The sequence below is a fragment of the Arthrobacter sp. TJ-263 genome (assembly GCF_058269155.1).
The window spans coordinates 1,754,896-1,811,209 of record NZ_JBZCNE010000001.1; the positions used below are offsets into that span (position 1 = coordinate 1,754,896).

The following is a 56,314-nucleotide window of genomic DNA, read 5'->3' on the forward strand; positions in this document are numbered from 1 at the left end:
CGGCACCGACGCGTCGGCCCCCTCGAACCCGAGGACGGTGTTGAACACCACCGCCGAGACGCCGAGCGCCGTGGCATAGGAGAGCGCAACGCTGGCCACGAGGAGTACCGGCGCGAGCACGGAACGGAGCAGGATGATCAGCACCACGAGGATGACCGCCAGGACGATCGGGATGATCTTGACGAGGTCGGCGAGCGCGGTGTCGTTCGTGTCGATCGCCACCGCCGTGACGCCGCCCACCAGCGCGTCTCCTCCGCCGACGTCGTCGAGCGCGGTCCGCAGCCCGCGGACGACGTCCTCCGCCTGTTCGGAGTCGGCCTGGTACTCGAGCGTGCCGCTGATGAGGACCTGCCCGTCCTCGACGACGGCGGCGCCGCTCGGGTCAGCGGTCACGGCGGCGTCGGAGATGCCCTCCTGCGCCGAGACGACGTCGAGCGCGGCCTCCTGGTCGGCCTCCGGGGCGACGACGTAGACGGGGCTCCCGGAGCCGGCGTCGAAGTGGCGGGCGAGGGCCTCCTGGCCGTCGACCGCGTTGGACGGCGTCAGGATCAGGGCGGACTGCGGGACGCCGTTGGCCTGCAGCTGGGTCAGCCCGAGGGCGCCCGCCACCAGGACGAGCAGCGACGCGATCCACAGCACGCGCGGGCGGCGGCCCACGAGCAGGGCCACGCGCCGCCAGAGTCCCTTCAGCCGTTCGAGCCCGGTCTCCGGCCCGGCGCCGGTCGCCGCGGCGTGCCTGCCGTGGTGCGGGGCGACGACGGCGGCCGACGCGGGGTTGTAGCGCGGGAGCAGGGGCCAGAAGGCCGCCCTGCCGAACAGGAGGAGGAACGCGGGGAGGAGCGTGAGCGCCGCGGCGAGCGAGAAGGCGATGCCGATGGCGGCGATCGGCCCGAGGCTCCGGTTCGAGTTGAGATCCGAGAAGAGCAGGCACAGCAGGCCGAGGATCACGGTGGCGCCCGAGGCGAGGATCGGCTCGATCGAACCGCGGTAGGCCACGCGCATGGCCTGCCACTTCGTCTCGTTCTCCGTGAGCGCCTCCCGGAACCGGGCGACGAGCAGCAGCGCGTAGTCCGTGGCGGCGCCGATCACGAGGATCGAGAGGATGCCCTGGCTCTGGCCGCTGAGCTGGATCACGTCGAGCGTCGCGAGCCAGAAGATCAGCAGGATCGACGTCGCCAGCGCGAACACCGAGGTCAGCAGGACGAGGAACGGCAGCACGATGGACCGGTAGACGACGAGGAGGATGAGGAACACCGCGCCGAGGGCGACGGCGAGCAGGATGCCGTCGATCCCGCCGAAGGCCTCGACGAGGTCGTTGGTGAACCCGGCCGGGCCGGTCACGTAGCCGGTGACGCCCTCGGGCAGGTCGTCGTCGAGGATGGTGCGCAGCTCGCCGACCACCTCCGCGAGTTCCGCGTCGGAGGAGACGAAGCCGATGTACTGGACGGCGAACCCGTCCTCCGACGGGATGGGACCGGCGACCGCCGGCGCCCCCTCGGCCGGGGGTTCGAGGCCCTCGACACCGCCGAGCGTCGCGCCGAGCTCCTCGTAGGAGCCGAGGTCCCGCGGATCGATCGCGGTGTCCGATTCCGCGACGATCACGGCGGGAACGGCGTCCGAGTCACTGAACCTCTGCTGCAGTTCCCCGGCTTCCGTCGACTCGGCGCCGGCGGGCAGGAAGGACGCCTGGTCGTTGCTCGAAACCTCCTCGAGCCGCCCGAAGGTCGGGCCGCCCACCGCCGCTCCGATCAGCCAGATCAGGACCACCACGACGGGCAGCAGCACCCTCAGCCATCTGTTCTTCATCGCACTCCACACCTCTCCAGGGGTATCTCTACAGCAAAGTATATCTATGATGGAGATAGTTGGGAACGGGCCTAAGCTGGGAGGGACAGGAGGCGAGGATCCATGGCCACGAGGGACGAGCTCATGGCACTCATGCGGCAGTTCACCATCGAGACCGAGCGCTACGTGGAGGCCGCCAGTGAGCGCGACAGCCTGTACCGCACCGATCTCCATGCCCTGAGCATCATGATGGGCGCTGCCCGGGCCGGCCTCACCGTCACCCCCGGCCTGCTGCGCGAGGAGCTGAATCTGAGCTCGCCGGCCACCACGGCCCTGGTCGACCGCCTCGATTCCGCCGGCCACGTCACACGGCGACGCAGTGAGGTCGACCGGCGGCAGGTCCACCTCCAGCTGACCGAGAAGGCCCTCAGCACCGGCGCGATGCTGTTCGCCCCGCTCGCCCGCCACATCAACGGCGTCTTCGACCAGTACACGGACGAGCAGCTGTCACTGCTGCGCGACATGATGCAGAAGATCACCGACGCCACGGTCGCCGCGAAGGACGACGCGCGGGACGGCGTCGGGCTGGCTGCGGACCGGTCCGCCGGTTAGCCTTCCAGGCATGAACAACGAGGTCTATTCCCACGGACACCACCCGAGCGTGACGGCTGCACATGCGATGCGCACGGTGACGTCGTCGGCCGCCTACCTCGAGCCCTTCCTCGAGGCCGGCATGGACCTGCTGGACATCGGGTGCGGACCGGGCAGCATCACCGCGGGGTTCGCGGATCTCGTGGCCCCCGGATGGGTGACCGGCATCGACCGGTCGGCCGACGTCGTCGCGCAGGCGTCCGCCACCCACGCGGACGTGGCCAACGTGGAGTTCCGCGAGGGCAACGTGTACGACCTCGACGTCCCCGACGAATCGTTCGACGTCGTGCACGCGCACCAGGTGCTGCAGCACCTCGCGGACCCGGTGGCTGCGCTCCGGGAGATGCGGCGCGTCGTGCGGCCGGGGGGCATCGTGGCCGCCCGCGAGGCGGACTTCGGCGCGATGACCTGGTACCCGGCGGTCGGCGAGCTCGACGAGTGGCGGGAGCTGTACGGGGAGCTGGCCCGCGGGAACGGCGGCGAGCCCGACGCCGGCCGGCGGTTGCCGGGGTGGGCGGCCGCGGCCGGCTTCGCGGACGTCGAGGTGTCGTCGTCGAACTGGGTGTACGCCACCGCCGCGGACAGGCGCGCGCATGCGGAGTCCTGGGCCGAGCGCGTGGAGCACTCCGCCTTCGCCGAGCAGACCATCGAGCGGGGACTCGCCGACCGGCAGACCCTGCAGCGCCTGGCCGAGGGCTGGCGCAGGTGGGGGCGTGCCGAGGACGCCGTGTTCCTCATGCCGAGCGTCGAGATTCTCGCCCGCGCCTGAGCCGGTGCGCCGATAGGCTGGCGGGATGTACCGCATCGTCACCGTCTGCACGGGCAACATCTGCCGCTCGCCCATGGCGGAGCTCATGCTCGCGCACGCCTTCAGGCAGGCGGGACTGCAGCAGTACGTCGCCGTCGATTCCGCGGGGACCACCGACTGGGAGGCCGGGAAGCCCATCGACGAGCGGGCGGCCGCGAAGCTGGCGGAACTCGGCATCGAGAGCCACCTGCACCGTGCCCGACGCTTCGAGGTCGTCTGGTACCGGGAGCGGGACCTCATCCTCGCCCTGGACCTCGACCACTACCGGGAGCTGCGCCGGGACGCCCCGGACGGTGACGCACGGGACAGGATCCACCTCCTGCGCGAGTTCGATCCGACGACGACGGACGCCGACCTCGAGGATCTCGGGATCTACGACCCCTGGTACGGCGACGCCAGCGACTTCGAAGCCACCTGGCGGATGGTCCACGGCGCGGTGGAGGGCGTCGTCCAGTTCGTGCGCCACGAACTCGACGCCTGACGTTCCCGCGCCCCGACCGGCAATGCTTACCATGAACGGGTGAACCCCTCCCTCTGGCTGGCGCTGCTCGGCGCCGGGACCCTGATCAGCTTCGTGCCCGGGGCGGGTGCCGTGAACACCATGAGCAACGCGCTGACCGTCGGTTTCCGCCGCTCCATCTGGGGGATCCTCGGCCAGCAGGCGGCCCTCCTGGTGCACATCGGTGTCGCGGCGGCGGGCGTGGGACTGCTCGTGACCAACTCGCCGCTGGCGTTCGACGTCATCCGGTACACCGGCGCCGCGTACCTCGTGTACCTGGGCGTGCGGAAGTTCCTGCAGAAGCCCGAGCATGACGAGGCCCGGGCCCGGCAGGGCACCGAGGGCGCGCTCTCGATGGTCCGCCGCGGCCTCTGGGTCAACCTGCTCAACCCGAAGGCCATCGTGTTCTTCCTCGCCCTGATCCCCCAGTTCATCCGCCCGGACCGCCCGCTGCTCGGCCAGTACGCCGTCCTGGCCGCGACCGTCGTCGTCATCGACGTGCTCGTCATGTGGTTCTTCTACGCCGGCGCCGCCCGCTCGTTCCGGCGCTTCACGCAGGACGACCGCGGGCAGGTGGTCCTCAACCGCACCTTCGGCTCGCTCTTCGTCGGCGTCGGCGCCCTGCTCGCCGTGGCCTGACCCGTGCCCTCCGACACGCCCCTGCTCATCGCCGTCGACGGGCGGTCCGGGGCGGGCAAGACCACCCTCGCCGTCGAGCTCGCCGCCCTCCTCCGGGAGCACCACAGCGTCAGCCTCTTCCACCTCGAGGACATCTACCCGGGCTGGGACGGGCTCGACGACGGCATCGGCGCCTACGTGGAGCGCGTCCTCCTCCCCCTGCGGGACGGGCGGCCCGCACACTGGAACGCCTGGGACTGGGACCGCGGGCAGGCCGGCGCCGCACGGACCACGGCGCCGGCCGAGATCGTGCTCCTGGAAGGGGTGGGCGCCGCGGCTGCTGCGGCGCGGCCCCACCTCGACGCGGTGATCTGGATCGAGGCGGACGCCGGGATCCGGCACCGGACCGCGATCGAACGCGACGGCGAGGCCTACGCGCCCTTCTGGCAGCGCTGGGCGGACCAGGAGGACGCCTGGTTGGCGGGCGACGATCCCGCCGCCGTCGCCGACGTCGTCGTGCAGGGCCACCGCGGGGTCCCGTCACCGCAGGCCGTCCGCCTCGCACTCACGGGACTGCCGGCGTGCGCGATCCTGCTCGCGCCGGAGCGCGCGGGCCGGCGCGGGCTCCGGCTGGACTGCGAGCGCATCGACGCGACGCCGGACACCGCGGCGCTGTTCTCCACCCTGCACGGCGCGTCCCCCGCCGCGGTCTGGCTGGACAGCTCCGACACCGGGACCACGACGGCCCGGCCGGAGGGGCGCAACCGCTTCAGCATCCTGGCGGACGCGTCCGGCGCCTTCGGGCAGCAGGCCCTGCACCGGGACGGCATCACGGAGATCACGGCGGGCCCGGTCACCACGCGCATCCGCGAACCCTTCTTCCGCTGGCTCGACGACGTCTGGGGACGCCGGGCGGTCCGCCCCCCGGAGGGCTTCGCCTGCGGGTTCGGCCTGGGGTGGCTGGGCTACCTCGGCTACGAGCTCAAGCGGGAGACGGGCGGCGCCTCCGTACCCACCCCGGCCGATGCCCTCCCGGACGCCGCCCTGATCTTCGCGGGCCGCGCCGTCGTCGTGGACCACGCCGAGGCGGCCGTGTTCCTGCTCACGCTCACGGACGGGCGGCGCGACCCGGACCGGGAGTCCTGGCTGACGGAGGCCCGCCACGCCGTCGCGGCGCCGTCCCCCGTCCCGCCGTCACCGCCGCCCCCGGCACCCCGGTTCGCTGCCCGGGACTCCCGCGAGGAGTACCTCGCGAAGACCCGGCGCGCGCAGGCCGAGATCGCCGACGGCAACACGTACGAGGTGTGCCTGACGACGTCGCTCTCAGCCCGCGTGGAACGCCTCGATCCGCTGGCGACGTATCTCCGCCTGCGGGCCGCGAGTCCGGCGCCCTTCGCGCACTACCTCCGCTTCCCGGGCTTCGCCGTCGCCAGCACCTCGCCCGAACGCTTCCTGAAGCTCACACAGGACGGCTTCATGCAGGCGGAACCCATCAAGGGCACGCGCGGTCGATCGGCGGATCCGACGGAGGACGCCGGCCTGCTCGAGGACCTCCGGACCTCGGAGAAGGACCGGGCGGAGAACATCATGATCGTGGACCTGCTCCGCAACGACCTCTCCCACCACGCGGTCCCGGGCTCGGTCACCGTCAGCCGGCTGTGCGACATCGAGTCCTATGCCACCGTGCACCAGATGGTGAGCAGCATCGACGCCCGGCTGCGGCCGGGTAGCGCACGCGCCGGGGTGATCGGGTCCGCCTTCCCTGCCGGCTCGATGACGGGCGCGCCGAAGATCAGCACCATGGCCATCCTCGACCGCCTGGAGCAGGGTCCGCGCGGCCCCTACTCGGGTGTCGCCGGGTACTTCAGCCTGACCGGCGCCACGGACCTCGCCGTCGTGATCCGCACCCTCGTGCTGGCGGAGGACGGCGACGCGACACGTCTCACGCTGGGCGTCGGCGGGGCGATCACGGCCGACTCGGACCCGGCCGAGGAGTGGGCCGAGGTGCGGACGAAGGCGCGCGGCGTGCTGTCTGCCCTGGGCTCCGGCTTCCCGGCCGACGACGGGCACCCTGCAGCCCTGCGCGGCGCCGGGGTCGGACCGTGACGGCCCTCCACCCCACGAGGAACAGGAGGTCGTGCACCACTGGCTTCCCTGACCGGCGCCATCTGCTCGAGATACGCTGCGCCGGCTGCTCCCTGGAGCGGAAGGGGAGGGGATAGAGTCGTGGCAGCCCCTGACGAAAGCAGACTCTGATCTTCCGCCGTACTGCACCCAGCATTGTCCCCCTGGCGATCGCGGTCCTCCTTGCGGCTGCCGGCTGCACCCCGGGAGGGCCTCCGGCGCCGACTGCTGCCGAGTCGGCGCCGGAGACCCTCCCCTCGGTGCTTCTTGCAGACCCTCAAGCCGGCGTGCGCCGTGTCCTGGCCGGCACTGAAGCGCAGTCGTCCGTCGCGATGAGCGGGATGCTGTTCGACACCAGCCCTGCAGCCGTGGTGTTCGCCCGTCAGTCGGAGACGGGACTCGATCTCACCGACGCCGACCTGACCGTGGCTTCGAGTGCTGCTGTAGGTCTGCAGGTCCCCCTGCTGGTCGTCGGGCCGGGCGGGTCCGACGGTGCGACGGTCGACGCCGAGCTCACCAGGCTCGGGGTCGAGACGGTCATCGGGTACGGTGACCCGGCAGCGGACTGGGCCGCCCTGATCGGACAGCGGGCCCTCGTCGTCGGCCCCACCGAGGCGGCCGCCTTCGATGGCGTCCTCGATGTATCGACCACACCCGAGGCCGTACCGGAAAGCGACGTCGCCGCCTCGATCGGGGGGCTGAGTGCGGACGACGCACGCCTGCTCACGCTGGAACCCGCCCCGGCAGCAACGCCGACCCCATCGGACCCCGGACCGGCGACACCCGGTCCCGCGTCCACGACCTCCACCGACTCGGTGCTGTCGGACACCGCCACTGCAGCGCGGGTCCCACCCTTCACGCCCGCCGGTGAGCCGATCGATGCGCTGGTCCTGGCGACCCCGTCCTCGGCGCCGGCGCCTCTTGCGACAGCCCGGGCTGCCGGAATCGACGTCGAACTGGTCGCGGACGCGGACCCACGGTCCACCAGCACGGCCGTGGACGCCGTGCGGTCCCGCGCCGACGGTGCAGTACTTGCGGTCGGCGCCGCTTTCGGCGCGCAGGAGGTCTTCGCGCAGCGGGTCCAGGTGGCGGCAACAGCCCCTCAGTTGCCGGGAGGTGGCCAGACCGTCTTCCCCGGCCGCCGTATGGTGGCCCTGTACGGGCACCCCAGCGGACCGTCCCTCGGGGCGCTGGGGGAACAGGGCATCGACGAGACGATCGCCCGGGTCAAGGGTCTTGCTGCCCGGTACCAGCCGTTCAGTGACGAGCCAGTCGTCCCCGCCCTCGACCTCATTGCCACGATCGCCAGCGCGGAACCCGGTACCGACGGCGACTACTCGAGCGAGACCCCGATCGACGTCCTTCGGCCCTGGGTCGATGCCGCCGAGGAACAGGGCGTGTACGTCGTCCTCGACCTGCAATCCGGACGATCCGACTTCCTGTCCCAGGCCAGGCTGTACGAGGAACTCCTCGCCCGCCCGACCGTCGGTCTCGCCCTGGACCCCGAATGGCGGCTCCTGCCCGGCGAGCGGCCACTCCAGCAGATCGGCAGCGTCAGCGCTGCCGAGATCAATGCCACCACTGCCTGGCTCGCGGACCTCACACGGGACCGGGCCCTGCCCCAGAAGCTCGTGATGGTCCACCAGTTCCGGATCGACATGATCAGCGATCGTGCGGATCTCGACGTCTCACGCAGCGAACTGGCGGTGACGCTGCACGCCGACGGCCACGGGACGCCCGGGCAGAAACTCGACACCTGGTCCGCGCTGCAGGGCGTCTCTCCCGCAGGGACGTGGCCGTCGTGGAAGAACTTCCACGACGAGGACCAGCCCATGCTGACGCCCGAGCAGACCTACTCGCTCGTCGACCCGAAGCCGTGGCTGGTGACCTACCAGTAAGCGGCCCTGGACCCGCGGTGCCGGAGAGTCGACCGCGGGTCCGGTGCTCAATCAGGGAGATACGGTTCGTACTGGTCGAGGGTGCCGTCGAGCACCGGCACGTCGAGTGTGACGGATTCCGACGGCGTCGTCAGGGTGATCTCCGTCAGCGCGCCGGGGGGCTCCTCGACGGTGCTGAGGATCTCTTCATTGGTGTCCAGCGGGTACTGACCGTTCGCCGGCACGGTTACCTCCACCTGATCGTCCGCGTCGCTGACCGTGACCTCGACGGCGGCGGAGGACTCGTTGTCGAGCGTCCCCAGGAGGCGGCCGGGCATCCCTTCTTCTGCAGAGACGACGAGCATGCTGCGCAGTTTCACGACCCCGACCTGCCCGTCCTCGCCGGTGGCGATCGCGTCCCTGGTTTCCTCGGGAGTGCTGCAGCCGGTCACCGCCAATACGGCGATCACTGTCAGGGCGGCTGAACCCCGGGCCAGGGACTGGCGACGACCGTGCTGGATGCGGTGCATGAGAGCTCCTTCGGATGTGGCCAGGCGTTCCTGGCATGCAGTGGATGACCCGCAGGAGAGTGGAGGAAGGATGCGTATCTCTTCCGATGAATCCGTCGTGGATGGGGATCGACGTCTCTTGCCCGGTCTCAGGAGCCGCGGGTGCGTGTTGCGCTCCGAGCAATCGTAAGCAGGCTGTCTTTACGTGATCAAGCAGCGGGGCTGTCGTCCGCCGAACCGTTGCGGAATCGCAACGACCCTGGATCCGGGTTCGCCCAGGGAGTAGCTGCCCGTGTCGGCAAGGATCAAGTGGGCAGCCGGCCACCGACGTGCCATCGGCTCAGGGTGCGGGTAGGCCAGAATGAGCGGCATGGATACGAGCAAAGAGTCCGTGCGTGAGTCCCTGCGTGTCCAGCTGTGGCCCGTTCCCCTGATCGCCGTCATCATCGCGCTCGTCCTGGGACAGGCTCTTCCGTACCTCGATCGGCAGTTAGACGACAGCATGCCGCCGGTGGTGTCCGGGATCCTGTTCGGCGGGGGGCCCGAAGCGGCGCGGTCACTGCTGGAGACGATCGCCAGTTCCACCATCACCGTCACGTCGCTGACCTTCTCACTGACGGTCGTCACGTTGCAGCTTGCGAGCAGCCAGTTCTCCCCGCGCCTCCTGCGCACCTTCACACGGGACCGTTTCGTCCACAACACACTCGCCCTGTTCCTTGCGACGTTCGTCTTCGCTCTCACGGTGCTGCGCAGTATCCGGGTGGAAACCAGTGCCGGGCCGGCGTTCGTCCCCGAGATCGCCGTGACCACGGCCTTCGCGCTGACCATCAGCAGCGTCGTCGGCCTCGTCCTCTTCCTGGCCTACCTGGCACGGCAGATCCGCGTCGAGACCATGTTGCGTGATGTGCATCGTGAGACCGACAAGACCCTCGAACGGGTTTTTCCGGAGCACGACTCACGAAGGCCGAGCGTCCGGACGCCGGAAGGCCGGCCGGATGCGGTCCGCGCGCCGTCCTCGGGTTTCCTCACCCGCATCGACACCGGAGCCCTGCTGTCGGCTGCAGCGCGACTCGACGCCTTCGTGTCCGTCGACGTGGCACCCGGAGCCTCCCTCGTCGCCGGAGTACCGGTCGCCCGGGTGTGGGATGCGCAGGCGGTTCCACTCGACGGCGACCGACTGGCGGAGCTGACCGAGGCGGTGTCCCGGTCGCTGAGAACCGACTTCGAGCGCACCTCCACGCAGGACCCGTCGTTCGGCCTGCAACAACTCCTCGATGTCACCGACAAGGCTCTCTCGCCCGGCGTCAACGACCCCACGACCGCCGTCCATGCACTCAGTCACATCTCCGCGATCCTGTGCTCCCTCACCGATCGGACCACCGGGCCCGTCACGCTCTACGACTCGAACGATCGGGCCCGACTGAACCTCACACTTCCTTCCTTCGCCCAGCTCCTCGATCTCGTCATGGACCAACTCATCACCTACGCCTTCACGGACCCTCGAACAGCGGGTCGGAGCATCGCCATGCTGTCCGAGATCACGATCAGCGCATCCCAGGCCGGAACGCTGCCGACACATACGTCGGCCCTGAGCGGACATCAGGCGCGCGTCCGGACGGCGGTCGAAGCGTCGACGCTCGATGCGGTGATTCGCGCCGATCTCGCCTCCCAGCTGAACGACGTCGAACGGCAGCATCGTCGGCCAGGCGCTTGATCGGCCGTGCTGCTGCGTACCCGTCGCGCGGGCCCGGGAATCCCGTGCACCCCCGTTCGGACGTGCCGAGTGCTACTGTCCATCGATGAGCACACCTCGAATCCACCTGGATCGACCCGCGCTCCTGGTGATCGACGTCCAGCAGGGCTTCGATGACTCCGCGTTCTGGGGCGAGAGGGACAACCCCGCGTGCGAGGACAACATCGCCGCGCTGGTCACGCACTGGCGCCGCCAGGACTGGCCCGTGGTCTTCGTCCAGCACGACTCCGACAACCCGGACTCGCCCCTGTCCCCCTCCCGGCCCGGTCACGCCTTCAAGGACATACTCACGGGGACCCCCGACCTCCTCGTCCACAAGAGTGTGAACTCGAGCTTCTACGGGACCCCGGATCTGCACGGGTGGCTGCAGGCCGAGGACATCGCGCAGGTCGTCATCTGCGGGATCACCACCAACCACTGCTGTGAGACCACGGCCCGCATGGCCGGCAACCTCGGTTACGACACCTACTTCGCCATCGACGCAACGCACACCTTCGATCGAAGGACACCGGACGGAGACCCTGTCCCTGCCGAGACACTCTCGATCGTGACGGCGACGAACCTCCACGACGAGTTCGCCACGGTACTGACCACGTCAGCACTCCTCGACCACTGAGACACCTCCTCGGACTCCCTCCCCTGACAGCGCTGCACCTGATCAGGCACACTCCACAGGCCACCGGCGCCCCCTTCTTCCGGGCGGATGTCAATCGGATCCTGCCGGTACCGCTGACCCGTCCGAGAGGCGGACGATGAACAGGTCAGACTGCGGCAGCCCACGGCGGGCCGCGGACCCGTTCGGCTGAAAGTGGACTCTATGGCGGACAGCGGTGGAATGGCCGACAAGGCCGAAGACTATGCACAGGACAATCCCGAGAAGGTGGACCAGGCCGAGGACAAGGCCAGGGAGACCCTCGACGGGAAGGACGGCGATCAAAAGTAACTGATCCCCTACCGAGGCCGGGCCGCGATCGAGCGGCCCGGCCTTCTTGCTGCCGGAGCGGCCCCGTCCGCGTCGAATCGCCGACGAATGGTGGTCCCGATCCCTTGACCCGCCTTTTGTTACCGTTCACAATTGCCGCAGGGCTCCCCGCCCATGCAGCAACGACGGTGCAGATACCCCTTGCTGTGGTTCCGATTCCAAGGAGGCAGCAGTGTTCAGGAAATCCTTCGTGGCGGTCATCGCCGCTACAACCCTCGCCCTCACCGCCTGCGGCGGTCAGTCCGAAGCCGGCGGAGAGGGCGGTTCCGATGACACCATCACCATGGGCTTCGCCCAGGTCGGCGCCGAGAGCGGCTGGCGTACCGCCAACACCAAGTCGGTCCAGGAAGCCGCGGAAGCGGCGGGCGTCGACCTCAAGTTCTCCGACGCGCAGCAGAAGCAGGAGAACCAGATCAAGGCGATCCGGTCCTACATCCAGCAGCAGGTGGACGTCATCGCCTTCTCCCCGGTGGTCGAATCGGGCTGGGACACCGTCCTGAAGGAAGCCAAGGACGCGGACATCCCCGTGATCCTCACCGACCGGGCGGTCGACTCCACCGACACCTCGCTGTACAGGACCTTCCTCGGCTCGGACTTCGTCGAGGAGGGCAAGAAGGCCGGGGAATGGCTCGTCGAGGACTCGGCCTCGACCGAGGGCCCGGTGAACATCGTGGAACTGCAGGGCACCACGGGGGCGGCTCCGGCCATCGACCGGAAGGAAGGATTCGAGGCGGCCATCGCGGCCGATCCCGACCTCGAGATCGTCCAGTCGCAGACCGGCGACTTCACCCGGAGCGGCGGCAAGCAGGTGATGGAGGCGTTCCTGAAGAACACCCCCGACATCGACGTGGTCTATGCCCACAACGACGACATGGGGCTGGGCGCCATCGAGGCCATCGAGGCCGCAGGGAAGGTGCCCGGCAAGGACATCAAGATCATCACCGTGGACGCCGTGAAGGACGGCATGACCGCTCTCGCGGAGGGGAAGATCAACTTCATCGTCGAGTGCAACCCGCTCCTCGGCGATCAGCTCATGGACCTGGCTGCCAAGGTGGTCGCGGGCGAGGAGGTCCCGGCCCGCGTGGTGACCGAGGAGACCACCTTCACGCCCGAGCAGGCCAAGGAAGCCCTCCCGAGCCGCGAGTACTAGGAACCGGACGCGGCCGCCCGCGAGGACGGCCGCGTCACCAGGAGAGAGGGATGCGGCGGGCCCGGCCCGCCGCATCCGGAGCACAGGAGGCAGGACATGGGCGGGACCGCTCCCGTGGTGGACATGCAGGGCATCTCCATCGCCTTCCCGGGCGTGAGAGCGCTCGACGGCGTCGACTTCCGGCTGTTCCCCGGGGAGGTCCACGCCCTCCTGGGCGAGAACGGCGCCGGGAAGTCCACCCTCATCAAGGCCCTGACGGGGGTCTACGCGATCGACGACGGCACCATCACCGTGCTGGGGGCCCGGACGAGCTTCGGCACGCCGGCCGAGGCGCAGGCGTCCGGGATCAGCACGGTCTACCAGGAGGTGAACCTCTGCCCCAACCTCTCCGTCGAGGAGAACATCCTGCTCGGCCGCGAACCGCGCAGGCGCGGCGCCATCCACTGGCGGGAGGTCCGCCGGAAGGCGGAGGAGGTCCTCGACCAGCTGCAGCTGGGGCACATCGACCCTCGCTCCGTCCTGTCCTCGCACTCCATCGCCATCCAGCAGCTCGTGGCCATCGCGCGTGCCATGCAGATCGAGGCAAGGGTGCTCATCCTCGACGAGCCCACCTCCAGCCTCGACGCCGACGAGGTGCAGCAGCTGTTCTCGGTCATCCGCACGCTGCGGGACCGGGGCGTCGCCATCCTCTTCGTCTCCCACTTCCTCGAGCAGGTGTACGAGGTCTCGGACCGCATGACGGTGCTCCGCAACGGCAGGCTGGTGGGCGAGTACCTGACGGCCGAACTGCCGCGCATGGGCCTGATCTCCAAGATGATCGGCAAGGAACTGGACGCCCTGGCCGAGCTCGAGGAGGCCGAGAGCCGACGGCAGCCGGACCGCACGGACCAGACGCTGTTCCTGCAGGCGGAGGGCCTGGGCAGGAAGGGCTCGGTCCAGGAGGTGACCTTCACCGTCCACGACGGCGAGATCCTCGGCCTCGCCGGCCTGCTCGGGTCCGGCCGCACCGAGACGGCGAGGCTGCTCTTCGGTGCCGACAGGGCCGATCAGGGACAGCTGACCATCCGCGGCACGAGCCGCGCCCTGCGCAGCCCCCGGTCCGCCATCGATCGGGGCATCGCGTTCTCCTCCGAGAACCGCAAGGAGGAGGGACTGATCGGCGATCTGTCCGTCCGCGACAACCTGATCCTGGCGCTGCAGGCAGGCAAGGGCTGGTGGCGGCGCGTCCCGCGTGCCACCCAGGACGAGCTGGCGGATCGGTACATCAAGGCCCTCGACATCCGCCCGTCCGGCAAGGACACGCTCATCCGGGATCTCAGCGGAGGCAACCAGCAGAAAGTGCTGCTGGCGCGCTGGCTCATCACCGATCCGCGCCTGCTCATCCTGGACGAACCGACCCGGGGCATCGACATCGGCGCCAAGACCCAGATCCAGAAACTCATCAGCAGCCTCGCAGCGGACGGCATGTCCGTCATCTTCATCTCGGCCGAGCTCGAGGAAGTGCTGCGGATCAGCGACCGGATCGCCGTCCTCAAGGACCGGCGGATGGTCGCGGACATACCCAACGACAACATCACCATGGAAGACGTCATGACGGTCATCGCGGGAACGAACGCATGAGTGCGCTGCTGAGGCACCGCCTCACCTGGCCCGTCCTCGCCCTCGTCCTCCTGCTCCTGCTGAATCAGCTCTTCCGTGCGGACTTCCTCTCGGTCCGGGTGCAGGACGGCCACCTCTACGGCAGCCTGATCGACATCCTCCGCAACGGAGCACCCACCATCCTGATCGCCCTCGGCATGACGCTCGTTATCGCCTCGCGGGGCATCGACCTGTCGGTGGGGGCGGTCGCGGCCATCGCCGGTGCCGTCTCCTGCATGTACATCTACAGCTCCCCCGAACCGGCCTCCCTGCAGACCGCCGCGACCGGGGTGGCGATCGCCGTCGTCGCGGGCCTCGCCCTCGGGGCGTGGAACGGTTTCCTGGTCTCGGTCATCGGGATCCAGCCGATCATCGCCACCCTCGTGCTCATGACCGCAGGCCGCGGACTGGCCCAGCTGGTCACCGACGGCCAGATCATCTCCGTGTCCAACGACTCCTACCAGGCGATCGGTGCCGGATACTTCCTGGGCCTGCCCATCTCGATCCTCATCGCGGCAGCCGCCTTCGGGATCACCGGCCTGCTGACGCGCCGGACGGCCCTCGGCACGCTCATCGAGTCGGTGGGCATCAATCCGGTGGCGAGCAGGCTTTCAGGGCTCGACGCGCGGACCATCACCTGGACCGTCTACGTCTTCAGCGGGCTGTGCGCGGCGGTCGCCGGCCTCATGATCAGCTCCAACGTCACGGCGGCGGACGCCAACAACGCCGGCCTGTACATCGAGATGGACGCCATCCTCGCCGTCGTCATCGGCGGCACCTCGCTGGCCGGGGGCCGGTACAGCCTGGTCGGCACCCTCGTCGGGGCGCTGATCATCCAGACCCTCACCACCACCGTCTACACGCTCGGCGTCCCGCCCGAAGCCACCCTGGTCTTCAAGGCGCTCGTCGTGATCATCGTGTGCCTCCTGCAGTCCAGCAGGGCGCGCACCCTCCTCAGCCGACGACGGCGGCCCGTGACCGAGCCGTCCCGACCGAAGGTGGCCGCCTGATGTCCGTGCTCACCCGCACCCCGGCACCGCTCGACCGCCCCCGCATGACCCGGCTGCGGGGCAAGGCGCGGTACGCCCCCACCCTCGCGACGATGGGCCTCTTCCTCGCCATGTTCGCCGCCGGCGCGGTCATGTACCCGGGGTTCCTGTCCGGGCAGGTCTTCCTCAACCTCCTGATCGACAACACGTTCCTGATCGTCCTCGCCGTCGGCATGACGTTCGTGATCCTCACCGGAGGCATCGACCTCTCCGTCGGGTCCGTCGTCGCGCTGTCCATGATGATCGCCGCCGCCCTCCTCCAGGCCGGCTGGAACCCCGCCGCGGTCATCGCCCTCGTCCTCCTGACCGGTGCCACCTTCGGCCTGCTCATGGGACTCGTGATCCAGGTCTTCGAGATCCAGCCCTTCATCGTCACCCTTGCGGGCCTGTTCCTGGCGCGGGGCCTCTGCTACGTCATCAGCGTCGATTCCATCACCGTGACCGACCCCTTCTTCACCTCCATGGCGCAGGCGAGGATCCCGCTGGTGGGGAGGCTGTTCGTCTCCCCCGGCGTCGTGATCGCCCTCGTCGTGGTCGCCGTCGCGTTCTACGTGCTGCATCAGACGCGGTTCGGGCGGACCGTGTACGCGATCGGTGGCGGAGAGTCCTCGGCGCTGCTCATGGGCCTCGCCGTCCCGCGCACCAAGGTCCTCGTGTACGGGATCAGCGGACTGTGCTCCTCGATCGCCGGGATCCTCTTCTCGTTCTACAGCCTCTCGGGCTACAGCCTGGCGGCCACCGGGCTGGAACTCGACGCCATCGCGGCGGTCGTGGTGGGCGGGACGCTGCTGACGGGAGGCTACGGGTACGTGCTCGGCTCCCTCACGGGGGTGCTCGTGCTCGGTATCGTCCAGACGTTCATCTCCTACGAGGGCACGCTGAGCTCCTGGTGGACGCGCATAGTGATCGGCGCCCTGCTCCTCGTCTTCATCCTGCTGCAGAAACTCTTCACCCGGAAGGTCAGACTCACCTGAGGCCGCGGGGTTCCGGCGGCTACGCTGTGGCCCATGACTGTTCTCGTGTTCCTGGACCCGGCCCATGACGACGGCAGGGTGGCCGACGCGTCCCAGCCGCAGCTGATGGCCACCGACCTCGGCGCCACCCGCGGGGACGGCCTCTTCGAATCCCTGCTCGCCGTCGACGGAGCCCCCCGCAAGGAGCAGGCGCACCTGGCGCGCCTCGCGGCGTCGGCCGACGCCCTGGATCTGACCGTGCCCGACGCCGAGGCGTGGAGCCGCGCGATCCGCACCGGCCTGCGCGAGTTCGCGGCAGCGGAACCGGACCAGGGACACGCCGTCGTGAAGCTGGTCGCCACGCGCGGCGTCGAGGGCGCCGGGCGGGCCACGGCCTGGGTGCAGGTTTCCCGCGTGCCCGAGGCCACCCTCCGGCAGCGCGAGACGGGCCTGAAGGTCCTCTTCCTCGAGCGCGGGTACGACAGCACCGTCGCCCAGCGCGCGCCCTGGCTGCTCCTGGGGGCGAAGACCCTCTCCTACGCCGTCAACATGGCCGCCGTCCGCTACGCGAAGGCGCACGGGGCGGACGACGTCATCTTCACCTCCTCCGACGGCAAGGTGCTGGAAGGCCCGACGTCGACCGTCCTCCTCGCCTACGACCGCGACGGCCGGAAGACCCTCCTCACGCCGCAGCTCGAGAGCGGGATCCTCGCTGGGACCTCACAGAGCGCGCTGTTCGCCGCGGCGAAGGACCAGGGGTGGGAGCTCGGCTACGGACCGCTGGAACCGCACCACCTGCTCGAGGCCGACGCCGTGTGGCTGATCTCGAGTATCCGGCTCCTCGCGCCGGTGCTCTCGCTGGACGGCCAGGACCTCCGCACCTCGAGCGCGCTGACCGCCGAACTCACCGACCTCGTGGACCGCTTCGTGTAATCTCCGCCACAAAACGGCCCCTGAAGGCCCTTCTGCTACGTCAAGCGTCGGTTTTCGGCCCTCTCGTTTTGACCCGGTGCTTCGTGCTGCCCTAGCGTTTTGCCTGCAATCAAGAGTTCCAGCCCTCGGCCCTGGCCGGCTGGACAGCAACCCTCTCCCGTAGTGGGGTGCTCCAGGTGAAGATTCGGCCGCCGGGACAAGTCCCCCGGTTGGCAAGTACGGCGTCGTGCGGCCTGTCCCGGACCATTCCTCCGTGACGGCACCCGCACCCGCGCACATCCCAGAACAGTGAGCGTGTCACCCAGCAGCCTGTCCCCTCCTCGCCGTGACCCGGCGTCCCCCGCACCATCCCCGTTCCCCGCGCCTCCATCCGGGCCGGCACCTCGAAGGACATCATGAACATCTCCCGCAAGGTCCTGGCGGCATTCGCCGTCCCCTTCCTCGCCTTGACCGTCTCCTGCGGCAGCGGCAGCAGCGAGCCCACCGAGACCACGGACGCCCTGGCCGGCAGCGACCAGCAGTCGCTCGACCAGTACACGACCGAGACCACGACGCCGATCGACGAGATCGACACGGCCGAGCTCGGCCTCGTCACCGACGGCACGCTGCGCGTCGGCACGCTCTCGGACGCCCCGCCGAACATCTTCCTCGAGGACGGCGTCTTCACCGGCTACGACAACGAGCTGCTGCGCGCCATCGGCGACAAGCTGGGCCTGGAGGTCGAGTTCGCGTCCACGGACTTCTCCGCGCTCCTCGCCCAGGTGCAGAACAAGCAGTTCGACGTCGGATCCTCCTCGATCTCCACCACCGCGGAGCGCCGCGAGAACGTGGGCTTCACCAACGGCTACGACTTCGGCTACATGGCCGTCGTCACGAAGAACGGCTCCTCGGTCACAGGCTTCGACTCGCTCTCGGAGAGCACCCGCATCGGCGTGGTCCAGGGCACCGTCCAGGACGACTACGTCTCCAACACCCTCGGTCTCGAGCCGGTGCGCTTCCCCGACTACAACACCGTCTACGCGAACGTGAAGAACGGGCAGGTGGACGCCTGGGTGGCCCCGTCGCAGCAGGCCACCGGTCAGGTGAAGGAGGGCGACGACACGACGATCGCCGAGACCATCATCAACACCGAGAACTTCACCGCGTACGCCGTGAACAGCGACAACCAGCCGCTCATCGACGCCCTCAATGCGGGCCTCGACGCCGTCGTCGCCGACGGCACGTGGACCGAGCTCACCGAGGAGTGGTACCCGGACCGCGAGATGCCCTCCGACTGGAAGCCCGGCAGCAAAGCCGTGGAAGTAAAGTAGCGGTCCCTGCATGGATGCCCTCGAACAGCTCGGGAAGACGTTCTTCGACTGGGAGGCGATGGCGGCTGTCCTGCCGGACCTCCTGACCGTCGGCCTGCCGAACACCATCATGCTCGCCCTGGCGTCGGGGATCATCGGGACGATCGTCGGGATGATCCTCGCCGTCATGGGGATCTCACGCAACCGCGTGCTGCGGTGGATCGCCCGCGTCTACACGGACATCTTCCGCGGGCTACCCGCCGTCGTGATCATCCTGCTCATCGGCCTCGGGCTCGGCCCGATCCTCCGGGAGATCACGGGCAGCACGAGCCCGTACCCGCTGGGCATCCTCGCCCTCTCGCTGATCGCCTCGGCCTACATCGGTGAGATCTTCCGCTCCGGCATCCAGAGCGTGGAGAAGGGACAGCTGGAGGCGTCGCGTGCCCTCGGCTTCAGCTACAGCTCGTCGATGCAGCTCGTCGTGATCCCCCAGGGCGTGCGGCGCGTGCTGCCGGCCCTGGTGAACCAGTTCATCTCGCTCATCAAGGAGTCCTCGCTCATCTACTTCATCGGCCTCGTGGCCAGTGAGCGCGAACTCTTCCGGGTGGGCAACGACGCCGCTAGCAACACCGGCAACCTGTCACCGCTCATCGCTGCCGGCGTGCTCTACCTGTGCCTGACCATCCCGCTCACGCACCTGGTCAACTTCATCGACAACCGGCTGCGCGTGGGCAGGAAGCAGAAGCCCGAACCGGATGAACTGGCCGCAAGGATCGGCGAAGGAGCGAAGGCGTGAAGACACAAGAATCAGGGACCCTGACGGGCAGGAACCTGCACCTGTCCTTCGGCTCCAACCACGTGCTGCGGGGGATCGACCTGCACGTGGAGCAGGGCACGACGGCGTCGGTCATCGGCCCCTCCGGGTCCGGCAAGTCCACCCTCCTGCGCGTCCTGAACCGGCTGATCGAACCTGATCAGGGGGACATCCTGCTGGACGGCCGGTCCGTCCTGAAGGACAACCCGGACGAGCTGCGCCGGCGCATCGGCATGGTGTTCCAGCAGTTCAACCTGTTCCCGCACAAGAGCGTGCTGGACAACGTCTCGCTGGCCCTGCGCAAGCTCCGGAAGATGTCGGCGGACGAGGCGCGGAGCAAGGCCCTCGCCCAACTGGACCTCGTGGGACTGAAGCACAAGGCCGACGTGCGCCCCGGCAACCTCTCGGGCGGGCAGCAGCAGCGTGTCGCGATCGCCCGCGCGCTGGCCATGGACCCCGAGGTCATGTTCTTCGACGAGGCCACCTCCGCCCTGGACCCCGAGCTCGTCAAGGGCGTCCTGGCGCTCATGGCGGACCTCGCGACGGCGGGCATGACCATGGTCGTGGTCACCCACGAGATGGGCTTCTCGCGCAACGTCTCGGACACCGTGACGTTCATGGACGGCGGCGTCGTGGTGGAGTCCGGCCCCCCGGCCGCGATCTTCGACGACGCCCAGACGCCCCGCCTGAGGTCGTTCCTCTCGGACGTGCTCTAGGCACCTCGTCCCACCTGGTCGACCGGCACCGGGGGTCCGCTCCAGCGGGCCCCCGGTTCCGTGTCCGGGGACTTCCGGTCCGGGATCGGGCCCCGGCGATCGAGCCCCGGCGATCACGACAGGATGAAGTTCCAGGTCCCGGCGAGCACGGCCGCCGTCGTCGCCCCCGCCGCGATGACGAGTCCGACGCCGGCCACGCCGACGTCGAGCGCCGTGAACGTGCTCGTCCGCGCCCAGGTGCGCGTCCCGCCGCCGAAGCCGCGCGCCTCCATGGCCGTCGCCAGGCGGGTGGCACGCCGGATGGCCTGCACGATCAGGCCGAACGACTGCCCCAGCAGGTTCCGGGTCCGGGCGACGAGCGAGCCGTCCGAACCGATGCCGCGGGCGTGCCGCGCGAGCCCGAGCATCTCCCACTGCTCCACGAGCAGGCCCACGAGCCGCAGCGACGCCAGCGCCCCGAGGACGAAGCGGTGCGGGAGATGGAGTTTCTGCGCCAGCGCGTCCGCCAGGTCGGTGGGGTCCGTGGTCAGGAGGATGAAGACCCCCGGCAGGGCGAGCGCCAGCCCGCGCAGCCCGACGGCGATCCCCGCGGCGACGGAGCCCTCGGTGAACAGGAACGGCCCGACGTCGAGCAGCACGCCGCCGGTCTTCTCGGCGAGCAGCGCCGTCCCGTAGGCACCGAGCAGGGCGGCGACCAGCAGGGGCCAGATCCGCCGGGCGAGCCCGACCACGCTGATGCCCAGCAGCGGCATGAGGGCGAGCTCGCAGCCGAGGACCACCGCGGCGCTGACCCAGTCGATGCTCGCCAGGAGCGCGAGGGTGATGACGACGGCGGCGAACAGCTTGGACACCGGGTTCGCCCGCAGGAGGGTCCGGCCGGTGAGGACCGGCGTCAGGTGGTCGCCGCTCACGGGGACACCAGCCGTCCCGCCCCGCCCGCGACGTGCAGGGTCGCGCCGCCGAGGGCCGCGATGAAGTCGGCGTCGTGGGTGACGGAGACGACCGCGACGCCGTCCTCGATCAGCTCCCGCAGGAGCGTCACGAGTTCGGCCCAGGTGAGGGCGTCCTGGCCGAACGTCGGCTCGTCGAGGACCAGGATGCGCGGCTCCGTGGCGAGCATCGTCGCCACGGACAGGCGCCGCTTCTCCCCGCCGGACAGCGTGAACGGGTTGGCGCCCAGCAGGTGGGTGAGCCGCAGCCGCTCCGCGATCTCCCCGGTGCGGCGGGGGTCCGCGGTGCCGCCGACCCTCCGCGGCCCGAACGCGAGCTCCTCCCCCACGCTCGGGGTGAGGAACTGGTGCTCGGGTTCCTGGAAGACGGTGCCGATGCGCTGCACGAGCTGCGCCGAGCGCCAGCGGAAGGGATCGGTTCCCGCGGCACCGGCGAGCTCCGGTGATGCCTCGAGCCGTCCCGCGCGGGGGCGCAGCAGGCCGCCGAGCGTGAGGGCGGCCGTGGACTTCCCGGCGCCGTTGGGCCCGGTGACGCTCAGCGCCTGCCCGGCGCGGACGTCCAGCGCGAGGTGTTCGACGGCGGCCGGGCCCCGCTTCGTCCGCGCGACCGTGAGGTCCCGCGCGGACAGCAGCACCTCCCCGCCGCCGCCGGGTACGGGCCCGCCGACGGCGGGCAGCCGGCCCGGGACCCACACGCCCGCCTCCGCGAGCCGGGCGCGCGTGCCCTCCTGGCCCAGGACCGCGCCCGGGGCGCCGTCGGCGAGGACGCCTCCGGCGGCGTCGAGCACGATCACGCGGTCGACGACGTCCGCCCAGACGGCGACCCGGTGTTCGACGACGACGAGCGTCGCGCCCGTGCGGTCGAGGACGCGGACGACGGCGTCCCGGACCTCCAGCACCCCGTCGGGGTCGAGGTTCGCGGTCGGCTCGTCGAGCAGGAGCAGGCCCGGCTCCATGGCGAGCACCGCGGCGAGGGCGAGGCGCTGCTTCTGGCCGCCCGAGAGCGCCGTGGTGGGGTGGTCGAGCGGGAGGTCGAGCCCGACGTCGTCGAGCGCGCGGTGCACCCGCTGCCAGATCTCCTCCCGCGGCACCGCGAGGTTCTCGGCGGCGAACGCCACCTCGTCGCCGACGCGCGCGAGGACCACCTGGGTCTCCGGGTCCTGCAGCACCAGGCCGGCGCGGCCGCGGGCATCGGCGGGGCGGATGCCGTCGAGCAGGAGTGCGCCCTCCTGCTCGCCCTCGTCCTGGCTGCCGAGCAGTCCCGCCAGCCCGTGCAGCACGGTGGACTTGCCGGCACCGGACGCGCCGAGGAGCAGGACGCGCTCACCGGCCCGGAGGTCGAGGTCGAGGTGGCGGGCGGCGAAGGCCTTCCGGCCGGCGTGGCGCCAGCCCCATCCCCGGGCGCTGACGGAGGCAGCTCCCGGGGACGGCGCCTGCGCTGGTGTCACACGTCCGCCGTGCGGCCGGCGGCGAAGGAGGACAGCACGCCCGTCCTCGCGAGTCCGCGCATGGCCAGCCAGGACAGCAGGCCGGCGATGACGACGCCGGAGAGCCCGGCGAACACGGTGTACAGGAGCTTGAACTCGAAGCTCCAGAGCGCGTTGTAGAGGATGTTCTCACTGATCGCCAGCGCCAGGCCCGCGCCGAGTCCGGCGAGGAGGGCGACCGGCAGGTTCCACCTCCGGTAGAGGAAGAGCAGGAACACGAGTTCGGCCCCTGCTCCCTGGATGGCGCCGGAGATGAGGACGCCGATACCCCACTGGGTGCCGATCAGGGCGGAGACCGCCGCGGCGAGGACCTCGCAGTAGATCGCGGCGCCCGGTTTCCGGATGATCAGCCCGCCGAGCACGCCGGCGATGAGCCAGCCGCCGGAATACAGGCCCGCGAGCGGCGGGAAGCCGGCGGTGAGCACGCTGATGCCCGAATAGCCCGCGGACCAGACGAAGAACAGCACGCCGACGGCGACGGCGATGACCGAGGCCACCACGATGTCGACGACGCGCCACTGGCCGGTGCGGGGAGAAAGGCCCTTCAGGGCCGTCGATGATGCCATGCTGATTCCTCCTGGGTTGCAGGAGGGGAGGGTGCACGGTTGCCGGACACCCTGAGAACTCGACTCCCTTCGCCGGTACTAACCGGATCAGGTTCGAGGGTCTGCGGCGGTCCGCACTCTCAGCGCCCGGTCCGGCAGCATGCTGCGGATCGGCGCTCCCCTGTCGTGTGTTGCTTGAGCGCTCCCGATCCTACACCGGCGGATCGGGATGCCGCCTGCCGGTCTTCGCCGCTCCGCGACCCGCACCCGCAGAGCGAGCGGAGCCCGACTAGGCTAGCTGCAGGACTATTCGGATGAGAAGGAGAAACCATGACTGTGGTGTTCAAGTTGCTCGGTGTCGGCATGAGCGTCGGCGCGGGCTTCGTAGGGACGAAGCTCGTCGACTTCCTGTGGGAGAAGATCACCGGTGAGGCGCCGCCCAAGAGCAAGGACGGCCTGGAGAACACGCTCCGCTCCGCGCTGGTGTTCGCCATCATCTCGGGTGCGGTCAGCACCACCATCCAGGTGCTGACCAACCGGTCCACGCAGAAGGCCATCGAGCGGTTCGCCAAGACCCGCGATCTCACCTGAGCCGCATGGGATCGGGGAAGGGCGCTCTTCGGGGCGCCCTTCCCCGCGTCCGGGTCAGGACTGCGCCGTGCTGCGCAACTCCGGCTTGACGGTCTGCAGGATGCGGTGCAGGTTCATGCCGATCGCGGCGGCCGACCCGAAGGGGACGGTCTCGGACGAGGACTCGTAGGCCGCGGTCTCGAGGACCTTCAGGATCCGCTCGGCCTCGCCGAGGGCCTCGTCGTCGTTCTCGTCGACCGTCCACAGGTCCAGCACGTTCCCGGTCGCGGTGAAGGCCGCCTGCAGGGGCACGCGGACCGACTCCGGGAGGGGTTGCTCGGTCGCCGTCCCGTGGAGACCGTCCTGCAGCATGTTGGTGATGTTCAGGGTGTGCGAGGCGACGATCTCCAGGACCTCGACGTGGCGGTAGTCGCCGCGCAGGTCCCGGGGGTGGAAGCGCCGCCGGACGTTGCCCTTCCGGCTCTCGTTCGCGTACTGGAGGGCGCTCCGCGCGTTCCGGACGGACGCCGTGAGGGCGTCGCGGCGTTCCGCCCACCGCGGGTCGTCCCCCGCCCAGTCCTCCTCGAGCGCCTCGCCCATCTCCTGGAGCTGGCGTGCCGCCGTCCTGCGCAGGCTGCTCATCCGGCCGACCGCGTCATTGAGGTGGAGCGGGGGCAGGATGAGCGCACTGACCGCGAGGCCCACGCCCACGCCCACGAGGGTCTGGACCAGATACCCCAGCGAGTACCCCAGGTTCTCGTTCCCGATGACGAGCACGAACAATCCCGCGGAGGCGATGCCCGACCCGCCGCCGGCCGTTCTCTTGAGCACCCCGCTGAGGAGCACGCCGATCCCGACGACGAAGGCGATGGTCAGCCAGTTCGGATCTCCCGCCCACACCGCGACGTACGCGAGGAGGATCCCGATCGTGAGCCCGATGACGGTCTGCAGGCCGAGCTTGACGGTGCCGGCCACCGTCGGGTAGATCGCCAGCAGGGCACCCAGCGGGGCGTAGTACGGGTACTCTGCGGGCGTCCCGGGAATGGCCTGGGCGATCGTCCAGGCGAGTGACGCGGCGAGGGCCGCCTTGGCCGCCAGGAGGAGCTGCGGGTTGACCACGGCGGCCCGCAGCCGCTCCCTGAGGTCGCCGTCGAAGCGGGTGGCGAGCACGCCGAGGCCCGGGTGGATCCTGAGGGTGGGCATCCTGCAGTATGGCAGCCCAACCTTGGAGTCCCTTCTCCCGGATGCGGTCACGCGGCATACTGGCCGCATGACCCTCCTCACCACGCAGCAGATCCTCGATGCCGGCCTGGTTGACTGGCGCAAGCTCGCGCAGGCACTGCACGCCCGCTTCCTGACGCGCGACTTCGCCTCGGGCCTCGCGCTCGTCTCGGCCATCGGCGAACTCGCGGAGGACGCAGGCCACCACCCCGACGTCGTCCTGACGTACCCGCACGTCGACGTGAAGCTCCTGAGCCATGACGCGTCCGGGGTGACGGAGCGGGACGTGGACCTCGCCCGCCGGATCAGCGCAGCCGCCGCCGAGCGGGGCGTCGCAGCCGATCCCGCGGCGCCCGCCGTCGTCGAGCTCGCCCTCGACACGGCCGACGTGGCCGCCATCGGTCCGTTCTGGGCGGCCCTGCTGGCCGGCGACGCCGGCGCGGTGGACGGGGACGACGTCGCGGACCCGGGAGGGCGGGTGCCGCTCCTGTGGTTCCAGCACACGGATGCGCACGAGACCCCGCGGCAGCGCTTCCACCTCGATGTGTGGGTGCCGCACGACGCCGCGGACGTTCGCATCGCCGCCGCCGTCGCCGCCGGGGGCACCGTGGTCGATGACGACGCGGCGCCAGCCTTCACGGTGCTGGCGGACGCCGAGGGCAACCGGGCGTGTGTCTGCACCATGCTCGAACGCTGAACGGATCACCGGGAGACGACCATGACGCACGAGGGCGCAGCTCAGGAGAACGTCGACGTGCTCGTGGTCGGCGCGGGTCCCACGGGCCTGATGCTGGCGAACTGGCTGGTGAAGCTGGGGGTGCGCATCGCGGTGGTCGACGGCAAGGACGGACCGACCGTGGAGTCCCGGGCCCTCGGGGTGCATTCACGGTCGATGGAGATCTACGACCAGCTCGGCGTCGTCGACCGCGTGCTGGCCGAGGCCGTGCGCGTGCAGTCCATCCGGCAGGGCTTCGAGCATGCCTCCTTCGCGGCCGTCCCGCTCGCGAGGCTGGGCCGGGGCATCACGCCGTACCCCGGCATCTACATCCTGGAGCAGAGCGCCAACGAGCGCATCCTCGGCGACAACCTGCGCGCACTCGGTGGATCCGTGCGGTGGCGGCACCGGCTGTCCTCCCTGGAGCAGGCCGACGGCGGCGTCCACGCCGTCGTCGACGGTCCTGACGGGTCCTCGACGATCCGCGCGCGCTTCGCCGTCGGCTGCGACGGGGCGTCCTCCACCGTCCGGTCCCTGTGCGGCACGGCCTTCGAGGGGACGACCAGCCGGCAGAGCTTCTACCTCGTGGACGCGGTGGGCGTCGGCGGGCTGATCCCCGCGTCCATCAATGTCCGCCTGGGCGCCACCGCATTCCTCCTCGCGTTCCCCATGCGGCCCGCCGATGACGGCAGGACCGGGCAGCGCCTGATCGGTATCGCCGGCGATGACGACGCCCCGGCCATCACCGAGGACTTCGCACGCCGCCGCATGGCCGAGGTCTTCGGCGTCACGTACGAGGATTCCCGCTGGATCTCCACCTACCGTGTGCACCACCGGATCGCAGCGCACTTCCGGACCGGCGCGGTGTTCCTCGCCGGCGACGCGGCCCACGTCCATTCCCCGGTCGGCGCGCAGGGCATGAACACGGGGCTCCAGGACGCCCACAACCTCGCGTTCAAGCTCGACGACGTCGTGTCCGGGCGTGCCCCCGAGCCACTCCTCGACCGCTACGAGGCCGAGCGCCGGCCGGTGGCCGTGCGCCTCCTGCAGACGACGGACACCGTCTTCCGCGGGGTCACGTCCACGTCGGGGACGGCGGTCCTGGTGCGCCGCTTCGTGCCGCGGGTGGTGGTACCCGTCGCGGTCGCCGTCCTGCCCCGCCTGCCGATCGGCCGTCGCCTCGCAGGGTACCTCGGCCAGGTGCGCATCCACTACCGCATGGACGGTTCTCCCCCGGGCCGGCGGGGCCGCCGCGACGCCGTCGTCGGCCGCCGCCTGCCCTGGACCGGTGACAACGTCGAGGCGCTCCGGTCCTCCACCTGGCAACTGCACCTGTACGCGGCGGACGACGCTGCGGCGCGGGAAGCCGGCGTCGCGGCCGACGAGTTGGGACTCCCCCTCCACACGTTTGCAGCGACCGGATCCACTCCGCTCAGGGCAGGCCTGCTCTACCTCGTGCGACCCGACGGGTTCGTGGCCGCCGCGGCCGCGCCCGCGGAGGCGGTTCCCGCCTTCGAAGCGATGCGGGCGTACTCCCCCACTGCCCGTCCGGTCGAGAAGGAAGGACGATCATGACGGACGCCATCGATACGAGCGCGGTCCCCTCCGGCACCGGCTGCAGGGAGTGCGACGCCGCAGGCGGCTGGTGGGTCCACCTGCGCCGGTGCGCCGCCTGCGGGCAGGTGGGGTGCTGCGACAGTTCCCCGTCCCGGCACGCTTCCGCGCATGCGGCAGCGGCGGAGCACCCGGTGGCCACGTCCTTCGAGCCGGGCGAGGACTGGTTCTGGGACTACCGGACGCAGGAGTTCGTCGACGGCCCGGCACTGGCCGAGCCCACCAGCCGCCCGGCGGACCAGCCGGTGCCCGGACCGGCAGGGCGCGTCCCTGCGGACTGGCGAAGCCGCCTGCGCTGACCGCCTGGTCCTCGGGCCGCTCGTCGGCTCGACCTCCTCGGGTGATGGCCCGCGTGCGACTCCTCCTCCAGGCCGACGCGGACCGGCTGCTATCGTGGTGCAGCCCGGTCGTTATCAGCAGGAAGCCCCCCCATGACCCCGCCACGCCCGGACCTCACCGCACGGTGGGCCCGGAGATCCTCGGTGCTCGCGGTCTTCACCGCAGTCCACATCCTCTCCTTCGCCCTGCTCCTTCCCCGGATCATCGCCGGCGAGACCTACGGCGATGTGATCCTGTACCGCCACTGGGCGTTCCACGGCTTCAGCACAGGCATCTGGCTGGGAATCGATGATGCCTGGGTGTACCCGGCCGCCGCCATGCTCCCGATGATCGTGTCCGGCCTGCTCGGGCACCAGCTCTACATGCTCGGGTGGTTCCTGCTGTGCCTGGTGCTCAACCTGACCGCCGTGCTGGCACTGCTGACCAGCAGCTCCACGCGCTACGGGTGGCAGGCCGCCTATCTCTGGATGTCCCTCACCGCGATCCTCGGGCCGGTCGCCTTCTCCCGCGTGGACGGTGTCACGGGCCCTCTCGTCGTCGTCGGGCTGGTCCTCGCGGCCGCGTACCCGGTCGTCGCGTCCTCCGTCCTGTCGCTGGCGACCTGGATCAAGGTCTGGCCCGCAGCGGCCGTGCTGGCGCTGCTCATGACGGCGAAGGCGAGGGTGCGGGTCCTCCTTGCAGGCCTCCTGGTGTCCGGGGTGATCGTCGGAACCGCCGCGTCCAGGGGTGGAGTCGGAAACGTCTTCGGCTTCCTGTCGACGCAGGGCGAGCGGGGGATGCAGCTCGAGGCACCCCTCGCGACACCCGGCCTCTGGCAGGCGATTCTCGCCGGCGCGACCACCGTGGAGTTCAACGCCGAGATCCACACCCTGGAGATCCGCGGCTCCCTCGCGGAACCCCTGGCCGCCTGGATGGACGCCTTCCTGTGCCTCGCGGTGGCGTCCATCGCCCTGCTCATGGTGGCCGCGCTGAAGAAAGGAGCCGACCGTGCTGAGCTTCTCGCCACCGGCACCCTCGCCGTCGTCGGCGCCCTGATCGTCTTCAACAAGGTAGGTTCCCCCCAGTTCATGATCTGGCTGGTCGCCGTGGTCTCGGTGGGCGTCGCCCTGAACGGCCGTCGATGGATCGTCCCGAGCGCCCTGATGGTCCTGATCGCCGTCCTGACCACCCTCGTGTACCCGATCTTCTACACCCAGCTCCATGAGGCGCTGGACCCCGGCGTCGCGCTACTCCTCTCGGCACGCAACCTTCTCGTCGTCGTCGTCTTCGCATGGGCTGTGCGGCAGCTCCGACTGCTCCGGAACAACGTGCCCGGGACAGCACCCCTGACCCCGCTGAGCCATGGGCCCGGCGGCGTCGGTGGCAGCGTCGGTGGCACCGCCTAGGCTTCGAAGACGGGCACGGTCCCGACGGGCCGGCGACGCGTCGGCGGGCAACCGACGGCGGGCAGCCGACGGCGGGACGACGGCGGGGAGGAGCAGGGAGATGGATGGTTCCGGGGCGGCGCTGGGCCGACCGGTCGGCAGGGCCGAGGACGGCTCGCTCATGCCGTCGGGATACGCCTCTCCCGCACAGGACTGGTTCGAGGACCGGATCGACCTCAACCGGCACCTCATCAGGGACATCACGAGCACGTACATCGTCCGGGTGTCCGGGAACGCCATGGACGGCGCCGGGATCTCCGACGGCGACGAGCTGATCGTCGACCGCGCCCTGCGCCCGCGGGACGGCTCGGTGGTCATCGCCGTGCTCGACGGCGAGCTCGTCATCCGGCGGATCCGCATCGCATCCTCCGGGGTGTCGCTCGTCGCCGCGAGCCCGGACCACCGGCCCATCCCCGTCCCCGATCCCGATTCCCTGGTGATCTGGGGCGTCGCCACCCGGTGCCTGCACCGTGTCTGAGCGCGGCAGCAGTATCGCGCTCGTCGACGTCAACAACTTCTACGTCTCCGCCGAGCGGGCGTTCGACCCGTCGCTCGACGGCCGCCCCCTCGTGGTGCTCTCGAACAACGACGGCTGCGTGATCACGCGGAGTCCGGAGGCGAAGGCCCTCGGCATCACGATGGGCACGCCGTGGTTCAGTATCGCCGGCCAGGCGCGCGCGTGGGGCCTGCAGGTGCGCTCGAGCAACTACGAACTCTACGGCGATCTGAGCGCCCGCGTCATGGAGCTGCTCGGCCGCTACACCGGGAACCTCGAGATCTACAGCATCGACGAGGCCTTCCTGACCCTCTCCGGGCCGCTGGAAGCCCAGCGGCGCGCCGGCACGGAGATCAGGGCCGCTGTACGCCGCAACGTCGGGCTGCCCGTGTGCGTGGGGATCGCGCCGACCAAGACCCTGGCCAAGCTCGCCAACCGCTGGGCCAAGGGCAATCCGGAGTTCGACGGCGTATGTCATTGGGGCCTCGTCCCCGAGGAGAACCGGCGCTCCCTGCTCCGGCGGCTCGCGGTCTCGGACGTCTGGGGCGTCGGGGCGAAGAACGCCCGGAGACTGGGCGCGATCGGGATCGACTCGGCATGGGACCTCGCTGCCGCGGACCCCGTGGCCATCCGCAAGCGCTTCTCGGTGGTGCTGATGCGGACCGTCCTGGAACTACAGGGCACCCCCTGCATCACGGGACGCGAGTCCACCGGCAACGAGCAGGTCCTCTACTCCCGGTCCTTCGGGACGCCGGTGAGTACCCGGGACGCGATGCACCAGGCCCTCAGCGTCTACGCGCAGGGCGCTGCCTCCCGCCTGGCCAGGAAGCACCTGCAGGGGCGGGTCATCACGGCCTTCGCTGCCACGTCTCCCTTCGGCGACGGCCGGAAGAGCACACCCACGATCTGCGTCCCCCTTCCCGCGCATACGGCGGATCCCCTCGAACTGTCGCGTGCCGCGGACACGCTCCTGCCCCTCATCGAGGAGGGCGTGCCGTACATCCGCGCTGGCGTGACCGTCACCGACCTCCGGCCCGCGGGCGCCCAGGACACGCTGCTGCCCGCTGACGGCCCGGTACTCACGGACACGGGGCCTCTCCTGCAGGACGTCGGCCGGCGCTTCGGGCGCTCGGCCATCGGACTCGGGCACGCCGGGCTGAAGGCCGGGTCCGACTGGACCATGAAGCGGGACATGCTCTCGCCCCACTACACGACGAAGTGGTCGGAGTTGCCCGTCGTCAGGGCCCGCTAGATGCTCGCGACGAGCGGCAGCGCCGTCCTCGCGCTACGCGGCGTCGAGGACGGGGAGGATGTCGTCGAGGTAGGCGCGGAGCGCGCGCGGGCTGAAGGGCTTCGCCATGAACTGGTCGGAACCCGCCGTCAGGCACTGCTCCTCGGTGAGCTGCGGGGGCCGCGCGGAGATCGTGAGGATGTGCGCGTCCGAATGGGCCCGAAGCCGAGGGCAGAGGTCGAGACCGTCCACGTCCGGCAGATTGAGGTCGAGCGTGATGAGATCGGGCTGGACCGCGTCGACGAGGCGTTGCCCCTCCGCTCCGGTGCCGGCCTCGTGAACCTCGAACTTCCGCCCGGACAGCACGATGACGAGCAACCGGCGGATGTCGGCGTCGTCCTCGATGACGACCGCGCTGCGCTGCAACATCCTGCCGGACCTCCCTCCCATGCCGTTCCCGAGTAATCATCAGCCACCTTACCGTTCCCTGGACCAGAGAGAGGCCCCGACGGACGGTCTCCCGGCGGCTTGACAAGCGGGGCCACGTCCCGCGGCCTGGATCCGGCCCGGGAGCGTCCCTCAGCCGCGACTCGGTGGGATGTTGTGGTTGCGGCGGAAGAGGTTGAGCGGATCGTACCGGTCCTTCAGCTCCACCAATCGGTCGAAGGCGCCCGGGCCGTAGGTCTGCAGTGCGGCCTCCCGCGCGTCGATCCCGGCCTCGGCGCCCATGAAATTGACGTACTGTCCGTGCTCGGCGTAGGGCTGCATGAGTGAATAGGCCCTGCGCGTGAAGGCTGTCAGCCTCGCGTCCTCGCCCGGGTCCTGCCAGAAGCCGTAGATGTTGAACCAGTACCGGGCCGAGCGATTGGGGAAGGCCGTCGCGTCCTCGGGAACCCGGCCGAACGCCCCCTCCATCAGGTGGAGATCGATGCCGGTTCCCGTCCAGGCGATCTCGGAGAGGAAACCCACGAGGACGTCGATCACGTCGTCGTCCAGCCGGGAGAAGGACAGATTCTTGAAGTAGCCGCGGGAACCCCGAGGGAACACCCCGTCCATGGCCGCCTGCCACTCCAGCCACGTGGTGGCGCCCACCTCCTCCTCGTCCGGGGGCGCAGCGCCCCTCAGCTGCTCGACGAGGTCCAGACCGGGCCGATGGTCCTCGCCGGCCCACGCGAACCCGACGACCATCCACGCCTCGTCCCCCAGGCCGAACTCCGGCGGGAACACCAGGAAGGAGATGATGGGAGTCATCTCCTCCGGCAGGCCCGTCGCCCACCCGTCGAAGGCGCCCAGCGCCTCCTTCCAGCGCGGACGCCGGTAGAAGAAGTTGCCGCCCAGGATGGCCGGCGGCAGCCGCCGGGCGCGGAAGGTGAAAGCGGAGACCACGCCGAAGTTCCCGCCCCCACCGCGAAGCCCCCAGAACAGCTCCGGGTTCTCCTGCTCACTGGCGCGCACGTGCTCCCCCTCCGCTGTGACGATCTCGGCGGAGACGAGGGCGTCGAGGGACAGGCCACAGGAGCGGGTCAACCAGCCCACACCCCCGCCCAGCGTCAGCCCGGCCACCCCGGTGCCACTGATCACCCCGAGGGGGACGGCGAGACCGTGGCCGACAGTGGCCCGATCCACGTCCGCCAGGGTCGCCCCGGGCTCGACCGTCACCAGGAGCCGCCGGGCATCGACCGTGATGCCCCGGAGGCCGCCCAGGTCCAGCACGAGTCCGCCGTCCACGGTGCTGTGGCCCGCGATGTTGTGGCCGCCTCCTCGCAGGGCCAGGGGCAGCCCGGTGTCCCTGGCCGTGGCGAGGACGGCGTCGATGTCCGCCACCGAGCCCGCCCGGACGACGGCCCGGGGGTACAGATCGATCATTCCGTTCCAGATCTTCCGGGCGTCCTCGTAGAGCGGATCTTCCGGCTCGATGAGGGACCCGAGCAACCGGGCGCGCAGGGCGTTCAGGGCGTGGATGGTCCGCCGGCCCGCTTCGCTGTCATGGATCGTCGTCATCTCCGCACTACCTCCTTCGTGGGACTGCCCACAGGGTTCGGCGACACGTCGATGCGCTACCGGATCGGGTGCAGGGACGCGGGGCGTCCATGGTATTCCTCCACGGCGCGGACAGCATCAGCTTGGAGGGAATTCACCCGAGTATGACCTCGGCCGGGCCGGTCAGGCCGTGCCGCCCCCGGCCTCCCGGCGTGTGGCCTCGGTGCGGTCCGGTCCCGCGGGGTCACCCTCGGCGGCTCGCGCCACGACGTCGTCGAGCTCGTCGAGGGTGAGCAGGTCCCGCCGCAGGTGCCGCGTGCGGTAGCCGGCCCGGCCCACCATGTGCGCCGACACGGGGCTGGTGAGCAGTTGGAAGATCCAGCACAGCACCAGCACCGGGACGAGCGCCCAGCTCTCGAACTCGACGGCGAGCGCGAGGAGGAACAGCAGCAGTCCGAGGACCTGCGGCTTGGTCGCGGCGTGCATGCGGGAGAGCAGATCCGGGAAGCGCACGAGGCCGATCCCCGCTGCCAGGGACATGAGCGCCCCGCCGATCAGGAGGACCGACACGATCACATCGTTGATCATGGCGTCACTTCCTGTCGGTGACGAAGCGGGCGACGGTGACGGAGCCGATGAACCCGATGAGCGAGATGGTGACGAGCAGCACGAGGTTGTCGAGGTGGCCGCCCACCACCATGTTCAGGACCAGGCCCGCGCCCACGACCGCCAGGACGACGTCGAGCGCGAGGACGCGGTCGAGGATCGACGGCCCGCGGACGGCCCGGTACAGGGCCAGCAGGACGGCGATCGCCAGTATTCCACCGGCGACATAGACGACGGTCGTCATCGGCGTGCCTCCTCTGCTGTGAGGGCGTCGAGGTCCGTCCGGCTCCCCATGAGCCGGATGAGCCAGACCTCCGTGGCCCGGACGTCCCGGCGGATGGCCTCGGCGTCCTCGTCGGACCGGATGTGGAGGCAGTGGAGGTAGAGGGTCGAGGTGGAGCGGTCGACCTCCAGGACGAGGGACCCGGGGATCAGTGAGATCGCGTGACCCGTGGCCGTGACGAGGAAGTCCGAGCGGCTGCGGAGCTGCACGGCCACCACGGCACTCCTGAGGGAAGGCCCCCGCGTGACGGCCAGCCAGAACACCTCGGCACTCGCGACCACCAGCCGGTACAGGAACCGTCCGAGGAACGGGACGACCCACAGCACGTTGAACCGACCCGTCAGCTCGACCGGCGGCAGGTAGAAGAAGTTCACGACGGCGTACGCGATGATCGCCCCGAACACGAGGTTGCCCGGGCTGAAGTCCTGCCACAGCGCCCCCCAGACGAGGATGAGCCAGATGACGAGCGGCAGCTCCGTGATGAGGGGGATGCGCTGACGGCTCATCCGTCCGCCCCCGGCCCGAGGACGGCCTCGATGTAGGGGGTCCGGTCGAGCATCTCCTGGGCGGCGTCGTCGCTCAGGGCGAAGAGCGGCCCGGCGAGGACCATCAGGCCGAGCCCGAGGGCGACGAGGCCGATCGTCGGGCCCGTCATGGTGCGCGGCAGGAGCGTCACGGGATCCTTGCCCGCGAAGCGACCGGTGTCCTCGCCCGTGACATGGCGTGAGGTGCCCACGCTGGAGCCGTCGGCCTTGCTCGCGAGCAGGATGGGATCCGGGTCCTCGGCGTCGTCCGGGCTGCGCCAGAACGCCCGGTTCCAGACCCGGGCCATGACCAGGAGGGTCAGCAGGCTCGTCAGCACTCCCCCGGCGACCAGCGCGTAGGCGAGCGGTGTCCCGAGCTCCACGCCGGCCTGGATGAGCCCGAGCTTGCCGAGGAAGCCCGAGAACGGAGGGATGCCGGCGAGGTTCATGGCCGGCAGGAAGAACAGGATGCCGAGGAGCGGTGAGAGCTTCGCCAGTCCCCCGAGGCGGTCGACGTTCGCCGTCCCGCCCCGACGCTCGATCAGTCCGGTGACGAGGAAGAGGCTCGTCTGCACGGTGATGTGGTGGGCCACGTAGTAGACCGCGGCCCCGAGGCCGATCCGTGAGGAGATCGCCAGCCCGAAGACCATGTAGCCGATATGGCTGACGAGGGTGAAGGACAGGAGCCGCTTGATGTCGGACTGGGCGAGCGCCCCGAGGATGCCCACCACCATCGTGAGCAGCGCGACGATCATCAGGAGCGAATTGATGCGGTCCCCGGGGAAGAGGAGCGTCTCGACCCGGACCATCGCGTAGACGCCCACCTTGGTCAGCAGGCCGGCGAACACGGCGGTCACCGGGGCGGGCGCGGTCGGATACGAGTCCGGCAGCCAGAAGGAGAGCGGGAAGACCGCAGCCTTGATGCCGAAGGCGACGAGCAGCATGAGGTGGAGCACCAGCTGCGTCGCCGGGTCCACCGTCTCCAGCTTCACCGCGAGATCCGCCATGTTGACCGTTCCGGTCGCCCCGTAGATCATCGCGATACTGATCAGGAACAGCATGGAGGACACCACGCTGACGACGACGTAGGTCACCCCGGCCCGGATGCGCGGCGCGGTGCCGCCCAGGGTCATGAGGACGTAGCTCGCGGTCAGCAGGATCTCGAAGCCGACGTACAGGTTGAAGAGATCGCCCGTCAGGAAGGCGTTGGACACCCCGGCCACGAGGATCAGGTAGGTGGGATGGAAGATCGAGACCGGCCCGTCCTCGTCGCCGTCGGCCATGCCCTGGCCTGCTGCGTAGATCAGCACCGCGAGGCTGATGGCGGAGGACACCACGAGCATCAGGGCGGAGAACTGGTCCACCACGAGCACGATGCCGAACGGCGGCTCCCACCCGCCGAGCCTCACTGCGTGGGTCCCCGTGGAGGGGGCGGCGAGCAGCATCAGCACCTCGATGATCAGGGTCACGGTGAGGGTCGAGATGCTGACGGCGCGCTGCGCCCGGGAGTGGCGGATGAGCAGGAAGGTGACCGCCGCTCCGAGGAACGGCAGGACGATCGCGAGGGGGGCCAGATCGGCGGCGATCACCGGGGATCCCCCGGTCGGCGCGTCCGGGGCGCGGGATCATGCTCGCCCCGAGCGGCGCCCACGTCGAGCGTCGCCGCGCCGTCGCGGGCGGTGGATCCGCGACGGACGGTGGGGTCCGCGTCGTCGTCGTCGAAGAACTCCGAGGTCTCCGCGACGACGTCGGCGTCGTCCTCCCAGTCGTAGCTGCTCTGGTCCGCGACGCGGCGATCCTCGGGATCGTCCTGGACGTCGTCCTCGCGGCCGAGGACCCACGAACGGTAGATGATGCCGAGCATGAAGGCGGTGACCGCGAACGTGATGACGATCGCCGTCAGGATCAGGGCCTGCGGCAGGCTGTCCGTGTAGTCCTCCGCGGGGGTCCCCGCGACGTAGAGCGGCGACGTCCCGCCGCCCCCGCTCATGGCGAGCATCAGGATGTTCGCACCGTTGCCGAGGAGGATCAGGCCGAGCAGCACGCGGGTCAGGCTCCGTTCGAGCAGCAGGTAGATCCCGGCGGCGAAAAACGCCGCCATGAGCACGATCAGCGTGAGGTTGACGGTCACGGCTGGACTCCTTCGACGGCGGGCGGGACGGGCGCATCGGACCCGGAGGCCTCCCGGACGGGTTCCTCCGCCTCGCTGCGCTCGTCGATCTCCGAGCCGAGGCTGCGCAGGACGTCCAGGACCAGACCGACGACGATGATGTAGACCCCGATATCGAAGATGGTCGACGTCACGAACTTCACGTCCCCGAAGACCGGCAGCCAGAACTCGAGGATGTAGCTCTCCAGCACCGCGCCGCCGATCAGCAGGGGCGCGGCCGCCGTGAGGGAGACGATCGCGAGCCCGATCCCCAGCAGCGCGCCGGCGCTGATCGGGCTGGCTTCGGCCAGCTCGAACCGGCCGCCCGCCAGGTAGCGGATGGCGAGGGCGAGCCCTGCGGTGAGCCCGCCGGCGAAGCCACCGCCCGGGAGGTTGTGGCCGGCGAGGAGCAGGTAGACGGACAGCACGATGATGGTGTGGAAGAGCAGCCGGGTGATGACCTCGAAGATGATGGACCGGCGCTCGGGCGCGAGGGTGCGGCCCGCCACGAGCCAGGGGTCGCGGGCGACGTCGGTGAACCGCGCCGCGAGCTCCCGGGCGGCGCCGGCCCGGCCGCCCGCGTCCAGCGGTTCCTGGCGCCGGTCCACCGAGCCGTCCTCGACGTCGTGGGCCCTGCGCCGGGTGTCGCCGCGCCCGCGGACGAAGATGAGGCTCGCGATCCCGGTCGCGGCGATCGCGAGGACGGTGATCTCGCCGAAGGTGTCCCACGCGCGGATGTCGACGAGCAGGACGTTGACCGCGTTGGCGCCACCGCCGTCGTCATAGGCCATCTCCGGGTAGGCGAGGGAGATGGGCGCCGCGTTGCGCGACGCCATGGCGGACATCGCGATCACGGCCATGATGCCGCCGAAGGCCAGACCGAGCCCGGCCCGCAGCACGCGGTGCCGGCTCCCGGCGCGGTTCCAGAGCCGGGCCGGCAGGGAGCGCAGGGCGAGGACGAAGGCGACGAGCACGATCGTCTCGACGAGCATCTGGGTGAGGGCGAGATCGGGAGCGCCGTGCAGCGCGAAGATCGCCGCCATGCCGTACCCGGTGATCCCGACCATCAGGACGGCCATGAACCGCTTCGTGGACCGGAGCGCGGCGATGATGCCCACGATGATGACCGCCGCCACGACGACCTGCGCCGGCGACTCCGCGATCCTGACGTCCGAGGGCAGCGGGGCGTCGAACAGGATGAGGGCGGCGAGCGGGGTGACGACGGCGGTCGTCAGGATAACGAAGAGGTAGAAGGACAGCGAGCCGCGCTGCGTGCGCCCCGTGATCCACACGGCGACGTCGTCGAGGACACCGATCAGCCCGCGGTAGACCACCTCGGCCTCCCTGACCTCCGGGAGACGCCCCTGCAGCCGTTCGAACGGCGCGCGCAGCAGGTACAGCGCGGTGCCAGCCGCGATCGTGACGGCCGAGAGCAGCAGGGGCAGGTTGAAGCCGTGCCACAGGGCCAGGTAGGGGGCCTCGCCGCCGGCCGGGAACAGGGTGGCATACGGCTGGATGACGGCGTCGAGCGGCGCGGGCCAGAGCCCGAACAGCACGGACGCGACGGCGAGCACGGCGGGCGCCAGCAGGAAGGACGTGCGGACCCGCTTGAACGGGGTCCGCGGCTGGCCGTGCTTCAGCGCGAAGGCGCCCCACACGAAGCGCGCGCTGTAGGCGAAGGTGAGGATGGACCCGAGGACGATGCCACCGAGCAGGAGGATGCCGGCGGTCCCGTCCCCGGCCCGGTGGACGAACGCCTCCAGGACCGACTCCTTGGCCACGAAGCCCAGCAGCGGCGGCACCCCGGCCATCGATCCGGCGGCGACGAGGGCGACGGCGAACAGGGCCGGCGAGGTGGCGCCCACCCCGGACAGGACCCGCAGGTCCCGCGTGCCGGACTGGTGGTCGATGATGCCGACCACCAGGAAGAGCGTGGCCTTGAAGAACCCGTGCGCCAGGAGCAGCGCGAGGCCGGCGACGGCGCCGTCGCGCCCTCCGAGGCCGACCACCATGGTCAGGAAGCCGAGCTGGCTCACCGTCCCGTAGGCCAGCACGAGCTTGAGGTCGAACTGCCGCAGTGCCCGCCAGCCCCCGAGCAGCATGGTGGCCATCCCGAGCCCGAAGATGACGGGGTACCAGAAGGCGGTCTCGGCGAACCCGGGCGCGAAGCGCGCCACGAGGAACACGCCGGCCTTGACCATGGCCGCCGCGTGCAGGTAGGCGCTGACGGGCGTGGGTGCGGCCATGGCCCCGGGCAGCCAGAAGTGGAAGGGGACGAGCGCCGACTTCGTGATGGCACCGACCAGCACGAGGCCGATCGCCACGTCGATGAGCAGGCCGCCGGCCGCGAGGGTCCCGGCATCGGCCAGGATCTCCGAGATGCGGTACGTCCCGGCCTCCTGTCCCAGGACGACCAGGCCCACCAGCATCGCCAGGCCGCCGAACGTCGTCACGATCAGCGCCTGCAGGGCGGAGCGCCGGGCGGAGAGCCGCTGCCGTGAGTACCCGATGAGCAGGTAGGACAGGATGGTGGTCAGTTCCCAGAAGATGAACATGAGGATCAGGTCATCGGCGGTGACCAGCCCGAACATCGCCGCGGCGAAGGCGAGGAGCTGGGCGCCGAACGCGCCGACGTCCGGATCGTCGTTCTTGAAGTAGCGCGCGCAGTAGAACAGGACGAGGGCCCCGACGCCCAGGATCAGGATGCACAGGACCGCCGCGAGGGCATCGAGGCGGAAGGACAGCTCGATCTGGAGGCTGGGGATCCAGGGGATGGTGAGCGACGGCGGCGCACCGGGAGTGCCGTTGGGCGCTTCCTGGTCGGAGGCAAGGACCTGCGGGAGCTCGGTCAGGAGCCAGGCGAAACCGGCGGCGGGCGCAGCCGCGAGGACGAAGAAGGCCGATCGTCCGAACCGGGAGAAGATCAGGGGCGCCACGAGTGCCAGCGCGAACATCGCGATCAGCACGGTGAGCATGGGGTCTCGATCTTCCGCTGGGGGCAGGTCGGGCTCCCAGCAGTCTATCGGGGGAAATGCTGCACCATTCCCGTATTACTCGGCTTGCGCCGTCCCCCGCAGGGCCAGAGCGCCTCGGCGTGACGGGGATCATACGGCGTTAGCATTTCCCGTATGAGTACCCATGAGCCGCTTCCGCTCCCGGCGGAGGCCCCTGCTGCCGCTCCCGCCCCCGCCCGCGGCTCCGGCCACATCTTCAGCCGGCCCGTCGTGGCATGGGCGTCGTGGGACTGGGGGTCGGCCGCCTTCAACGCCGTGATGACCACGTTCGTGTTCACGGTGTACCTCACGTCGGACGCGTTCGGCGGCGAGGCGCGCGCGTCGCAGGTGCTCGGGTGGGGTCTGGCGGCGGCGGGCCTGCTCATCGCCCTGCTCGCCCCCGTCATCGGGCAGCGCTCCGACAGCGGTGGCCGCCGGAAGCTCTGGCTCGGGGTGAACAGCGCGATCGTCGCCGTCCTGACGGCCCTGTGCTACTTCGTCTTCCCCAGCCCGGAGATGCTCGTCCTCGGCGTCGCCCTCATCGCCGCGGCGAACATCTTCTTCGAGTTCGCGGGCGTCAACTACAACGCGATGCTGACGCAGGTCTCCACGCCGGCGACGATCGGGCGCGTCAGCGGGTTCGGCTGGGCCATGGGCTACGTGGGCGGCATCGTCGCGCTCGTGGTGGTCCTCGTGGTCTTCATCGAGCCCGTCGTCGACTGGCCGGGGGCCTCCGGCGAGGACGGACTGAACATCCGCCTCGTCGCCGTCTTCTCGGCGCTGTGGTTCGCGGCATTCGCCCTGCCCGTGATGTTCGCCGTGCCGGAGGTCCCCCGGAAGGCCGCGGCGGCCCAGGTGGCATTCTTCGCCTCCTACGGTCTGCTGGTGCGCCGCGTGAAGGCCATCTACCGCCAGAGCCCGCACACCATCTTCTTCCTGCTGGCCAGCGCCGTCTTCCGGGACGGGCTCGCGGCGGTCTTCGCCTTCGGCGGCATCCTGGCGGCGGGGACCTTCGGCTTCTCGACGAGCATGGTGATCGTCTTCGCCATCGCGGCGAACGTGATCGCCGCGATCGGGGCGGTCGTCGGCGGGATCCTCGACGACCGCGTCGGGCCCAAGCGGGTCATCGTCGGCGCCCTGATCGGCCTGCTGGTGGCGGGGACGGCGATCCTCGTGCTCGGCACCGGATCGTATTCCTTCTTCGGCATGGAGTGGACCGCGGACACCACGTTCTGGGTCTTCGGCCTGCTGCTGACGCTCTTCGTCGGCCCGGCGCAGTCGTCCTCCCGCGGCTATCTCGCGCGCCTCGCCCCCGTCGGCGACGAAGGGGAGCTGTTCGGCCTCTATGCGACGACGGGCCGGGCCGTCAGCTTCCTGGCACCGGCGCTGTTCGCGCTGTGCATCGGGATCTTCGGTTCGCAGCTCTACGGCGTGGTCGGGATCCTCGTGGTCCTCCTCGCGGGGCTCCTGCTCCTGCTCCCCGTCAGGCCCCCGGCGCAGGTGACGCGCGCCGTCGTGCCGGAGACCTGAGCCTCCGGGTCAGATGCGGGTCCGGTGGAAGTTCAGGTGGCTGCGCGACGCCGTCGGGCCCCGCTGGCCCTGGTAGCGGTTCCCGTACTCGCCCGAGCCGTAGGGGTGCTCCGCGGGGGACGTGAGCCTGAAGAAGCACAGCTGGCCGATCTTGGAGCCCGGCCACAGCTTGATCGGCAGGGTGGCCATGTTGGACAGCTCGAGGGTCACGTGGCCGGAGAAGCCGGGGTCGATGAACCCGGCGGTGGAGTGGGTGAGCAGCCCGAGACGGCCGAGCGAGGACTTGCCCTCCAGGCGTGCGGCGATGTCGTCGGGCAGCGTGACCGTCTCGTAGGTGGAGCCGAGGACGAATTCGCCCGGGTGCAGGATGAACGGTTCGTCGGGGGCCACCTCGACCAGCCGCGTGAGCTCCGGCTGGTCCTCGGCGGGGTCGATGTGCGCGTACTTGTGGTTGTCGAAGAGCCGGAAGTAGCGGTCGATGCGGACGTCCACGCTGGAGGGCTGCACCATCGCGGGATCGAGCGGTTCGAGGACGATCCGCTGGGCTGCCAGTTCTGCTCGGATGTCGCGGTCGGAGATCAGCACCGTCCAAAGTTACCAGTCCGGCGTGCGTCGTCCTCCGCTGCGGATCAGCGTCCGATCTCCGTTCGGACGGCGAAGAGTTCGGGGAAGAACGTGAGTTCGAGCGCGCGCTGCAGGAAGCCGACACCCGAGGAGCCACCCGTCCCCGCCTTGAACCCGATGGTCCGCGCGACGGTCTTGAGGTGCCGGAAGCGCCACAGCTGGAAGTTGTCCTCGAGGTCGACGAGTTCCTCGCACGCCTCGTAGACGTCCCAGTGGCCCGCGGCATCCTCGTAGACCTGCTTGTAGACCGCGACGAGCGCGGGCGTGAACTCGTGGGCGAGACTGACGTCGCGGGCGAGCAGGTCCGCCGGGACGGCGTAGCCCCGCCGGGCCAGGAGGGCGATGAACTCGTCGTACACGCTGCTCGTCACCAGGAGTTCCGAGAGCAGGGCACGCGCCACCGGATCGGCGTCGAACACCCCGATCATCGCGGCGTTCTTGTTGCCGAGCAGGAACTCGACGGCGCGGTACTGGTAGGACTGGAACCCGCTCGAGGACCCCAGGTCGCCGCGGAACTCGGCGTACTCGGACGGCGTGAGGGTCGCCAGGACGGACCACTGCTCGGTCAGCGACCGCTGGATGTGCTTGATGCGGGCGATGCCCTTCATCGCGGCCCGCAGGTCGTCGGCCCGCAGGTGCAGGCGGACGGCGCGCAGTTCGTGGAGCACGAGCTTCAGCCACAGCTCGGAGGTCTGGTGCTGGATGATGAACAGCATCTCGTCGTGGTGCTCCGGCGAGCTGACCGGGTGCTGCGCGTCGAGCAGCCGGTCCAGCTCGAGGTACGAGCCGTAGCTCATCTTGTCCGAGAAGTCCCGCTCGATGCCCTGCTCCAGATCCCGGGTGTTCCGCTCCACGCTCATGCGGCCCAGCCTACGTGCCGCGCGGTGCGGAATGTCGGCCCCCCGGTCTACTTTGGGGACCAGTCGAAGGAGGCTCCATGCCGAGAAGCCTGCAGCGCATCCCCTGCAGCATCGTCCCACCGCACCTTCTCACGCGCCTCGCCGCCCTGCGGGACGCACGGCATGCCGTCGCGGCCGAGGCAGCACGCCACGCCCTGCAGGAACTGGATCCGCTGAGGCACGCCCGCGCCGAGGCACTGCGGGCGCCGGTGCGCCGCCGGCCCGCCGTCGTCGGGACGCTGATACGCCGCATCCGTGACGCCGGCGGCCGGGAGGAGCTCCCCGGCTCCCTCGTCCGGGGCGAGGGAGCCCCGGCGACGGGCGATCCCGCCGCCGACGAGGCCTACGACGGACTGGGGTCCACCTACCGGCTGTTCAGCGAGGTGTACGGGCGCTCCTCGATCGACGGCGCCGGCATGGCCCTCGATGCCACGGTGCATTACGGGACCGGGTACGACAACGCCTTCTGGGACGGCGAGCGCATGGTCTTCGGTGACGGCGACGGCGAGATCTTCGGCCGCTTCACGGCGTCCCTCACGGTCATCAGCCACGAGCTCGCCCACGGGTTCACCCAGTACTCCACGAACCTCGAGTACCAGGGCCAGTCGGGCGCGCTGAACGAATCACTCTCGGACGTCTTCGGGGTGCTCGTGGAACAGCGGACGCTCGGCCAGGATGCGGCCTCGGCGTCCTGGCTCGTGGGCGCCGGCCTCTTCACCGCGGAGGTGCAGGGCGTCGCCCTGCGGTCGCTCAGGGCGCCGGGAACGGCGTACGACGACGACGTGCTGGGTAAGGACCCCCAGCCCGCGACGATGGCGGACTACGTCGAGACGGCGTCGGACAACGGCGGGGTGCACATCAACTCCGGGATCCCCAACCATGCCTTCTACCTCGCCGCCACCGCCGTGGGCGGCCCGGCCTGGGAGGGCGCCGGGCGGATCTGGTACGACGCCGTCCTCGGCGGGCACATCCCGCCGGACTGCGATTTCCGGACGTTCGCGGCCGCCACGACGGACGCCGCGAGCGCGCGGTTCGGGGCCGCCGGCCGCGAGGCCGGTGCTGTCGCCGGCGCGTGGTCCGCGGTGGGCGTCCTGCCGTGAGGATCCGGATCACCCGCTCGGGAGGCGTCGGCGGGCTCACGCGGACGTGGAGCCTGGAGGTCAGCCGGGCGGAGGCCGAGCAGCGCTGGCTCCCGCTCGCCGAGGCGGAAGCGGAAGCATCACCCGGGGAGGGCGTGCGGCAGCCGGACGCCGCACGGGACCGCTTCACCTACCGCATCACGGTCGGCTACACCGAGGTGTCGGTGCCCGAGAGTCGGCTGGCGGAGCCGTGGCGTGAACTGATCGACCGGGCCCGCGCGGCTCCGCGGACCCCGCCCGCACAGGGCCGGGACGAGGGAGGCCCGCCAGTCCCCGACGGCCCCGGCGGGGCCGAGCACGGCAAGCCGGAAGAACTGTTGTAAGGTGATGGAGCGGTTTCAACTGCCGTGCGGGCGTAGCTCAATGGTAGAGCGCTAGCTTCCCAAGCTCGATACGCGGGTTCGATTCCCGTCGCCCGCTCCGTTCTCCCCCGGTGGGGCCTCCGAGGCCCACCGGGTGTGCCCAAGGACACCCGGTGGCCTGCTCGTGCCCGGCCGGATCGGCAGTATCCTTGAGGCGATGAATCGCACAATGTTCGCGTCCAAGATCCACCGCGCCACGGTCACGCATGCCGATCTGCACTACGTCGGTTCGGTCACCGTGGATCTCGACCTGCTCGAAGCCGCGGACATCCTGCCCGGTGAACTCGTGTCGATCGTGGACATCACGAACGGCGCCCGTCTCGAGACCTACACCATCGCGGGCGCTCGGGGATCCGGGGTGGTCGGCATCAACGGCGCCGCGGCGCACCTCGTGCAGCGCGGCGATCTGGTCATCCTGATCGCCTACGCGCAGATGACCACCGAGGAAGCGCGCGCGTTCACCCCCACCATCGTCCATGTGGATGCGGACAACCGCATCGTCGACCTGGGGTCCGATCCGGCCGAGGCCGTCACCGAGGGTCTCGAGCGGCCCCCGTTCGCCCTGGACAACACCACCGTCTCCCCCGTCTCCAGCTGAGCGGCTCTCCCGGGGCGCCGCCGCGGACACGGACCTGTAACACCAAGCAGGCTGCCTAGCGCATCCCGCCCGCAGGGCATAGGGTCGAAAAGCAAGCTTGCTTAGGCTGTCGATTCGCTTGAACCGTCAGCCGGGTTGTCTACGAGGATGTGGAGGCTCGGTACGAATGCCGACTAGTCGAAGAACGCGCAATGCCGTGAAGAGCCGACCGAGGGCCGCCGTTCTGGCGGGCCTGGTGATCGGAACGATGGCCATGAGCGGGTGCGGCCCCGCGGAGGCCGACAACAGCCTGACCTGGTACATCAACCCCGATGCCGGCGGTCAGGCCGCCATCGCCGAGAAATGCAGCGACGAGTCCGAGGGCCGCTACCGCATCGAGACCTCGCTCCTCCCGAACGATGCCGCGTCGCAGCGCGAACAGCTCGCCCGCCGCCTCGCTGCGGGAGACACGTCGCTGGACATCATGAGCCTCGATCCACCGTTCGTTCCCGAACTGGCCGAGCCGGGATTCCTCGCGCCGGTGCCCGACGACGTCGCCGAGGCCACCACGGACAACGTCGTGGAGGGTGCCATCGCCGGGGCGACCTGGAAGGACGAGCTCGTCACGGTGCCCTTCTGGGCCAACACGCAGATCCTGTGGTACCGGAAGTCGGTCGCCGAGGCCGCGGGCCTCGACATGAGCGGACCCGTCACCTGGGAGCAGGTCATGGAGGCCGCCCGGAGCCAGGACAAGACCCTCGGGGTACAGGGCCAGCAGGGGGAATCCATGACGGTGTGGGTCAACGCGCTCATCGAATCCGCCGGCGGATCGATCCTCGTCGACCCGGAGGCCACGGCGCAGACCATCGAACTGGGGCTGGACACCGACGCAGGCGTCGCAGCGGCCGACGTGATCTCCACCATCGGCGAGGACGGCCTGGGCGGTCCCGGCCTTCCCACGGCGGACGAGAACGCCTCCCTCATCGGTTTCCAGGGTGATTCGGGCTCCTTCATGGTCAATTGGCCCTTCGTCTGGCCCGCCACGGTCGCCGCGGTCGAGGCCGGCACGCTGGACCAGGCGGTCCTCGACGACATCGCGTGGGGCATCTACCCGCGCATGACGGAGGACGAGGAGGCCGCACCCCCGCTCGGTGGCATCAACCTCGGCGTCGGAGCGAAGAGCGACAACCCGGAGCTGGCCTTCGAGGCCATCGAATGCATCGTCTCGGTCGAGAACCAGGCCGAGTACTTCGTCACCAACGGCAACCCGCCGGCGAACACGGAGGCCTACGAGGATCCGCGCATCGAGGAGTCCTTCCCGATGTCGGAGACCATCAGGGACTCCCTGCGAGCAGCGGCGCCCCGTCCGCAGACCCCGTTCTACAACGAGGTCTCCACCGGCATCCAGCAGACCTGGGCGCCGCCCGCAGGCGTCGATCCCGAGACCACTCCGGAGACGTCGAGCGACTTCATCATCTCGGTCCTCAGAGGGGAGCAACTCCTGTGACCTCCGCCATCCCAGCGAAGACAGCGACGGCGTCGTCCACCGAGCCCGGCCCGCGGCTGGACGTCGGCAGCGGCAACCGCAACGGCAAGAAGCCGCGAATGCAGTACAGCGACAGGGCGCGAGCGGAACGGCGGCTCGGCTGGATACTTGCCGGGCCGGCGTTCCTGGTCATGCTGGCCGTCACGCTGTACCCGATCCTTCAAGCGGTCTACGACTCCCTCTTCCAGTTCCGTCTCACAGCACCGGACGAGCGGGCGTTCATCGGCGTCGAGAACTACGCCGTGATCCTCACGGACCCGGTCTGGTGGATCGCACTCCGGACCACCGTGTTCATCACCGTGGTCACCGTGGTCGTCGAACTCGTGCTCGGCTTCGCCCTCGCACTCGTGATGCACAAGGCCCTGAAGTCCATCCGCGGACCGCTTCGCACGGCGATCCTCGTGCCGTACGGCATCATCACCGTCGTGTCGGCGTTCGCCTGGTTCTACGCGTTCGACATCAACTCCGGCTACGTGAACAACTGGTTCAGCTGGGTGCCCGGTATCGACGAGAACCTCAACTGGTTCGCCCAGGGCGGTACGGCCCTGTTCGTCATCATGGCGTCCGAGATCTGGAAGACCACGCCGTTCATCTCGCTGCTGCTCCTCGCCGGCCTCGCCCAGGTTCCGGACGAGCTCACCGAGGCGGCGAAGGTCGACGGCGCCACCTGGTGGGAGCAGATGCGCAAGGTCATCATCCCCAACATGAAGGCCGCGATCATGGTCGCGGTGCTCTTCCGGGCCCTGGATGCCTTCCGCATCTTCGACAACGTGTTCATCATGACCAACGGCGCCTACGGCACGGAAGTGCTGTCGCTGCTCGCCTACCGGCAATCGATCAGCAGGCTCGAGATCGGGCTGGGCTCCGCCGTGTCCGTGCTCCTGTTCGTGTGCGTCCTGCTGATCTGCTTCGTGGCGATCAAGCTGTTCAAGGTCGATCTCGCCGGATCGCAGGGAGGAAAGTAATGACGAACACCAGCACCAAGGGAAAAGTCCTGTGGGCGATCGTCTCGGTCCTCGTCCTCGTGTACGCGCTCTTCCCCGTCGTCTCGATCCTCGCCACGTCCTTCAAGACGCCCAGTGATCTGACGAGCGGTAAGTTCCTCCCGTCGTCGGGCACGGCGACGACGAGCAACTACGAGCAGATCCTCGTCGGTGACGCCCAGGGTCTGTTCCTCTCGGCGCTGCGCAACTCGGTCGGCATCGCCCTGATCGCGACGTTCATCGCCGTCGTCCTGGCGACGCTGTGCGCCTACGCGATCGCCCGCCTGGACTTCCCCGGGAAGAAGGTCATCCTGACGACGGCGCTGGCCGTCTCGATCTTCCCGGTGATCTCGATCGTGACGCCGCTGTTCAACCTGTGGCGCACCATCGGTCTCTACGACACCTGGCTCGGCCTGATCATCCCGTACCTCTCGCTCACCCTCCCCATCTCCATCTGGACCCTCGCCGCGTTCTTCCGGCAGATCCCGTGGGAGCTCGAGCAGGCGGCCCAGGTGGACGGGGCGACGACCTGGCAGGCGTTCCGCAAGGCGATCGTGCCGCTGGCCGCCCCGGGTGTCTTCACGACGGCGATCATCGCGTTCTTCATCGCGTGGAACGACTTCGTGTACGGCATCTCGCTCACCTCCACCGAAGCGGCTCGCACGGTTCCGGCGGCGCTCGCCTTCTTCACCGGAGCCTCGCAGTTCGAGTCACCCACGGGTGCCATCTCGGCGGCCGCGATCATCGTCACGATCCCGGTCGTCCTGCTGGTCCTGCTGTTCCAACGCCAGATCGTCTCAGGCCTGACCTCGGGCGCCGTCAAGGGCTAACGCCCGCGGTTCAAGTAAAGGATTCGCACCATGGCTTCAATCACCCTCAACCACCTGGTCAAGAAATACGGCGACGGGTTCCCCGCCGTCAACGACATCAGCATCGACATCGCGGACGGCGAGTTCATCATCCTCGTGGGTCCGTCCGGCTGTGGGAAGTCCACGCTGCTGCGCATGATCGTGGGCCTCGAGGACATCACGGAGGGCGACCTCCTGATCGACGGGCAGCGCGTGAACGACAAGGCGCCCCGCGACCGCAACCTGGCGATGGTGTTCCAGAACTACGCCCTGTACCCGCACCTCACCGTGTACGAGAACATCGCGTTCCCCCTGCGCCTGGCCAAGGGCAAGCACTCGGAGGAGCAGGTCGACAAGCTCGTCACCGAGGCCGCGGCGACCCTGGAACTCACCGACCACCTGCAGCGCAAGCCCGCGAACCTCTCCGGCGGCCAGCGGCAGCGCGTCGCGATGGGCCGCGCGATCGTGCGGCAGGCGGACGCGTTCCTCTTCGACGAGCCGCTGTCCAACCTCGACGCCAAGCTCCGCAGCCAGATGCGGTCCGAGATCTCCCAGATGCAGCGGCGCCTCGGCGTCACCTCCGTCTACGTCACCCACGACCAGACCGAGGCGATGACCCTGGGCGACCGCGTGGCCGTCCTGAAGAAGGGCGAGCTGCAGCAGATCGCCTCGCCGCGCGAGCTGTACGAGCAGCCGCGGAACCTCTTCGTCGCCGGCTTCATCGGCTCGCCGTCGATGAACTTCCTGCCGGCGACCCTGGAGGGCACCACCCTCAAGACCGCCATCGGGGACCTCGAGATCCCCCAGGAGAAGGCCCAGAAGGCGGCCGGCAAGAAGGTGGTCCTCGTCGGCGTCCGGCCCGAGTTCTTCGAGGACGCGAAGCTGGTGGAGGACAGCAAGAGGCCCCACGGCTCCACCTTCGCGGCCACCCTGACGCACACCGAATGGCTCGGCAACGAGCAGTACGGGTACATCAACTTCGATCCGGCCCCCGAGATGCGGGACCTGCTCAACGGTCTCGCGCGCGACATGGACGCCGACGAGCTCCGCCCGCAGGTCGTCGTCACCCTCGACGCCTCGAGCCGCATCAGGGGCGGGCGGGAGTCGGAGCTCTGGGTGGACACCCGGAAGCTCCATCTCTTCGATGCCGAGTCCGGGGAGAACCTGACGCGTGATGCCGAGGCCGGCGCCGCGCTGACGCGTGAGGCCGCCGAGGAGCGCGCCGAGGAGATCGCGACCGCCCAGCAGGCCGACCGCCGGGCGGACTCCGGTGGTTTCGGGAGCGGCAACGGCGCGACCGGCGGGAACACCACCGTCGACGCCGGCCGGACCGGTGGAGCGACGGCGGCCGGCGGCAAGCACGCCGCAGGCTGACAGGACCCGCATCCGCGCCCGGAGAGGCGCACCTGCTGACAGGACCGGCGCCCGGAAGGGTGCCGGTCCTGCTGTGTAGTCTGGCCCTATGGTCGAACACGACGGCGCCGCCCAGGTCACCGATATCAGCGCCGGCTACGTCTTCGAGGGGCCCACGCTGCACCTCGGCGCCGCCCTCGTGGACGGCACCCTCCACACCGACGCGCAGGTCCGCCTCCCCCTCGCGATGATGAACCGGCACGGCCTGATCGCGGGCGCCACGGGGACCGGCAAGACGGTGACCCTGCAGGTGCTCGCCGAGCAGCTGTCCGCCCAGGGCGTCCCCGTCTTCCTGTCCGACATCAAGGGGGACCTCACCGGCCTGTCCGCTCCCGGGACGGCGTCGGACCGGCTCGCGAAGCGCACGGCGAGCGTGGGCCAGGACTGGACGCCGAGGGCCTTCCCCGTCGAGTTCCTGTCCCTCGGCGGCGACGGCGACGGCGTCCCCGTCCGGGCCACCATCTCCGCCTTCGGGCCCCTGCTCCTCAGCCGGGTCATGGACCTGAACGAGACGCAGGAATCGAGCCTCCAGCTCGTGTTCCACTACGCCGACAGGAACGGCCTGGAACTGTACGACCTCGCGGACCTGCGCGCCGTCATCGGCTTCCTCACCTCGGAGGACGGCAAGGACGGCCTGGAGTCGCTCGGCGGGCTGTCGAAGGCGACGGCCGGCGTGATCCTCCGCGAGCTGGTCACCCTCGAGGCCCAGGGCCTGGGGTCCTTCTTCGGAGAGCCCGCGTTCGACACCGCCGATCTCCTCAGGACCGCTCCGGACGGCCGGGGCATCATCACGGCGCTGGAGCTCGTCACCGTCCAGCAGCAGCCGCGTCTCTTCTCCACCTTCCTCATGTGGCTGCTCGCGGACCTGTTCGCCGAACTCCCCGAGGTGGGCGACGTCGACAAGCCCCGCCTCGTGTTCTTCCTCGACGAGGCGCACCTGCTCTTCGCCGGGTCGTCGAAGGCCTTCCGGGAAGCCATCCAGACGACGGTGCGGCTCATCCGGTCGAAGGGCGTGGGCATCTTCTTCGTCACCCAGACGCCGAAGGACATCCCGGGGGACGTCCTCGGCCAGCTGGCCAACCGGATCCAGCACGCCCAGCGCGCCTTCACGCCCGACGACGCCAAAGCACTCCGCGCCACCGTCTCGACGTTCCCCGTGAGCCCCTACGACCTCGAGGAGGTGCTCACCTCGGCGGGCATCGGGGAGGCCGTCGTCACGGTCATGGACGAGGAGGGCTCCCCGACCCCTGTCGCCTGGACGCGCCTGCGCTCCCCCGAATCGGTGATGGGCCGGGCACCGGAGGGCACCGTTGCCGCCGTCGTCGCCGCCTCCCCGCTCCTGCCCCGCTACCGGGAGGCGGTCGACAGCCACTCCGCGTCCGAGGAACTGGCCGCGCGCCGCCCATCCGGGACCGCGGCACCCCTGCCCGGCCGTCAGGCCCCGAGCGCCCCGCGCGAGGAGCGGGACGCGGAGGCGCGCCGCATCGAGGAGGACATCCTCGGTGTCCCGTCCCGTCCGAGGGAGGCACGCGGAGGGCGTGCGCAGGGTGACGTGCCGGGCGACGCGCAGGGCACCGGCCGGCCGGCCGGTGGCCGCAGCCCCGACCGGAGCGAGATGACCGACCTGGCGCTGAAGGCCGCCGGGGTCATCGGCAAGGAACTGGCGCGCGGGCTCTTCGGTACCAAGCACCGCACGCGGCGGTGGTACTGACCCGATGCGCCGCCGTCCGGACGGACCCCGATCATGCTGATCGAGATCGTCAGTTCCACCCTGACCGTGCTGGGGCTCGTGCTGCTCAGCGCCGCGCTCGTCATGCGGCTCGTGGACGGCTCGTGGAGCAGGACGCAGGCCATCACGTTCGAGCACGAAGGGCACCCCTACCTGCGCTGGCACGACCACCGGTTCCGCATCGTCGAGGCCCTGTGGTCCAGTGGCTCACGACGACGGCGGGACCGGACACCGGCACCTCCCCCGCTGCCGCCGGGGAAGGACGTCATCATCTTCTATCAGGCCCGGCACCCCGCGCACTGGTCGCTCGAGGAGCCCCATCGCGGCTCGCGCCGGATCGCGATCACCGGGCTCGTGTGCGCCGTCGTCGGGACCGTCCTGGGCTTCCTGCCCGGCTGATCCGGGCCAGCCGGTAACGTGGGATCGTGCACATCACCCCGGTCATGAAGGTCCTCGCAGCGTGGCTGCTCGGGCTCATGCTCCTGGGCGCGGCCTTCGTCGCCACGGTGTCCTTCATGAACGGACGGCTCTACAGCCCTGAACACCAGGTGGACCTGTACCTCGAGGCGCTGCGGGACGGCGACGGCGGGGCGGCCCTGGGGCTGCTCAACGCGTCGGTCCCGGAGGGGTCGAACCCAGCCCTGCTGGACGGCGACGCCCTCCGCCGGGCGAGTGCGGCCGTGGAGGACGTCGAGGTCGGCGATGCACGGGAGACGGATGACGACCGCGTCGAGGTACCTGTGACGTACACCCTCGACGGCGTGGAGACGACGACGGTCTTCCCGCTCCAGCGCATCGGCACCGAATGGGGCTTCTTCAACGTCTGGCGCTTCGAGCAGTCCGTTTTGCCCACCGTGCAGGTCACGGCCCTGAACAGCGTGGAGGCCGCGGTGAACGGCGTGGACGTCGGGCTCCCCGACGGCACGGCCGGTCTGGCCTCCTTCTACCCGGCCGCCATCACCGCGCAGTACGACGGGCAGTACGTCGCCGCCCCCGAGCAGCACGCCGTCGTCACGAGCCGGGAGGCGCCGCCTCCCCTGGCCCTGGCCACCGAGGCGACGCCGGAACTCGCCCGGGCGGTCGACGAGGACCTGCGGGCCTTCCTCGACGGGTGCGCGGAGCAGACCGTCTTCCAGCCCACGAACTGCCCCTTCAACTACGTGACGAACGAGCGCCTGGCCGGGGACATCGCCTGGTCCATCGAGGAGTACCCCGCCGTCAGCGTCACCCTGGACGGCGAGGAGTGGCTCCTCGGGCCGCTGCGCGGGTCCGCGCGGATCGACACGCAGCTGCGCGACTTCTTCTCCGGAGCGGTCCGGGACGTGTCCGAGACCGTCCCGTTCGAGTTCGAGGCCGATCTCACGGTGACCGAGGACGAGGTCACCGTGACGCCCGTCGTCCGCTACTAGGCCGTCCCGCGCCGTCGCACCGGGCAGGGCGTCAGGGGATGAGCTTCTCCGCGCGGTAGCGCTCGAACAGGGCCGTGAACGCGTCGAGGGTCCGCCGGTACCCGGTGAAGCCGGCGACCCGGCTCTTGCCCATGTCGGTGACCACCTCGATGCCCCGCCCGAGGTCGCTGTCCGTGTGCCACCAGGACGCCATGCGGTCCAGTCGGGGTTCCACCAGGCCATGGCGCCCTGCGAGGTCCGCCCAGTGGTCCTGCCGCCCGGCCATCGCCTGCTCCAGCGGCCGCGGCGCGCCGTCGTAACCCTCCCAGTCCACCCCGAACCAGGCGGCGAGCTGCGGCCACATCCACCGCCACCGGAACACGTCGCCGTTCACGATGTTGAACGCCTCGTCGGCGGCTGCCGGGGTCGTCGACGCCCACACCATGTGTTCGGCGAGCAGGCCGGCGTCCGTCATGTCGGTCAGCCCGTTCCACTGCGTCTCCGACCCGGGGAACACGAACGGCTCGCCCGCATCCCTGCACAGTGCCGCCTGCGTGGCGAGCGTGAGCCCCATGTTCATGGCATTGCCGACGGCGTGGCCGATCACGGTGTGCGCGCGGTGCACCGACCAGGTGAAGCCCTGCTCCGCCGCCGCGGCGAACAGCTCGTCCTCCTGCGCGTAGTAGAAGTTGCGGACCGGCAGGCGCGGCTCCTCCTCGTGGAACGGCGTATCCGCCATCTCCCCCGCCGCATAGGCCTCGAACGGCCCGAGGTAGTGCTTGAGCCCGGTCATGAGGGCCACATGGGCCACCTCCTTGCCGCGCAGGGCGGCGAGCAGGTCGCGCAGCATGGCGGCGTTGACCTAGATGTTCTCCTCTTCGGTGTCCCTGCGGGACCAGGCGGTGAAGAAGACGTGCGTCGGGTGCTCCGGTGCCAGGACGGCCGCGAGCTCCTCGGCCGAGGTCAGGTCCGCGGACAGCCAGCGCACCCCCTCACGCTCGGCCCCGGGCCGGCGGGACAGGGCCAGCACGGGCCACCCGTCGGCGGTGAGCCTCTCGACGAGGGCCGATCCGGCGATGCCGGTCGCCCCCACCACGAGGGCTGTCCCCGAGTCGGTGCCTGCGGGTCGGTGGTCGTTCGTCATGGTGCGCTCCTCGTCATGATGCTGCCGGCGCCGTGCCGGCACAGTGGGGGGAGGGCGGTCACCTCCTGCCGGAGGGTCAGTCGAGGCCCCTCAGGTCCAGGGTCAGGCTCGTCTCGCCGTCGGCCGAGAGCGTCACGGGGATGCCCCAGTCCTGCTGGTACAGGTGGCAGGCGGCGTGGTCGGGGATCTCGCCGCCCGGCTCGCCGTCGCAGGACGCCGCGCGGGCGGTGATGTGCAGGACCCCGCCGCCCGCCTCAGGGGCGAGCACGAGCTCGCGGGTCAGGCCGGTGGACGTGCCGCCGCCCGAGACGAGGAGCGATTCCGGCGACGCACTGATCTTCAGCTGGGTGGGATCACCCCAGCGGTCGTCGAGCTTCTGGCCCTTCGGCGCCGTGAAGCGCACGGTGAGTCCCACGGGGCCCGCGGACATCGCAGTGGTGGGCCGCTGGGTCCGGGATGCTCCCTCGTCGACGGCGAGGGCCTCCTTGGGCAGCGGCACACGGACCAGCTGGTGCCGGTTGGCCTCGACGACGATCAGCAGCGGGTCCCCGCCGTCGGCCACGGGGGTCAGGTCCACGAGGACGTCGGAGGGCTCGGACAGGCCGCGGAGCAGCGTGGACACCTGGCGGGTGGCGGGATCGTACCGGCGGACGGCGCCGTTGTAGGTGTCCGCGATGGCGATGGACCCGTCAGGGAGCGCGGCGACCCCGAGCGGGTGCTGCAGCCGTGCCTGTCCGGCGTCGCCGTCCCGGAAACCGAAGTCGAACAGGCCGGTCCCGACGGCGGTCTGCACCTGCACGCGGCGGCGGCCGCCGACCTCGAGGAAGGACAGGATGCGCACGGAGGAGGTCTCCGAATCGGCGATCCAGATGCTGCCGTTCGCATCCTCCGCGAGGCCCGAGGACTGGGCGAACCACGCGGTCGACGCATCGCCGTCGAGCAGTCCCTCCAGTCCCGTGCCGGCGAGGATGTCGACGGCGTGGGAGCGGGGGTCGTAGGTGAAGATCTGGTGCGTGCCGGCCATGGCGATGACCACGCGGTCCAGCACCGTCGAATGGAGCACGTCCCACGGCGAGGACAGCGACACGTTCAGCGCATCGGTGCCGAGCTCCGTCTCCGTGAGGCGGGGCGCCTCGCTCTCCGCGTCCACCTCGAAGGCGTTCTCCTGCAGCCCGGTCTTCGTGTGGTTCCCGGCGTCGAGCAGTCGCTGCGTGCCGTTGCCCGCGAGGGTGCGCACCTCCCCCGTGGCGAGGTCCACGCCACGCAGGCGGTGGTTCACGGAGTCCGCGACGACGACGTCGTACCCGACCTCCGCGGCCAGCGCGGCGGGCAGCAGGGCGAGCCCCTGCGGCTCGTTGAACTCCGCCTCGCCGGCGCCGCCGTCGCGGAAGCCCTTCGCACCGGAACCGATGGTGCGGCGGACCGTGACGAGGTCAGCTTCGAGCTCCACGAGCCGGTGGTGGCCCGTGTCGCCGGCGAGGAAGGTACCGGTGGCGGGGAGCGCGAGCAGCTTGCCGGGGAACTTCAGGTCCCCTGCGGTGCTCTCCGCCGGGACGTACGGGCCGTCGCCGCGGTGCAGCGTGCCCTTCGCCTCGTGCTCGGCGACGAGCTCCTCGACGAGCGAGGTGAGGCCGGCGGCGTGGCCCTCGCCGGAGAGGTGCGCCACGATGTAGCCCTCCGGATCGATCACCACGAGCGTTGGCCACGCGCGGGCCGTGTAGGCCTGCCACGTGGTCAGCTCCGGGTCGTCGAGGACGGGGTGGTGGATGTCGTAGCGCTCGACGGCGGCGGCCAGCGCGTCCGGATCGGCCTCGTGCTCGAACTTCGGCGAGTGCACGCCGACCGTCACCAGGACGTCCGAGTGCTGCTCCTCGAGCGGCCGGAGCTCGTCGAGGACGTGCAGGCAGTTGATGCAGCAGAAGGTCCAGAAATCGAGGATCACGATTTTTCCGCGGAGGTCCTCGAGCTGCAGCTGCCTGCCGCCGGTGTTGAGCCAGTTACGGCCGGTCAGGGCTGAGCCGCGCACCCGGTAGCCAGTGCGCACGGTGGTCTCGGTCATTCATCGTCTCCTGCGGTGGTGGTCGCCCGCGCCGCGGGCTGCTGCCCTGCGCGGGCGGGTCCGGCGTCGCGCGCGGCGAGGTCGGCGAACATGCTGTTGTAAGCCGCGAGGTCGGCGTCGTTATTCCTGTCCGCCGCGCGGTCCTTGCGCTTCGTCTCCCGCGCATCCGAGCGCGACCACACGATCGCGACGCCGATCGCGAGCAGCAGCGTGGGGATCTCGCCCACGCCCCAGGTCACGGCGCCGCCCACCTGCTGGTCGGCGAGGGCGGAGGCGCCCCACTCACGGCCCATGTTGCCGAACCAGGAGGCCTCGAGCAGCGACGTCGAGCCCATGAGGGTGACGCCGAAGAAGGCGTGGAAGGCCATCGTCGCGAACAGGAGCAGCAGCCGCATGGGGTACGGGGCACGGAACGGCACGGGATCGGAGCCGATCATGGACAGCACGAAGATGTACCCGGTGATCAGGAAGTGGGTGATCATGAGCTCGTGGCCCACGTGCTCGCGCAGCGCGAACCCGAACAGCGGCGAGTAGTAGAACACGACGATCGACGCGACGAAGTTGCCGGCTGCGACGAGCGGGTGCGTGATGATCCGCGACGGCAGCGAATGCACGATCACGAGGATCCATTCCCGGATGCCGCGCGTGCCGTCCCGCCGGGCGCTGAGCGCCTTGAGCGCGAGGGTGACGGGTGCGCCGAGGACGAGGAACAGCGGCACCACCATCGTCAGGGCCATGTGGTCCACCATGTGCGCGCTGAACAGCACCATGCCGTAGATGGCGGGCGCGCCGGAGGTG

Annotated in this window: 53 protein-coding genes, 1 tRNA gene, 1 pseudogene and 2 riboswitches (2 of these 57 running past the window's edge); of the genes and pseudogenes, 36 read left to right on the forward strand and 19 right to left on the reverse strand. The window is 70.1% G+C overall.

The genetic code is table 11. The features are described from left to right. Positions 1-1,806 carry the 5' portion of an MMPL family transporter gene (locus AC4D2F_RS08325; protein ID WP_490910145.1) on the reverse strand. The gene continues 348 nt to the left of window position 1, outside the view, so 1,806 of the gene's 2,154 nt are visible here — the first part of the coding sequence; the start codon lies at positions 1,804-1,806; the stop codon falls past the left edge of the window. A gap of 102 nt (positions 1,807-1,908) precedes the next feature. Between AC4D2F_RS08325 and AC4D2F_RS08330 the strand changes: the two genes are divergently transcribed. From AC4D2F_RS08330 to AC4D2F_RS08355, 6 genes are all read left to right on the forward strand, one after another. Beyond that, entirely contained in the window at positions 1,909-2,397 is a 489-nt protein-coding gene (locus AC4D2F_RS08330) for a MarR family winged helix-turn-helix transcriptional regulator (protein WP_104167959.1), read from the forward strand. A gap of 10 nt (positions 2,398-2,407) precedes the next feature. After that, the gene (locus AC4D2F_RS08335; RefSeq protein WP_104167958.1) at positions 2,408-3,205 is read left to right on the forward strand and encodes a methyltransferase domain-containing protein; all 798 of its coding nucleotides are present in this window, start codon (positions 2,408-2,410) and stop codon (positions 3,203-3,205) included. 25 nt (positions 3,206-3,230) lie between these two features. Further along, positions 3,231-3,725, forward strand: a complete 495-nt coding sequence (locus AC4D2F_RS08340; protein WP_490910146.1) for a low molecular weight protein-tyrosine-phosphatase — start codon at positions 3,231-3,233, stop codon at positions 3,723-3,725. 39 nt (positions 3,726-3,764) lie between these two features. Beyond that, positions 3,765-4,382 carry a LysE family transporter gene (locus tag AC4D2F_RS08345; protein WP_104167956.1) on the forward strand — a complete coding sequence of 206 codons (618 nt, stop codon included), beginning with the start codon at positions 3,765-3,767 and terminating at the stop codon, positions 4,380-4,382. Positions 4,383-4,385: 3 nt separating this feature from the next. Beyond that, complete coding sequence (gene pabB, locus AC4D2F_RS08350; protein ID WP_490910147.1) at positions 4,386-6,467, forward strand: aminodeoxychorismate synthase component I; 2,082 nt, start codon at positions 4,386-4,388, stop codon at positions 6,465-6,467. Between the two features lie 278 nt (positions 6,468-6,745). Further along, complete coding sequence (locus AC4D2F_RS08355; protein ID WP_490910148.1) at positions 6,746-8,383, forward strand: hypothetical protein; 1,638 nt, start codon at positions 6,746-6,748, stop codon at positions 8,381-8,383. Between the two features lie 47 nt (positions 8,384-8,430). On the opposite strand, the gene AC4D2F_RS08360 is transcribed toward AC4D2F_RS08355, so the two are convergent. After that, positions 8,431-8,892, reverse strand: coding sequence for a hypothetical protein (locus AC4D2F_RS08360; protein ID WP_490910149.1), 462 nt, complete (start codon positions 8,890-8,892; stop codon positions 8,431-8,433). 349 nt (positions 8,893-9,241) lie between these two features. Between AC4D2F_RS08360 and AC4D2F_RS08365 the strand changes: the two genes are divergently transcribed. From AC4D2F_RS08365 to AC4D2F_RS08415, 11 genes are all read left to right on the forward strand, one after another. Continuing rightward, a complete protein-coding gene (locus AC4D2F_RS08365) occupies positions 9,242-10,585 on the forward strand; it encodes a DUF2254 domain-containing protein (RefSeq protein ID WP_490910150.1) in 1,344 nt (447 codons plus the stop codon). A gap of 85 nt (positions 10,586-10,670) precedes the next feature. Then, positions 10,671-11,240 carry a cysteine hydrolase family protein gene (locus AC4D2F_RS08370; RefSeq protein ID WP_104167951.1) on the forward strand — a complete coding sequence of 190 codons (570 nt, stop codon included), beginning with the start codon at positions 10,671-10,673 and terminating at the stop codon, positions 11,238-11,240. A gap of 201 nt (positions 11,241-11,441) precedes the next feature. Further along, positions 11,442-11,567 (forward strand): hypothetical protein, encoded by a 126-nt coding sequence (locus tag AC4D2F_RS08375; protein ID WP_490910151.1) that lies wholly within the window; start codon positions 11,442-11,444, stop codon positions 11,565-11,567. Between the two features lie 211 nt (positions 11,568-11,778). Beyond that, positions 11,779-12,756 carry an ABC transporter substrate-binding protein gene (locus AC4D2F_RS08380; protein WP_104167950.1) on the forward strand — a complete coding sequence of 326 codons (978 nt, stop codon included), beginning with the start codon at positions 11,779-11,781 and terminating at the stop codon, positions 12,754-12,756. Between the two features lie 96 nt (positions 12,757-12,852). Then, positions 12,853-14,376, forward strand: a complete 1,524-nt coding sequence (locus AC4D2F_RS08385; RefSeq protein WP_219815715.1) for a sugar ABC transporter ATP-binding protein — start codon at positions 12,853-12,855, stop codon at positions 14,374-14,376. Then, entirely contained in the window at positions 14,373-15,404 is a 1,032-nt protein-coding gene (locus tag AC4D2F_RS08390; protein ID WP_104167949.1) for an ABC transporter permease, read from the forward strand. The genes AC4D2F_RS08385 and AC4D2F_RS08390 overlap by 4 nt, the downstream gene beginning before the upstream one ends. Next, positions 15,404-16,417 (forward strand): galactofuranose ABC transporter, permease protein YjfF, encoded by a 1,014-nt coding sequence (gene yjfF, locus AC4D2F_RS08395; protein WP_490910152.1) that lies wholly within the window; start codon positions 15,404-15,406, stop codon positions 16,415-16,417. Before AC4D2F_RS08390 ends, yjfF begins: the two co-directional genes overlap by 1 nt. A gap of 33 nt (positions 16,418-16,450) precedes the next feature. Then, on the forward strand, positions 16,451-17,329 hold the full coding sequence (locus tag AC4D2F_RS08400; RefSeq protein WP_490910154.1) for an aminodeoxychorismate lyase: 879 nt from the start codon (positions 16,451-16,453) through the stop codon (positions 17,327-17,329). 107 nt (positions 17,330-17,436) lie between these two features. Then, positions 17,437-17,554: riboswitch (SAM riboswitch) on the forward strand. Between the two features lie 170 nt (positions 17,555-17,724). After that, a complete protein-coding gene (locus tag AC4D2F_RS08405; protein WP_490910155.1) occupies positions 17,725-18,639 on the forward strand; it encodes an ABC transporter substrate-binding protein in 915 nt (304 codons plus the stop codon). A 10-nt stretch (positions 18,640-18,649) separates the two neighbouring features. Further along, positions 18,650-19,414, forward strand: a complete 765-nt coding sequence (locus AC4D2F_RS08410) for an amino acid ABC transporter permease (RefSeq protein WP_104167945.1) — start codon at positions 18,650-18,652, stop codon at positions 19,412-19,414. After that, positions 19,411-20,148, forward strand: a complete 738-nt coding sequence (locus tag AC4D2F_RS08415) for an amino acid ABC transporter ATP-binding protein (protein WP_104167944.1) — start codon at positions 19,411-19,413, stop codon at positions 20,146-20,148. Before AC4D2F_RS08410 ends, AC4D2F_RS08415 begins: the two co-directional genes overlap by 4 nt. A 113-nt stretch (positions 20,149-20,261) precedes the next feature. Here AC4D2F_RS08415 and AC4D2F_RS08420 read toward each other — a convergent pair whose 3' ends face one another. The 3 genes from AC4D2F_RS08420 to AC4D2F_RS08430 are packed head-to-tail and all read right to left on the reverse strand — an operon-like array spanning position 20,262 to position 23,151. Next, positions 20,262-21,059 (reverse strand): energy-coupling factor transporter transmembrane component T family protein, encoded by a 798-nt coding sequence (locus AC4D2F_RS08420; RefSeq protein WP_490910156.1) that lies wholly within the window; start codon positions 21,057-21,059, stop codon positions 20,262-20,264. Next, a complete protein-coding gene (locus AC4D2F_RS08425) occupies positions 21,056-22,546 on the reverse strand; it encodes an ABC transporter ATP-binding protein (RefSeq protein WP_490910157.1) in 1,491 nt (496 codons plus the stop codon). Before AC4D2F_RS08425 ends, AC4D2F_RS08420 begins: the two co-directional genes overlap by 4 nt. After that, a complete protein-coding gene (locus AC4D2F_RS08430) occupies positions 22,543-23,151 on the reverse strand; it encodes an ECF transporter S component (protein WP_104167942.1) in 609 nt (202 codons plus the stop codon). Before AC4D2F_RS08430 ends, AC4D2F_RS08425 begins: the two co-directional genes overlap by 4 nt. 47 nt (positions 23,152-23,198) lie before the next feature. Further along, positions 23,199-23,323, reverse strand: a riboswitch (TPP riboswitch). Between the two features lie 137 nt (positions 23,324-23,460). Here AC4D2F_RS08430 and AC4D2F_RS08435 point away from each other — a divergent pair. Then, positions 23,461-23,721, forward strand: a complete 261-nt coding sequence (locus AC4D2F_RS08435) for a DUF4235 domain-containing protein (protein ID WP_104167941.1) — start codon at positions 23,461-23,463, stop codon at positions 23,719-23,721. Between the two features lie 54 nt (positions 23,722-23,775). Here AC4D2F_RS08435 and AC4D2F_RS08440 read toward each other — a convergent pair whose 3' ends face one another. After that, positions 23,776-24,903, reverse strand: a complete 1,128-nt coding sequence (locus AC4D2F_RS08440) for an FUSC family protein (RefSeq protein ID WP_490910158.1) — start codon at positions 24,901-24,903, stop codon at positions 23,776-23,778. A gap of 67 nt (positions 24,904-24,970) precedes the next feature. Between AC4D2F_RS08440 and AC4D2F_RS08445 the strand changes: the two genes are divergently transcribed. The 6 genes from AC4D2F_RS08445 (at position 24,971) to AC4D2F_RS08470 (ending at position 30,761) form a co-directional block, all read left to right on the forward strand. After that, positions 24,971-25,618: a 4a-hydroxytetrahydrobiopterin dehydratase gene (locus AC4D2F_RS08445; protein ID WP_490910159.1), complete on the forward strand. Its 648-nt coding sequence runs from the start codon at positions 24,971-24,973 to the stop codon at positions 25,616-25,618. Positions 25,619-25,639: 21 nt separating this feature from the next. Continuing rightward, complete coding sequence (locus AC4D2F_RS08450) at positions 25,640-27,211, forward strand: FAD-dependent monooxygenase (protein ID WP_490910160.1); 1,572 nt, start codon at positions 25,640-25,642, stop codon at positions 27,209-27,211. Then, a complete protein-coding gene (locus AC4D2F_RS08455) occupies positions 27,208-27,549 on the forward strand; it encodes a UBP-type zinc finger domain-containing protein (protein WP_490910161.1) in 342 nt (113 codons plus the stop codon). The genes AC4D2F_RS08450 and AC4D2F_RS08455 overlap by 4 nt, the downstream gene beginning before the upstream one ends. A 132-nt stretch (positions 27,550-27,681) precedes the next feature. After that, positions 27,682-28,974, forward strand: a complete 1,293-nt coding sequence (locus AC4D2F_RS08460; RefSeq protein ID WP_104167936.1) for a glycosyltransferase 87 family protein — start codon at positions 27,682-27,684, stop codon at positions 28,972-28,974. Between the two features lie 160 nt (positions 28,975-29,134). Next, the gene (locus AC4D2F_RS08465) at positions 29,135-29,491 is read left to right on the forward strand and encodes a LexA family protein (RefSeq protein WP_490910535.1); all 357 of its coding nucleotides are present in this window, start codon (positions 29,135-29,137) and stop codon (positions 29,489-29,491) included. Then, complete coding sequence (locus AC4D2F_RS08470; RefSeq protein WP_490910162.1) at positions 29,484-30,761, forward strand: Y-family DNA polymerase; 1,278 nt, start codon at positions 29,484-29,486, stop codon at positions 30,759-30,761. Before AC4D2F_RS08465 ends, AC4D2F_RS08470 begins: the two co-directional genes overlap by 8 nt. Positions 30,762-30,794: 33 nt before the next feature. Here the strand turns inward: AC4D2F_RS08470 and AC4D2F_RS08475 are convergent, their stop codons facing one another. From AC4D2F_RS08475 to AC4D2F_RS08510, 8 genes are all read right to left on the reverse strand, one after another. Then, positions 30,795-31,169 (reverse strand): response regulator transcription factor, encoded by a 375-nt coding sequence (locus AC4D2F_RS08475; RefSeq protein WP_490910163.1) that lies wholly within the window; start codon positions 31,167-31,169, stop codon positions 30,795-30,797. Between the two features lie 150 nt (positions 31,170-31,319). Further along, positions 31,320-32,741: an FAD-binding oxidoreductase gene (locus AC4D2F_RS08480; RefSeq protein WP_490910164.1), complete on the reverse strand. Its 1,422-nt coding sequence runs from the start codon at positions 32,739-32,741 to the stop codon at positions 31,320-31,322. Between the two features lie 162 nt (positions 32,742-32,903). Next, a complete protein-coding gene (mnhG, locus tag AC4D2F_RS08485; protein ID WP_490910165.1) occupies positions 32,904-33,308 on the reverse strand; it encodes a monovalent cation/H(+) antiporter subunit G in 405 nt (134 codons plus the stop codon). Between the two features lie 4 nt (positions 33,309-33,312). Continuing rightward, a complete protein-coding gene (locus AC4D2F_RS08490; protein WP_490910166.1) occupies positions 33,313-33,570 on the reverse strand; it encodes an MrpF/PhaF family protein in 258 nt (85 codons plus the stop codon). Continuing rightward, on the reverse strand, positions 33,567-34,115 hold the full coding sequence (locus AC4D2F_RS08495) for a Na+/H+ antiporter subunit E (protein ID WP_490910167.1): 549 nt from the start codon (positions 34,113-34,115) through the stop codon (positions 33,567-33,569). Before AC4D2F_RS08495 ends, AC4D2F_RS08490 begins: the two co-directional genes overlap by 4 nt. Continuing rightward, entirely contained in the window at positions 34,112-35,722 is a 1,611-nt protein-coding gene (locus tag AC4D2F_RS08500) for a Na+/H+ antiporter subunit D (protein WP_104167919.1), read from the reverse strand. The genes AC4D2F_RS08495 and AC4D2F_RS08500 overlap by 4 nt, the downstream gene beginning before the upstream one ends. Continuing rightward, positions 35,719-36,264: a Na(+)/H(+) antiporter subunit C gene (locus AC4D2F_RS08505; protein WP_490910168.1), complete on the reverse strand. Its 546-nt coding sequence runs from the start codon at positions 36,262-36,264 to the stop codon at positions 35,719-35,721. Before AC4D2F_RS08505 ends, AC4D2F_RS08500 begins: the two co-directional genes overlap by 4 nt. Further along, positions 36,261-39,257, reverse strand: coding sequence for a Na+/H+ antiporter subunit A (locus AC4D2F_RS08510; protein ID WP_490910169.1), 2,997 nt, complete (start codon positions 39,255-39,257; stop codon positions 36,261-36,263). The genes AC4D2F_RS08505 and AC4D2F_RS08510 overlap by 4 nt, the downstream gene beginning before the upstream one ends. Before the next feature lie 153 nt (positions 39,258-39,410). Here AC4D2F_RS08510 and AC4D2F_RS08515 point away from each other — a divergent pair, with 153 nt between their 5' ends. Further along, positions 39,411-40,805: an MFS transporter gene (locus AC4D2F_RS08515; protein WP_490910170.1), complete on the forward strand. Its 1,395-nt coding sequence runs from the start codon at positions 39,411-39,413 to the stop codon at positions 40,803-40,805. A 9-nt stretch (positions 40,806-40,814) separates the two neighbouring features. Here AC4D2F_RS08515 and dcd read toward each other — a convergent pair whose 3' ends face one another. Then, on the reverse strand, positions 40,815-41,390 hold the full coding sequence (gene dcd / locus AC4D2F_RS08520; protein ID WP_104167915.1) for a dCTP deaminase: 576 nt from the start codon (positions 41,388-41,390) through the stop codon (positions 40,815-40,817). 44 nt (positions 41,391-41,434) lie between these two features. Then, the gene (locus AC4D2F_RS08525) at positions 41,435-42,289 is read right to left on the reverse strand and encodes a tryptophan 2,3-dioxygenase (protein ID WP_104167914.1); all 855 of its coding nucleotides are present in this window, start codon (positions 42,287-42,289) and stop codon (positions 41,435-41,437) included. Positions 42,290-42,366: 77 nt separating this feature from the next. Here AC4D2F_RS08525 and AC4D2F_RS08530 point away from each other — a divergent pair, with 77 nt between their 5' ends. The 11 genes from AC4D2F_RS08530 to AC4D2F_RS08580 all read left to right on the forward strand — a co-directional run bounded on the left by AC4D2F_RS08530 (position 42,367) and on the right by AC4D2F_RS08580 (position 52,334). Further along, positions 42,367-43,428, forward strand: a complete 1,062-nt coding sequence (locus tag AC4D2F_RS08530; protein ID WP_490910171.1) for a M4 family metallopeptidase — start codon at positions 42,367-42,369, stop codon at positions 43,426-43,428. Further along, a complete protein-coding gene (locus AC4D2F_RS08535; protein WP_490910172.1) occupies positions 43,425-43,790 on the forward strand; it encodes a protealysin inhibitor emfourin in 366 nt (121 codons plus the stop codon). Before AC4D2F_RS08530 ends, AC4D2F_RS08535 begins: the two co-directional genes overlap by 4 nt. 26 nt (positions 43,791-43,816) lie before the next feature. Further along, a tRNA-Gly gene (locus AC4D2F_RS08540) sits at positions 43,817-43,887 on the forward strand. 99 nt (positions 43,888-43,986) lie between these two features. Continuing rightward, positions 43,987-44,427, forward strand: coding sequence for an aspartate 1-decarboxylase (gene panD, locus AC4D2F_RS08545; protein ID WP_490910173.1), 441 nt, complete (start codon positions 43,987-43,989; stop codon positions 44,425-44,427). Between the two features lie 166 nt (positions 44,428-44,593). Next, on the forward strand, positions 44,594-45,913 hold the full coding sequence (locus AC4D2F_RS08550; RefSeq protein ID WP_490910174.1) for an extracellular solute-binding protein: 1,320 nt from the start codon (positions 44,594-44,596) through the stop codon (positions 45,911-45,913). A 98-nt stretch (positions 45,914-46,011) separates the two neighbouring features. Further along, complete coding sequence (locus tag AC4D2F_RS08555; RefSeq protein WP_490910536.1) at positions 46,012-46,917, forward strand: carbohydrate ABC transporter permease; 906 nt, start codon at positions 46,012-46,014, stop codon at positions 46,915-46,917. Next, entirely contained in the window at positions 46,917-47,765 is an 849-nt protein-coding gene (locus tag AC4D2F_RS08560; RefSeq protein ID WP_490910175.1) for a carbohydrate ABC transporter permease, read from the forward strand. The genes AC4D2F_RS08555 and AC4D2F_RS08560 overlap by 1 nt, the downstream gene beginning before the upstream one ends. 30 nt (positions 47,766-47,795) lie before the next feature. Next, on the forward strand, positions 47,796-49,157 hold the full coding sequence (locus AC4D2F_RS08565; RefSeq protein WP_490910176.1) for an ABC transporter ATP-binding protein: 1,362 nt from the start codon (positions 47,796-47,798) through the stop codon (positions 49,155-49,157). A gap of 88 nt (positions 49,158-49,245) precedes the next feature. Then, on the forward strand, positions 49,246-50,907 hold the full coding sequence (locus tag AC4D2F_RS08570) for a helicase HerA-like domain-containing protein (RefSeq protein WP_490910177.1): 1,662 nt from the start codon (positions 49,246-49,248) through the stop codon (positions 50,905-50,907). A gap of 33 nt (positions 50,908-50,940) precedes the next feature. Continuing rightward, entirely contained in the window at positions 50,941-51,324 is a 384-nt protein-coding gene (locus AC4D2F_RS08575) for a hypothetical protein (RefSeq protein WP_104167908.1), read from the forward strand. A 26-nt stretch (positions 51,325-51,350) separates the two neighbouring features. Further along, a complete protein-coding gene (locus AC4D2F_RS08580) occupies positions 51,351-52,334 on the forward strand; it encodes a hypothetical protein (protein WP_490910178.1) in 984 nt (327 codons plus the stop codon). Positions 52,335-52,365: 31 nt separating this feature from the next. Here AC4D2F_RS08580 and AC4D2F_RS08585 read toward each other — a convergent pair. The 3 genes and pseudogenes from AC4D2F_RS08585 to AC4D2F_RS08595 form a co-directional block, all read right to left on the reverse strand. Beyond that, positions 52,366-53,457, reverse strand: a pseudogene (locus AC4D2F_RS08585) (SDR family oxidoreductase). A gap of 76 nt (positions 53,458-53,533) precedes the next feature. Beyond that, positions 53,534-55,516, reverse strand: coding sequence for an NHL domain-containing thioredoxin family protein (locus tag AC4D2F_RS08590; protein WP_490910179.1), 1,983 nt, complete (start codon positions 55,514-55,516; stop codon positions 53,534-53,536). Next, positions 55,513-56,314, reverse strand: the final stretch of a protein-coding gene (locus tag AC4D2F_RS08595; RefSeq protein ID WP_490910180.1) for a bifunctional copper resistance protein CopD/cytochrome c oxidase assembly protein. Its footprint extends 1,334 nt past the window's final position; only the last 802 of its 2,136 coding nucleotides appear in the window; the start codon falls outside the window, past its right edge; it ends in the stop codon at positions 55,513-55,515. The genes AC4D2F_RS08590 and AC4D2F_RS08595 overlap by 4 nt, the downstream gene beginning before the upstream one ends.

Coding starts and splice junctions, on each gene's coding strand:
- AC4D2F_RS08410 (WP_104167945.1), top strand. CDS start 18,650: ATGGATGCCCTCGAACAGCTCGGGAAGACGTTCTTCGACTGGGAGGCG.
- AC4D2F_RS08375 (WP_490910151.1), top strand. CDS start 11,442: ATGGCGGACAGCGGTGGAATGGCCGACAAGGCCGAAGACTATGCACAG.
- AC4D2F_RS08435 (WP_104167941.1), top strand. CDS start 23,461: ATGACTGTGGTGTTCAAGTTGCTCGGTGTCGGCATGAGCGTCGGCGCG.
- AC4D2F_RS08340 (WP_490910146.1), top strand. CDS start 3,231: ATGTACCGCATCGTCACCGTCTGCACGGGCAACATCTGCCGCTCGCCC.
- AC4D2F_RS08430 (WP_104167942.1), bottom strand. CDS start 23,151: ATGGCATCATCGACGGCCCTGAAGGGCCTTTCTCCCCGCACCGGCCAG.
- AC4D2F_RS08460 (WP_104167936.1), top strand. CDS start 27,682: ATGACCCCGCCACGCCCGGACCTCACCGCACGGTGGGCCCGGAGATCC.
- AC4D2F_RS08330 (WP_104167959.1), top strand. CDS start 1,909: ATGGCCACGAGGGACGAGCTCATGGCACTCATGCGGCAGTTCACCATC.
- AC4D2F_RS08440 (WP_490910158.1), bottom strand. CDS start 24,903: ATGCCCACCCTCAGGATCCACCCGGGCCTCGGCGTGCTCGCCACCCGC.
- AC4D2F_RS08515 (WP_490910170.1), top strand. CDS start 39,411: ATGAGTACCCATGAGCCGCTTCCGCTCCCGGCGGAGGCCCCTGCTGCC.
- AC4D2F_RS08570 (WP_490910177.1), top strand. CDS start 49,246: ATGGTCGAACACGACGGCGCCGCCCAGGTCACCGATATCAGCGCCGGC.
- mnhG (WP_490910165.1), bottom strand. CDS start 33,308: ATGATCAACGATGTGATCGTGTCGGTCCTCCTGATCGGCGGGGCGCTC.
- AC4D2F_RS08450 (WP_490910160.1), top strand. CDS start 25,640: ATGACGCACGAGGGCGCAGCTCAGGAGAACGTCGACGTGCTCGTGGTC.
- AC4D2F_RS08335 (WP_104167958.1), top strand. CDS start 2,408: ATGAACAACGAGGTCTATTCCCACGGACACCACCCGAGCGTGACGGCT.
- AC4D2F_RS08555 (WP_490910536.1), top strand. CDS start 46,012: ATGCAGTACAGCGACAGGGCGCGAGCGGAACGGCGGCTCGGCTGGATA.
- AC4D2F_RS08490 (WP_490910166.1), bottom strand. CDS start 33,570: ATGACGACCGTCGTCTATGTCGCCGGTGGAATACTGGCGATCGCCGTC.
- AC4D2F_RS08495 (WP_490910167.1), bottom strand. CDS start 34,115: ATGAGCCGTCAGCGCATCCCCCTCATCACGGAGCTGCCGCTCGTCATC.
- AC4D2F_RS08575 (WP_104167908.1), top strand. CDS start 50,941: ATGCTGATCGAGATCGTCAGTTCCACCCTGACCGTGCTGGGGCTCGTG.
- AC4D2F_RS08370 (WP_104167951.1), top strand. CDS start 10,671: ATGAGCACACCTCGAATCCACCTGGATCGACCCGCGCTCCTGGTGATC.
- AC4D2F_RS08480 (WP_490910164.1), bottom strand. CDS start 32,741: ATGACGACGATCCATGACAGCGAAGCGGGCCGGCGGACCATCCACGCC.
- panD (WP_490910173.1), top strand. CDS start 43,987: ATGAATCGCACAATGTTCGCGTCCAAGATCCACCGCGCCACGGTCACG.
- AC4D2F_RS08510 (WP_490910169.1), bottom strand. CDS start 39,257: ATGCTCACCGTGCTGATCGCGATGTTCGCGCTGGCACTCGTGGCGCCC.
- yjfF (WP_490910152.1), top strand. CDS start 15,404: ATGTCCGTGCTCACCCGCACCCCGGCACCGCTCGACCGCCCCCGCATG.
- AC4D2F_RS08530 (WP_490910171.1), top strand. CDS start 42,367: ATGCCGAGAAGCCTGCAGCGCATCCCCTGCAGCATCGTCCCACCGCAC.
- AC4D2F_RS08445 (WP_490910159.1), top strand. CDS start 24,971: ATGACCCTCCTCACCACGCAGCAGATCCTCGATGCCGGCCTGGTTGAC.
- AC4D2F_RS08465 (WP_490910535.1), top strand. CDS start 29,135: ATGCCGTCGGGATACGCCTCTCCCGCACAGGACTGGTTCGAGGACCGG.
- AC4D2F_RS08360 (WP_490910149.1), bottom strand. CDS start 8,892: ATGCACCGCATCCAGCACGGTCGTCGCCAGTCCCTGGCCCGGGGTTCA.
- AC4D2F_RS08400 (WP_490910154.1), top strand. CDS start 16,451: ATGACTGTTCTCGTGTTCCTGGACCCGGCCCATGACGACGGCAGGGTG.
- AC4D2F_RS08475 (WP_490910163.1), bottom strand. CDS start 31,169: ATGTTGCAGCGCAGCGCGGTCGTCATCGAGGACGACGCCGACATCCGC.
- AC4D2F_RS08455 (WP_490910161.1), top strand. CDS start 27,208: ATGACGGACGCCATCGATACGAGCGCGGTCCCCTCCGGCACCGGCTGC.
- AC4D2F_RS08405 (WP_490910155.1), top strand. CDS start 17,725: ATGAACATCTCCCGCAAGGTCCTGGCGGCATTCGCCGTCCCCTTCCTC.
- AC4D2F_RS08365 (WP_490910150.1), top strand. CDS start 9,242: ATGGATACGAGCAAAGAGTCCGTGCGTGAGTCCCTGCGTGTCCAGCTG.
- AC4D2F_RS08565 (WP_490910176.1), top strand. CDS start 47,796: ATGGCTTCAATCACCCTCAACCACCTGGTCAAGAAATACGGCGACGGG.
- AC4D2F_RS08550 (WP_490910174.1), top strand. CDS start 44,594: ATGCCGACTAGTCGAAGAACGCGCAATGCCGTGAAGAGCCGACCGAGG.
- AC4D2F_RS08390 (WP_104167949.1), top strand. CDS start 14,373: ATGAGTGCGCTGCTGAGGCACCGCCTCACCTGGCCCGTCCTCGCCCTC.
- AC4D2F_RS08525 (WP_104167914.1), bottom strand. CDS start 42,289: ATGAGCGTGGAGCGGAACACCCGGGATCTGGAGCAGGGCATCGAGCGG.
- AC4D2F_RS08590 (WP_490910179.1), bottom strand. CDS start 55,516: ATGACCGAGACCACCGTGCGCACTGGCTACCGGGTGCGCGGCTCAGCC.
- AC4D2F_RS08560 (WP_490910175.1), top strand. CDS start 46,917: ATGACGAACACCAGCACCAAGGGAAAAGTCCTGTGGGCGATCGTCTCG.
- AC4D2F_RS08385 (WP_219815715.1), top strand. CDS start 12,853: ATGGGCGGGACCGCTCCCGTGGTGGACATGCAGGGCATCTCCATCGCC.